The 57,671-nt window shown below is 40.4% G+C and carries 55 protein-coding genes, 2 pseudogenes and 1 other annotated feature (2 of these 58 cut by a window edge); of the genes and pseudogenes, 4 read left to right on the plus strand and 53 right to left on the minus strand.

Going from position 1 to position 57,671, the window contains the following annotated elements; translation table 11 throughout:
* The 6 genes from DF216_RS03665 to DF216_RS03690 form a co-directional block, all read right to left on the minus strand.
* On the minus strand, positions 1–410 hold the start of the coding sequence (locus DF216_RS03665) for an ABC transporter substrate-binding protein (protein WP_129326012.1). Its footprint begins 661 nt before the window's first position; 410 of the gene's 1,071 nt are visible here — the first part of the coding sequence; its start codon is at positions 408–410; its stop codon lies off the left edge, out of view.
* Positions 407–1,180 (minus strand): ABC transporter permease, encoded by a 774-nt coding sequence (locus DF216_RS03670; RefSeq protein WP_125848764.1) that lies wholly within the window; start codon positions 1,178–1,180, stop codon positions 407–409. The genes DF216_RS03665 and DF216_RS03670 overlap by 4 nt, the downstream gene beginning before the upstream one ends.
* Positions 1,177–1,983 carry an ABC transporter permease gene (locus tag DF216_RS03675; protein ID WP_084972511.1) on the minus strand — a complete coding sequence of 269 codons (807 nt, stop codon included), beginning with the start codon at positions 1,981–1,983 and terminating at the stop codon, positions 1,177–1,179. Before DF216_RS03675 ends, DF216_RS03670 begins: the two co-directional genes overlap by 4 nt.
* Positions 1,964–3,121 (minus strand): ABC transporter ATP-binding protein, encoded by a 1,158-nt coding sequence (locus tag DF216_RS03680; protein WP_129326013.1) that lies wholly within the window; start codon positions 3,119–3,121, stop codon positions 1,964–1,966. Before DF216_RS03680 ends, DF216_RS03675 begins: the two co-directional genes overlap by 20 nt.
* A 159-nt stretch (positions 3,122–3,280) precedes the next feature.
* On the minus strand, positions 3,281–4,186 hold the full coding sequence (murB, locus tag DF216_RS03685; protein ID WP_129326014.1) for a UDP-N-acetylmuramate dehydrogenase: 906 nt from the start codon (positions 4,184–4,186) through the stop codon (positions 3,281–3,283).
* 268 nt (positions 4,187–4,454) lie between these two features.
* Entirely contained in the window at positions 4,455–5,276 is an 822-nt protein-coding gene (locus DF216_RS03690) for an AraC family transcriptional regulator (protein ID WP_129326015.1), read from the minus strand.
* 99 nt (positions 5,277–5,375) lie between these two features.
* Here DF216_RS03690 and DF216_RS03695 point away from each other — a divergent pair, with 99 nt between their 5' ends.
* The gene (locus tag DF216_RS03695; protein ID WP_129326016.1) at positions 5,376–6,584 is read left to right on the plus strand and encodes a hypothetical protein; all 1,209 of its coding nucleotides are present in this window, start codon (positions 5,376–5,378) and stop codon (positions 6,582–6,584) included.
* Positions 6,585–6,608: 24 nt separating this feature from the next.
* Here the strand turns inward: DF216_RS03695 and DF216_RS03700 are convergent, their stop codons facing one another.
* From DF216_RS03700 to budA, 4 genes are all read right to left on the minus strand, one after another.
* Positions 6,609–7,541, minus strand: a complete 933-nt coding sequence (locus DF216_RS03700; protein ID WP_129326017.1) for a LacI family DNA-binding transcriptional regulator — start codon at positions 7,539–7,541, stop codon at positions 6,609–6,611.
* A gap of 43 nt (positions 7,542–7,584) precedes the next feature.
* Entirely contained in the window at positions 7,585–8,397 is an 813-nt protein-coding gene (locus DF216_RS03705) for a Cof-type HAD-IIB family hydrolase (protein ID WP_129326018.1), read from the minus strand.
* A gap of 370 nt (positions 8,398–8,767) precedes the next feature.
* Positions 8,768–9,520: a YhfC family intramembrane metalloprotease gene (locus DF216_RS03710; protein WP_129326019.1), complete on the minus strand. Its 753-nt coding sequence runs from the start codon at positions 9,518–9,520 to the stop codon at positions 8,768–8,770.
* A 9-nt stretch (positions 9,521–9,529) separates the two neighbouring features.
* On the minus strand, positions 9,530–10,261 hold the full coding sequence (gene budA / locus DF216_RS03715) for an acetolactate decarboxylase (RefSeq protein ID WP_129326020.1): 732 nt from the start codon (positions 10,259–10,261) through the stop codon (positions 9,530–9,532).
* A 145-nt stretch (positions 10,262–10,406) separates the two neighbouring features.
* On the opposite strand from budA, the gene DF216_RS03720 reads away from it, so the two are divergent.
* Positions 10,407–11,678 carry an aminotransferase-like domain-containing protein gene (locus DF216_RS03720; protein WP_129326021.1) on the plus strand — a complete coding sequence of 424 codons (1,272 nt, stop codon included), beginning with the start codon at positions 10,407–10,409 and terminating at the stop codon, positions 11,676–11,678.
* A gap of 19 nt (positions 11,679–11,697) precedes the next feature.
* On the opposite strand, the gene DF216_RS03725 is transcribed toward DF216_RS03720, so the two are convergent.
* The 24 genes and pseudogenes from DF216_RS03725 to DF216_RS03840 form a co-directional block, all read right to left on the minus strand.
* Positions 11,698–12,513 (minus strand): ABC transporter substrate-binding protein, encoded by an 816-nt coding sequence (locus DF216_RS03725; protein ID WP_129326022.1) that lies wholly within the window; start codon positions 12,511–12,513, stop codon positions 11,698–11,700.
* 156 nt (positions 12,514–12,669) lie between these two features.
* Positions 12,670–13,323, minus strand: coding sequence for a phosphate signaling complex protein PhoU (gene phoU / locus DF216_RS03730; RefSeq protein WP_000946469.1), 654 nt, complete (start codon positions 13,321–13,323; stop codon positions 12,670–12,672).
* An 11-nt stretch (positions 13,324–13,334) separates the two neighbouring features.
* Positions 13,335–14,093: a phosphate ABC transporter ATP-binding protein PstB gene (gene pstB, locus DF216_RS03735; protein ID WP_001287329.1), complete on the minus strand. Its 759-nt coding sequence runs from the start codon at positions 14,091–14,093 to the stop codon at positions 13,335–13,337.
* Between the two features lie 12 nt (positions 14,094–14,105).
* Positions 14,106–14,909 (minus strand): phosphate ABC transporter ATP-binding protein PstB, encoded by an 804-nt coding sequence (gene pstB, locus DF216_RS03740; protein WP_000049851.1) that lies wholly within the window; start codon positions 14,907–14,909, stop codon positions 14,106–14,108.
* 10 nt (positions 14,910–14,919) lie between these two features.
* Positions 14,920–15,804, minus strand: coding sequence for a phosphate ABC transporter permease PstA (gene pstA / locus DF216_RS03745; protein WP_000543050.1), 885 nt, complete (start codon positions 15,802–15,804; stop codon positions 14,920–14,922).
* Positions 15,794–16,711 (minus strand): phosphate ABC transporter permease subunit PstC, encoded by a 918-nt coding sequence (gene pstC / locus DF216_RS03750; protein ID WP_001070944.1) that lies wholly within the window; start codon positions 16,709–16,711, stop codon positions 15,794–15,796. Before pstC ends, pstA begins: the two co-directional genes overlap by 11 nt.
* On the minus strand, positions 16,711–17,589 hold the full coding sequence (locus DF216_RS03755; RefSeq protein WP_129326023.1) for a phosphate ABC transporter substrate-binding protein PstS: 879 nt from the start codon (positions 17,587–17,589) through the stop codon (positions 16,711–16,713). The genes pstC and DF216_RS03755 overlap by 1 nt, the downstream gene beginning before the upstream one ends.
* Positions 17,590–17,800: 211 nt before the next feature.
* A complete protein-coding gene (locus DF216_RS03760) occupies positions 17,801–19,105 on the minus strand; it encodes an RsmF rRNA methyltransferase first C-terminal domain-containing protein (RefSeq protein ID WP_129326024.1) in 1,305 nt (434 codons plus the stop codon).
* On the minus strand, positions 19,106–19,879 hold the full coding sequence (locus DF216_RS03765; protein ID WP_129326025.1) for an inositol monophosphatase family protein: 774 nt from the start codon (positions 19,877–19,879) through the stop codon (positions 19,106–19,108).
* The gene (locus DF216_RS03770; protein WP_001041959.1) at positions 19,869–20,147 is read right to left on the minus strand and encodes a UPF0223 family protein; all 279 of its coding nucleotides are present in this window, start codon (positions 20,145–20,147) and stop codon (positions 19,869–19,871) included. Before DF216_RS03770 ends, DF216_RS03765 begins: the two co-directional genes overlap by 11 nt.
* A complete protein-coding gene (locus tag DF216_RS03775) occupies positions 20,148–20,549 on the minus strand; it encodes a Spx/MgsR family RNA polymerase-binding regulatory protein (protein ID WP_000631261.1) in 402 nt (133 codons plus the stop codon).
* A 197-nt stretch (positions 20,550–20,746) separates the two neighbouring features.
* A complete protein-coding gene (locus DF216_RS03780; RefSeq protein WP_164978995.1) occupies positions 20,747–21,373 on the minus strand; it encodes a TIGR01906 family membrane protein in 627 nt (208 codons plus the stop codon).
* Positions 21,363–22,136 (minus strand): TIGR01457 family HAD-type hydrolase, encoded by a 774-nt coding sequence (locus DF216_RS03785; protein ID WP_129326027.1) that lies wholly within the window; start codon positions 22,134–22,136, stop codon positions 21,363–21,365. Before DF216_RS03785 ends, DF216_RS03780 begins: the two co-directional genes overlap by 11 nt.
* Positions 22,137–22,146: 10 nt before the next feature.
* Positions 22,147–22,884: an acyl-[acyl-carrier-protein] thioesterase gene (locus DF216_RS03790; protein ID WP_129326028.1), complete on the minus strand. Its 738-nt coding sequence runs from the start codon at positions 22,882–22,884 to the stop codon at positions 22,147–22,149.
* A 4-nt stretch (positions 22,885–22,888) separates the two neighbouring features.
* A complete protein-coding gene (gene hemW, locus DF216_RS03795; protein WP_129326029.1) occupies positions 22,889–24,019 on the minus strand; it encodes a radical SAM family heme chaperone HemW in 1,131 nt (376 codons plus the stop codon).
* 72 nt (positions 24,020–24,091) lie between these two features.
* Entirely contained in the window at positions 24,092–24,490 is a 399-nt protein-coding gene (locus DF216_RS03800) for a YtxH domain-containing protein (protein WP_129326030.1), read from the minus strand.
* 15 nt (positions 24,491–24,505) lie between these two features.
* Complete coding sequence (locus tag DF216_RS03805; RefSeq protein ID WP_129326031.1) at positions 24,506–24,889, minus strand: DUF948 domain-containing protein; 384 nt, start codon at positions 24,887–24,889, stop codon at positions 24,506–24,508.
* A complete protein-coding gene (lgt, locus tag DF216_RS03810; protein ID WP_129326032.1) occupies positions 24,890–25,678 on the minus strand; it encodes a prolipoprotein diacylglyceryl transferase in 789 nt (262 codons plus the stop codon).
* The gene (gene hprK, locus DF216_RS03815) at positions 25,671–26,606 is read right to left on the minus strand and encodes an HPr(Ser) kinase/phosphatase (protein WP_164978996.1); all 936 of its coding nucleotides are present in this window, start codon (positions 26,604–26,606) and stop codon (positions 25,671–25,673) included. The genes lgt and hprK overlap by 8 nt, the downstream gene beginning before the upstream one ends.
* A 136-nt stretch (positions 26,607–26,742) precedes the next feature.
* On the minus strand, positions 26,743–27,705 hold the full coding sequence (locus DF216_RS03820; protein WP_129326034.1) for a hypothetical protein: 963 nt from the start codon (positions 27,703–27,705) through the stop codon (positions 26,743–26,745).
* Between the two features lie 63 nt (positions 27,706–27,768).
* Complete coding sequence (gene rpsU / locus DF216_RS03825; protein WP_000048054.1) at positions 27,769–27,945, minus strand: 30S ribosomal protein S21; 177 nt, start codon at positions 27,943–27,945, stop codon at positions 27,769–27,771.
* A 159-nt stretch (positions 27,946–28,104) separates the two neighbouring features.
* Positions 28,105–28,728: a Type 1 glutamine amidotransferase-like domain-containing protein gene (locus tag DF216_RS03830; RefSeq protein ID WP_129326035.1), complete on the minus strand. Its 624-nt coding sequence runs from the start codon at positions 28,726–28,728 to the stop codon at positions 28,105–28,107.
* A 13-nt stretch (positions 28,729–28,741) separates the two neighbouring features.
* Positions 28,742–29,360 (minus strand): annotated as a pseudogene (locus DF216_RS03835) (class I SAM-dependent methyltransferase).
* Between the two features lie 105 nt (positions 29,361–29,465).
* A complete protein-coding gene (locus DF216_RS03840; protein ID WP_129326036.1) occupies positions 29,466–30,173 on the minus strand; it encodes a glucosamine-6-phosphate deaminase in 708 nt (235 codons plus the stop codon).
* 147 nt (positions 30,174–30,320) lie between these two features.
* On the opposite strand from DF216_RS03840, the gene queA reads away from it, so the two are divergent.
* A complete protein-coding gene (gene queA, locus DF216_RS03845; RefSeq protein WP_129326070.1) occupies positions 30,321–31,349 on the plus strand; it encodes a tRNA preQ1(34) S-adenosylmethionine ribosyltransferase-isomerase QueA in 1,029 nt (342 codons plus the stop codon).
* A 68-nt stretch (positions 31,350–31,417) separates the two neighbouring features.
* Here the strand turns inward: queA and DF216_RS03850 are convergent, their stop codons facing one another.
* From DF216_RS03850 to DF216_RS03870, 5 genes are read right to left on the minus strand one after another with little or no spacing between them, the layout of a single operon-like run.
* A complete protein-coding gene (locus DF216_RS03850; protein ID WP_129326037.1) occupies positions 31,418–32,278 on the minus strand; it encodes a YihY/virulence factor BrkB family protein in 861 nt (286 codons plus the stop codon).
* 29 nt (positions 32,279–32,307) lie between these two features.
* The gene (locus tag DF216_RS03855) at positions 32,308–34,362 is read right to left on the minus strand and encodes a cation:proton antiporter (RefSeq protein WP_129326038.1); all 2,055 of its coding nucleotides are present in this window, start codon (positions 34,360–34,362) and stop codon (positions 32,308–32,310) included.
* Positions 34,363–34,373: 11 nt separating this feature from the next.
* A complete protein-coding gene (locus DF216_RS03860; RefSeq protein ID WP_129326039.1) occupies positions 34,374–34,628 on the minus strand; it encodes a hypothetical protein in 255 nt (84 codons plus the stop codon).
* Entirely contained in the window at positions 34,621–35,178 is a 558-nt protein-coding gene (locus DF216_RS03865) for a tRNA (mnm(5)s(2)U34)-methyltransferase (protein ID WP_164978997.1), read from the minus strand. The genes DF216_RS03860 and DF216_RS03865 overlap by 8 nt, the downstream gene beginning before the upstream one ends.
* Complete coding sequence (locus DF216_RS03870; protein ID WP_129326041.1) at positions 35,162–36,118, minus strand: TIGR01212 family radical SAM protein; 957 nt, start codon at positions 36,116–36,118, stop codon at positions 35,162–35,164. Before DF216_RS03870 ends, DF216_RS03865 begins: the two co-directional genes overlap by 17 nt.
* A gap of 91 nt (positions 36,119–36,209) precedes the next feature.
* On the opposite strand from DF216_RS03870, the gene DF216_RS03875 reads away from it, so the two are divergent.
* A complete protein-coding gene (locus DF216_RS03875; protein WP_129326042.1) occupies positions 36,210–36,569 on the plus strand; it encodes a DUF3397 family protein in 360 nt (119 codons plus the stop codon).
* A 232-nt stretch (positions 36,570–36,801) separates the two neighbouring features.
* Here DF216_RS03875 and gtfB read toward each other — a convergent pair whose 3' ends face one another.
* The 14 genes and pseudogenes from gtfB to DF216_RS03955 all read right to left on the minus strand — a co-directional run.
* Positions 36,802–38,130: an accessory Sec system glycosylation chaperone GtfB gene (gene gtfB, locus DF216_RS03880; protein ID WP_084972539.1), complete on the minus strand. Its 1,329-nt coding sequence runs from the start codon at positions 38,128–38,130 to the stop codon at positions 36,802–36,804.
* A 30-nt stretch (positions 38,131–38,160) separates the two neighbouring features.
* Complete coding sequence (gene gtfA, locus DF216_RS03885; protein WP_129326043.1) at positions 38,161–39,690, minus strand: accessory Sec system glycosyltransferase GtfA; 1,530 nt, start codon at positions 39,688–39,690, stop codon at positions 38,161–38,163.
* A gap of 14 nt (positions 39,691–39,704) precedes the next feature.
* A complete protein-coding gene (locus tag DF216_RS03890) occupies positions 39,705–40,415 on the minus strand; it encodes a hypothetical protein (RefSeq protein WP_125827207.1) in 711 nt (236 codons plus the stop codon).
* Positions 40,416–41,266: 851 nt separating this feature from the next.
* Positions 41,267–42,724, minus strand: coding sequence for a nucleotidyltransferase (locus DF216_RS03900; protein WP_129326044.1), 1,458 nt, complete (start codon positions 42,722–42,724; stop codon positions 41,267–41,269).
* A 12-nt stretch (positions 42,725–42,736) separates the two neighbouring features.
* Positions 42,737–43,429 (minus strand): hypothetical protein, encoded by a 693-nt coding sequence (locus DF216_RS03905; protein ID WP_129326045.1) that lies wholly within the window; start codon positions 43,427–43,429, stop codon positions 42,737–42,739.
* Position 43,430: 1 nt separating this feature from the next.
* A pseudogene (locus tag DF216_RS03910) lies at positions 43,431–48,121 on the minus strand (DEAD/DEAH box helicase).
* 296 nt (positions 48,122–48,417) lie between these two features.
* Positions 48,418–48,786, minus strand: coding sequence for a 50S ribosomal protein L7/L12 (gene rplL, locus DF216_RS03915; protein WP_001196963.1), 369 nt, complete (start codon positions 48,784–48,786; stop codon positions 48,418–48,420).
* Positions 48,787–48,859: 73 nt separating this feature from the next.
* A complete protein-coding gene (gene rplJ / locus DF216_RS03920) occupies positions 48,860–49,360 on the minus strand; it encodes a 50S ribosomal protein L10 (RefSeq protein ID WP_001287274.1) in 501 nt (166 codons plus the stop codon).
* A 38-nt stretch (positions 49,361–49,398) separates the two neighbouring features.
* Positions 49,399–49,534, minus strand: a sequence feature (ribosomal protein L10 leader region).
* Between the two features lie 61 nt (positions 49,535–49,595).
* Entirely contained in the window at positions 49,596–50,855 is a 1,260-nt protein-coding gene (locus tag DF216_RS03930) for a TRZ/ATZ family protein (RefSeq protein WP_129326046.1), read from the minus strand.
* A 105-nt stretch (positions 50,856–50,960) separates the two neighbouring features.
* Positions 50,961–52,709: an ABC transporter ATP-binding protein gene (locus DF216_RS03935; RefSeq protein WP_129326047.1), complete on the minus strand. Its 1,749-nt coding sequence runs from the start codon at positions 52,707–52,709 to the stop codon at positions 50,961–50,963.
* Position 52,710: 1 nt separating this feature from the next.
* Complete coding sequence (locus tag DF216_RS03940) at positions 52,711–54,435, minus strand: ABC transporter ATP-binding protein (protein ID WP_129326048.1); 1,725 nt, start codon at positions 54,433–54,435, stop codon at positions 52,711–52,713.
* Positions 54,436–54,494: 59 nt separating this feature from the next.
* On the minus strand, positions 54,495–55,433 hold the full coding sequence (gene msrB, locus DF216_RS03945) for a peptide-methionine (R)-S-oxide reductase MsrB (protein WP_129326049.1): 939 nt from the start codon (positions 55,431–55,433) through the stop codon (positions 54,495–54,497).
* A gap of 99 nt (positions 55,434–55,532) precedes the next feature.
* Complete coding sequence (gene thrB, locus DF216_RS03950) at positions 55,533–56,402, minus strand: homoserine kinase (protein WP_129326050.1); 870 nt, start codon at positions 56,400–56,402, stop codon at positions 55,533–55,535.
* 1 nt (position 56,403) lies between these two features.
* On the minus strand, positions 56,404–57,671 hold the 3' portion of the coding sequence (locus DF216_RS03955; RefSeq protein ID WP_125828038.1) for a homoserine dehydrogenase. It continues 19 nt past the right edge of the window; the window shows 1,268 of its 1,287 coding nt (coding positions 20–1,287); its start codon lies off the right edge, out of view; its stop codon occupies positions 56,404–56,406.

Below are 57,671 nucleotides of genomic sequence, written 5' to 3' on the forward strand. Positions count from 1 at the left end.
AAATAAGGAATGGAGAATTTATTACCCGGGTCAAAAGACTGGTTGAGGAACTCAGGTCCGATATTTTCGATTCCTTCAATTTTTGAATAATCAAGAGGAACCAAGAGGTCTTCGTCCTTCATCTTGTTAATCATGTATTCACTTGGGATGGCAATATCATAGGTTGTTCCACCCTGCTTGATTTTCGTGTACATGGCTTCGTTAGAGTCAAAGGTCTCGTACTGAACTTGGATTCCCGTTTCTTCTGTAAATTTCTCCAAGAGTTCGGGATCAATGTAGTCTCCCCAGTTGTAAATAACCAGTTTTTGACTATCTCGACTGTTGATTTTACTATCTAGATGGTGGGCAATCCCCCACAAGACAAGGATAATCGCCGCAATTCCTGCTAAAAATGAATAGAGTTTTTTCATGCTCGCTCCTCCTTCTCACGTGAGATAAAGTAATATCCAACAACTAGGATAATACTAAAAAGAAAGACGAGAGCAGACAGGGCATTGATTTCTAGCGAAATTCCCTTACGAGCACGAGAGTATATCTCGACTGACAGGGTTGAAAAGCCATTTCCCGTCACAAAGAAGGTCACAGCAAAGTCATCCAGCGAATAAGTAAAGGCCATGAAATAACCTGCAATAATAGACGGAGTCAGGTAAGGAAGCATGATTTCCTTGAACATCTGAAACTGGCTGGCACCAAGGTCATAAGCCGCATGAATCATGTCATCATTCATCTCCTTGAGACGAGGCAAGACCATCAAGACCACGATAGGGATGGAAAAGGCCACGTGACTAGATAGAACCGTCAAAAAACCAAGAGAAAACTTAAGCTGGGTAAAGAGAATCAAGAAGCTAGCACCAATCATAACGTCAGGCGCAACCATGAGGATATTATTAAGCGATAGAAAGGCTTCTTGGTATTTCTTACGAGACTGATAGATATAGATGGCTCCGAAAGTCCCGATAATGGTCGCAATCAAGGCCGATAGAAAGGCCAAGAAGAAGGTTTGGGTGAGGATCAACATGAGACGACCGTCACCAAACATGGTTTTAAAATGGTTCAGGCTAAAGCCTGTAAAGCTGTTCATATCATCGCCAGCATTAAAGGCATAGCCAATCAAGTAAAAAATTGGCAAATAAAGGATGATAAAGACAAAGGCTAGGTAGAGATTGGCAAATTTTTTCATCGTTCTCTCCTTTCCTTGGTCACCCACATAGTGATAAACATGGTCAGGATGAGAATCACACCGATGGTTGAACCCATACCATAGTTGTCATTGGTTAGAAAATTCTGCTCAATGGCCGTCCCCAAAGTAATCACTCGGTTACCCCCAATCAAACGTGTCAGCATGAAGAGGCTCAAGCTGGGGATAAAGACAGACTGAACCCCACTTCTCACTCCATTCATCGATAGAGGGAAGATGACATGGCGGAAGGTTTCCCACTTGGTCGCACCGAGGTCATAGCTGGCATTGATGAGGTTGTTGTCCATATCATCCAAAACATTGAAGATCGGTAAAATCATAAAGGGAAGCTCGATATAGCTTGCGACAAAGATAAAGGAGAAATCCGTAAAGAGCAACTGCTGAGCACCGATTCCGATAAATTCCAAGAATTGGTTAATAGAGCCATTCTGCCCAAAAATTCCGATAAAGGCATAGGTCTTAAGGAGTAGGTTGATCCAAGTAGGCAGGATAATCAGCATGAGCCAGAGTTGACGATGCTTGAGACGAGTCAAAAAGAGGGCTGTAGGGTAACTGATTAAAAGCGTCACCAGAGTCACAATCCCTGCATAAAGCACAGAGTTGAAGCTCATTTTAAGGTAGGTCAAGTTTTGTGACGCAAAGTAGGATTTATAGTTTTCTAAACTAAACTGCCCTTCAATGTTGAAAAAGGATTGACCGAAAATCAAGACCAAGGGTGCGAGAACAAAGAGGGCAATCCAAAGCATGTAGGGCACTACAAAGAGTTTAGAGGTTGTTTTCTTCATCTCTTTCCTCCTCGATCGCGTTAATCAGACCTGCTTCTTGCTCTTCGATTTCTACGTATTCTTCGATACGAGCATCGAACTCTTCTTCGGTTTCGTTGAGACGCATGATGTGGATATCTTCTGGTTCAAAGTCCAGACCGATTTCCTCGCCAACAATTGCCTTACGAGTCGAGTGAATCATCCATTCATTTCCGAGTTCGTCATAGGCGATAATCTCGTAGTGAACTCCGCGGAAAAGCTGAGTATCCACCTTAACTTGGAGCTTGCCTTCTTCAGGAAGGGTAATGCGCAAGTCCTCTGGACGAATGACAACCTCAACAGGCTCATTTGGCTTCATCCCCCCGTCGACTGCTTCAAATCGTTTGCCGTTGAACTCGACCAAGTAGTCCTCAATCATGGTTCCTGGCAAGATATTTGACTCACCGATAAAGGTGGCAACAAAGTGGTTGATTGGCTCATCGTAGATGTCCACAGGCGTTCCAGACTGAACAATCTCGCCATCATTCATAACGAAAATCCAGTCACTCATGGCAAGAGCTTCTTCCTGATCGTGAGTGACAAAGACAAAGGTAATCCCCAATCGTTGTTGCAATTCACGCAGTTCGTACTGCATATCTGTTCGCAACTTCAAGTCCAGCGCTGACAAGGGCTCGTCCAGCAAGACCACACGGGGCTGGTTGATAATAGCACGGGCAATGGCTACACGCTGACGTTGTCCTCCAGAGAGTTTACGGATGGAACGTTTTTCATACCCTTCCAACTGAACCATCTTGAGAACTGCCGCTACACGTTGTTCGATTTCTTTCTTGTCGATTTTACGCAAGCGGAGTGGAAAGGCAACATTTTCAAACACATTCATATGTGGAAACAAGGCATAGGATTGAAAGACGGTATGAACATCACGTTTATTGGTTGGAATATCATTGATCCGCACCCCATCCAGTAAAATATCCCCTGTCGTCGCATCCAGTAAACCTGCAATGATATTCAGAATGGTTGATTTTCCTGAACCAGATGCACCCAAAAGAGTGTAAAATTTCCCTTCTTCCAACTCAAAGTTGATGTCTTTGAGAACCTTGGTATTGCTGTCTTCAAAAACTTTAGAGACGTTTTTGAATTCAATAATTGGTTTTTTCAATTGTCATAAATTCCTTCTTTTTCATAAATTAACAGATCAGGGCTCTGTCAGGCCGCTACCACCTCGTGTAGGAGATTGAACTGCCTACATACATCTTCACTCACGATAGGCTTTCACCCCCTTTATAATGATTATAGCAGCAACTTTTCTACCCTAACCTTATTCCTTCTCACCCAAGATTCGGACTTCTCTTTCAAGGGTGACACCTGAGTGTTCCTTGACTTTTTCGATAACAGATTGGATCAAGTCTTCATAGTCTTTGGCCGTTCCGTCAGCAACATTGATCATGAAACCGGCATGCTTTTCAGATACTTCCACACCACCGATTCGATAGCCCTTCAAGCCTGCCTCTGAAATCAACTGTCCTGCAAAATGCCCAACTGGACGCTTAAAGACTGAACCACAAGATGGGTATTCTAGAGGTTGTTTGAGTTCACGTAGGTGCGTCAAGCGGTCCATTTCTTGCTTGATAACCTGATGATTCCCTGGAGATAGAGCAAATTTAGCTGACAAAACAACAGCCCCAGAATCCTGAATAGCTGAATGGCGGTAACCAAAAGCCAAATCCTTGGCAGATAAGGTCTCGATTTCCCCTTCCTTGGTCAAAATTTGACAAGACTGCAAGATATGAGCAATCTCTCCTCCATAGGCACCCGCATTCATAAAGACAGCTCCTCCGATGCTTCCAGGAATCCCACAAGCAAACTCAAAACCAGTCAAACTATGACGGAGGGCAGTACGTGTTGTTTCGATCAAATTTGCTCCTGCTTCCGCTTCAATGGTATAGCCATCAACTGAAACATTATTAAGCTTATCGCACAAGATGACAAAACCACGGATTCCACCTTCACGAACAATGATATTGCTGGCATTCCCAAGCACCATCCAAGGAATATTCTCTTGATTGGCAAATTGAACGACACGGGCCATCTCATAGCGATTGCGTGGCAAAACTAGATAATCTGCTCGACCTCCTACCTTTGTATAGGTATAGGTCTTCAAGGGTTCCTTAAAACGAATATCGATTCCTTCTAGGATTTCAAGCATTTTTTCTTTTACTGACATGTCACTCTTCCTTTTTCAAAATTCATTCCATTATACCATTTTTAGAGACATTTGACGACCTCAAAATGACTATTGATAATTCAACTCTTATTTTTCAAATGATGGATACAGATGTTGACGTGAATGGAGGACTATAGAAAAACACCCTAAGAGTTAGATAAATGATATCTAACTTTCAGGATGCTGTTTTCAAAATTTTTTTATATTGAATCTATCTACACTTGAAGCAATCAATAAGTCCCTTCTAAAGCAAATGCTGAGATGGATGCTAGTTGGATGGAGGATTTTTCCAGCCTTGGCGGTAAAATTTAGGACTCACATAGAAAAAGTTCTTAAAAGCTTTTGAAAAGACTAGTTGGTCCTGATAGCCGACTTCCAAGGTAATCTCTTTTATAGATAGATTAGTGTCAGTTAAGAGTGTTCTTGCCTTTAGCAGGCGTGTTTCAAGGAGAAATTGTTGAGGAGATTTATGGTAAAGTTTCTTAAACTGACGAAACAAGGTGCTACGACTGAGTCCGACCTGGGAGGCCAAGTCTTGAATAGAGATATCTTGTTGGTACTGTTGTAATAAAATCTGCGCAGCTTTTTCAACAGGGAGTTGAGTGACATTCAGCGGTATTTCTGCTGGAAATTCTTCCTGCAAGTAGTAAAGGAAGGTATAAATTTGCATTTGGTACCAGCTTTCTTTTTGCCTATTTTCTGCAGTTTTGTGACAAATGTCCTGAATGATTTCTCTGCTTTGAAAAAGACTATCGAAATGGCAAACAGACTCATAAAAAACTTGTGTGTTTTGGAGATAGTCGCTTAATTTGTCTCCAGAAAATCCCAGCCAGTAGGTGGTCCAAGGATCTTCTGGATTTGCCCAATAGCGTACTTTTTGGCCTTTTCTTAGGATAAAACCATCATTTTTCTCCAAAGAATAGGTCTGCCCATCAACTTGCAGGTAGCCTTTCCCTTCACAAATCCAGTGGATGACAAAATCCTGAAAAACAGTATAGTCATAAAACGGAAAGCTAGAATAATCATCAATCCCACATTCTTCAAGGTAAAATTCCTTAGATGTTTCTTTAAAATAGTGCCATAGTTTCATAAATGCTTTCTCCTTGCAACATAAGTGCATATTTCTTCATCATGAACTCCTAGAAAAGGGACAAACTCTGGTTTATAATGAGGCAAGAAAGGAGAACAAATGAAAAAATCGTATCAATCTAGTATGGTAGGGCTCAACCTCAGTAATCAAATTGTTTCCATCACCATAACAGGGGACTTCATGATTCTTTTTATGAGTCAGATTTTAAGTTTTAGTGATTTGCAAAATAGCTGGCTTATCACAATGCTACCAATTATAGCCCTTGTCCGCATTCCCTTGTCTTATCTAATGCGGAGGAAAAATCTCCTTGACCTGATGAGGTGGAGTATACTGTCTAAGCTGTGTTTGCTAGGGGTATTAGTAGTGATTCCCTACGAAAGTGTGACTTTTTCTATCTATGCTCTTTTTCTGGTTCTATATCAGATAGCCGTGGAGTTGGGCTTTGGTCTGGCTTGGAATCCCTTAATATTATTATTAACAGAAGAGAAAGTCCGCGCAAAATTTCTCAGTTACTTAGGTTTGTTTCAGCTGGTCACGAGCTTTTATACCCTTCTTATTTCCTTTTTCATTGGAAAAGAGCTGACTGCACTTCATTATCGTTGGTTACTGGTGATTGCTCTTGCTAGTCTGTTCATGCAGTTTATCCTTTTGAAACAGTTACAAACAGACTATAGCTTGTTTCAAAATCATCAAGTAACAAGGCGGATGGATTGGCAGGTTTTGAAAAAACAGCTCTGGCACCATGTCCGTATCCTACTTTTGGATAGTTTGATTTTATATGTAACCTTAACGATGAATGTCCTCTATATGGTACAGGTATTGCACCTTTCCGCCAACCTCGTGTCTCTATATTCGAGTATGAGTTTGCTGGGGAACGTCCTAGCTTTTGCTCTTGCAGGTCCTTGCTTTGAAAAAAGACGTTCTACGTTTTTCACAATCTTACTGGTAGTAACGGGATGTGAGATTCTTGTGATCTTCTTTCTTCCCCATGATGCTGTATCCTATACAATCTTTTGGAGCATAGGTTGGGGGTTATTAAATGGGACTGTGGGAGCTCTATGGGGACTCTACATTTCTCTAGTCAAACACCAGGCAGCAAGTCCTAGCCCCTTTACAATTTGGAATATTTATCAGGGGATTGCCTATCTTGTTAGTGTACTTGTCTTTTATCTCTCTGGTAACTTGGTGCACCTAGCTAGTTCCAGCTCAGGGCTGGATCCGTATCGTCTAGTCTTGATTGCCTGCCTAAGCATCTGCATCATAGTTTGTTTACGGATGCTGTATAGAAGAAAAATAGGTCTCAAGTGACAATTGTCGCTTGAGCCTATTTTATCATCGTATGATAAACTCCGATTGTAGGATAATGGTCCGTTTTTCGTCAGAGAGAGCTTGTTTGAAGCTTTCCTGACCGAGTTGGTAGGATTTGTTATCAATGGTAGGAATCCCCAGTACCTCTCCTGTCAGTTGCTTTTCTTGGCCAATCAGCAAAGGTAATTCAAGATTTTTCTCCTGATAATAGCGAACCACACCAGTTGCTACATCATCTCCGTTGCTGAAAATACAGTCTAAATCTTGCTCTAGTAGGCTATCCCCTTGCTCATAAGCATCCTCTCCCGTGGAAATGCCATCCAAAATCAGAGGTTCCTTTTTTTCACCAAAAACTTCCTTGTAGGCTTCCATAGTGAGACGGTAGGTGGAACTTTTTAGGTCTTTTCGGGTAAATAGCAGAGCAATTCTACTTTTTCCCTGGTCTTTAATCCAGTTAAAGGCTGTCTTGCAAGCATGGGTGCGGCTCACATAAACGCTACTCAGATTGGGGTCCTGCACTTCTTCACAGCAAACAATATTGCCATACTTAGCGTAGGAAGCAATGGTTTCTAAGTCTACACTGCGAGAGGTGAAAATAAGACTGTCAAAGGCCCTTCCTCGAAGCTGCTCCAGATAATATTTTTCCAAGTCTATATCATAACGAGAAGGTAGAATGAGCAAGGTATAGTTATGATCCATAGCCGCATCCAAAAGCCCGTTCAGTAACTGACTGAAATAAGGGTGCAGGGTCGTGTTGGGAATAACTACACCGACCCGACGAGTCGAACCTGAACTTAACTCCTGAGCTAGAATGTTGGGACGGTAGTCCAGTTCCTCCATGACTTGCAGGATTTTCTGACGAGCCTCCTCGGATACATGAGGATGGTTGTTGATGACGCGTGACACGCTAGAAACTGAGTAGCCACTCAGTTTGGCAATTTTTCGAATATTTGTCATTGTTTGCTTTCTATAGGAGGATTGACATCCTCCAAACACGTGATTAGTGGATTTTTTTGAGATATTTACGAATGCCGTAGCCGACACCATGTTCATCATTGCTGCGTGTTACCTTATAAGCCAGCTCTTTGATGTCAGGAAAGACGTTGCCCATTACAATTGGATAGCCCACCATCTCAAACATTGGGATATCGTTGTGCCCATCACCAAAGGCAGCGGTCTGGCTCTTATCTAAACCTTCTTTTTTGAGAATATAAGCAATACCTTTTGATTTTTTAGCAGTTTTGCTGGTAATTTCTAGATGATATTGACCAGATCGGAGAATGCTGACCTCTCCCAAGTCTAGGGCTTGCAAGTATTTCTCCAGTGCTAATAGTTCGTCATTATCTAGGGCAATCATCATTATCTTGAAGGTATTGTCCTTGGCTGCTAGAAAATCAGCCTCGTTTGTAAGTGTTGGTGCCTGGCGCGTGATGTTGAACTCTAGACGAATCCCTTCATCTATTCTATCACAATACCAGTTCGTCATATCATAATAGCTGACGCTAATTTGTGGAAAATGCTGGCGCACTGCCTGTAAGATAGTTTGTGCTGTCTTTCTAGGGAGAATATCTATATGAAGGGGCTTGACCTTTCCATCCACAATCTGATAAATCAAACCACCGTTAAAACCTACTTGAGGTCCAGTCAGCTGAAGTGCTTCGATAGCCTCTCTCATTTCCATTGGAGCTCGAGCAGAAACCAGAGTCAGCGGAATCTGAGCATCGCGGATAGCCTTGCTATTCTCGCTAGAAACGCGGCCCTCAGAATTGAGAAGTGTGCCGTCCATATCTGAAAAAATACGTTTGATGGTCATAATGTTGTCCTCTTTTCTTCTTTGCCCGCTAGCGTGTGATAGGTCGGTTTAAATGCGCATTCCCAATCTTTGATACCATTGTACATTCTGGAACGCGTTCCATGTCAAGAGGAAAATGAAAAATTTTTTAAATTTTTTTCGAGCATATATAAAATTGATGTGGACTTGCTTGATAACGGCATCTCCTTGGCTTAATTGAAGAATTTATTAAACAAGTTTTTCATTTCTTAAAAAGCTGGCTGTCCCTTGGTAAATAGGTATTAAACAGAAAGATAGGCTTGTCTTCCAGATAGTACATCGGGTGGTAAATAGTAAGAAATAGACAAAAACAGAGTTAAGAGAGAACAATAAAAAGAGGTCGCCCCTCTTTTTATGATTTTTTCCAAAATGTAGATTTTGTAAGCCAAACAAAGGCTAGTACTTCTACAAGAAGAATGCCCTCCACTAGAAGTGGATTTGCAATCCAGCCCACTTGAGATAGGGCTGGAGCTAAGTCAAACAAGGCATGTAATCCATAGGCAGCAAAGAGATAGATCCATTTCTTTTGGCTAACACTTTGATAGACCCAGATAGAGAGACCAATTTGCAGAATCAGAGCAAGCACACGCTCAACTCCTAGTAAATAAACCTGCCAAACCGATAGAGACTGGACCGTTTCGAGTGTCGTCTTTGGAAGAAGATTGGCTACATCAGTATTTGAAGACTGGATGAGTGAAAAGAGAATCAAAAGACTGATCAAGCTTCCCATTCCGAGATAGAGCATCTCCAAGCCCCCATGTCCCAAACCATAAGCCAAAGCATCTCGATCTTCTAGCTTTCTCTTTTTCTCCAACCATTTAAAAAAGACAAGACGAGCCGTTTCCTCAAAGAGGGCCGCCATGGCGATTCCATAAAGGACATATAAGAAAGGCTGCTCCTGCATAAGCGGAATGGTTCCATCTTTTTGCGGATGGAGTATCAGAAGGTGAACCATCTTCTCTAACACTTGAGAAGAAACAAAAAATGCGATTGCCCCCAAGCCCATCACTGCAAGAGAGATTTTAAACCGTTTTTTGGCATACCAAGTTCCACTTACTAGAATGAGGACCAAAGCGATCATGGTAAGGATAATATGTACTGTCATCTTTTTCTCCTATTCTGACTTATCAATATCTTTTTTCATCTCGTCAACGTTAAATTTGGCAAATAAATACTGGCGATCTTGGACTGGAAAACGTTGATCCAACTGATCGACTGCCCCAACCTCGATCATTCCTTCTTTGATAACAAAGTCCATCACATGCCCACCAAAGGTCAAATCATCTGAGATAAAATGCAAATGGTAGCCTGCAACACTCACCCCATGGAAAATCTCCGGTGTCCAAAATCCAACAATAGTTCCCGATACATTTTCACGGCTATATTCAGGTTGATGTGTGGCAACCTCAGCAAACTTGGTATCAGGTGTGGATTTGGGAATCATCCGCACGTGCATTTGTGAAAATTCGCCATGAATCTTGATGGAACGAAAAAGATTTTCCCCATCATAGTAGGACTCAATTCGCTTTTCCAATTCTTTATCAGTCATCTCAAAGCGCTGACGAAAAATCACTTCTGCCTGATGAGGAACCACTGCTGCATAGGGAATAAGAGCATCCGCTGCCACCTCAACGATTTCAGGCGTTTGACCAGATCCCTTGGCTTGATAAGCCTTGCCATCAAGGACAATCAACTCCCCATCAATCGAATCAAGGGTTCCCAAACCAAGGTCACCATGTTCCAACAATTCTCCCACTGTCATGGTTCCGCCATAGAGACCAGCCATTAGGGCACCTAGAGTATTGTATTGAAATAATTTTATTGGTTCCTGCACTTTTCTACCCATTCTCTTTCTTATCTACTTTTCAATGAATCATCATACTTTCTAAGTATACCACATTTGCTCCTAGTTGTGAAAGGGAGAAATGCTTTTCCCATTGCAAAGGAGGCAAAAAAAAGGTACAATGTAACAAAATCAAAGGAGGTCTGGAATGACAAAGCAAAGCAAGTACCAAGCAGTTGTTTCCTTTCTAAAAAAAGGTATTGAATCAGGAAAATTCCCAACTGGTAGCAGACTTCCCTCTATCCGTCAACTGAGTCTGGACTTTCATTGTAGCAAGGACACTATCCAACGAGCCCTACTGGAATTACGCCATGAACAATACCTCTATGCCAAACCCCAAAGTGGCTACTATGTTCTAGAACAAGGACAGCACCAAGACTTGGAAATCGAAGTCACTGACGAACATGCCAGTGCCTATGACGACTTCCGACTCTGCGTCAACGAAACCCTGATAGGCCGAGAAAACTACCTATTCAACTACTATGACAACCAAGAAGGCCTTGAGGAACTCAGACAATCTGTCCATCAACTCCTCTTTGACCAAGCCCTCTACTGTAAACCCGATCAACTGGTTCTAACTTCTGGCACCCAACAAGCTCTCTTTATCCTTTCTCAGATTGACTTCCCGAGCCAGGGAGCTGAGATTTTGGTCGAACAACCGACTTACCACCGGATGAACCGTCTCTTGGTCGCTCAAGGATTAGCCTACCAGACCATTGAACGCCGTATTGATGGCATTGACCTTGAAGAACTGGAACAACAGTTTAAATCTGGGAAAATCAAGTTTTTCTATACCATTCCTCGCTTCCACTATCCCCTAGGTCATTCCTATTCTGATCAGGAAAAAAGGGCTATTCTGGATCTAGCAAATCAGTATGGTGTATATGTCGTCGAGGATGACTATTTAGGGGACTTAGATCCTAGAAAGGGACAAACCTTCCACTATCTGGATACTGAGGATCGCGTCATTTATATCAAGTCCTTCTCAACCAGTCTCTTTCCAGCCCTTCGTATTACCGCCCTCATTCTCCCAAATGCCCTAAAAGATGCCTTTGTTTCCTACAAAAATATCCTGGACTATGACAGCAATCTCATCATGCAAAAGGCTCTTTCTCTTTATATCGATAGCCAGTTATTTGAAAAAAATCGACTGGCCCGCCTTAGCCTTCAAGAGAACTATCAGGCTCAGATAAAGAAAGTACTTGAAAAAAACACCTGTCCCTTACCCCACTATCCTCTACACGATGGTCTTTTGCTTGATTTGAGACACTATCCTAAGATTGCCAGTTTGAAACACAGCTCACTCAAACTAGACTTTTTTGAGAAGGCTTATTTGGATGCCTGTCCTTATCAGTTCGCTAAAGTCACTCTTGAAAATCTAGAAGAGCTATTAGAATACATAAAAGCAGAATTGGATTAAAGTCCAACTCTGCTTTTTCTTATTGTTCAACTTCCGTTAGTTTCGCTGCCTTTTCAAGATAAGTTTGATAGGTTCCATCATCTTTCAGTTTTTGGATAACCTTATCTACTACTGCTTTCAAGTCTGACTGATCCTTCTTGATAGCAACAGCATTGGCTTCGCCATCTTTCATCGTCAAATTAACAGTTGCAACGGCAAGATCTGAGTTTTTACCTGCGTAGCTAAGAGCAACTGGTTCATCCATATGAACAGCATCCACTTTTCCAGCCTGCAATTCATTAACTGCTTCCCCCATATTGGTCAAGGATGTCAATTGGGCATTTGGCAATTGTTCCTTCACCATGGTTTCTGGAACAGTTCCCTTTTGAGCTGCGATATTCGCACTTGCAAGGCTTGAAAGATCCTTGTACTTGTCTAAATCGGCTTTTCTAACTAAGAAACTCATCTTGTTTTCATAGTAAGGGATTGAAAAGTCAAAGACTTCCTTTCTCTCATCTGTGGCACTAATTCCTGCAATAGCCAAGTCAGCCTTTCCAGTTTGAAGGCTGGTCAAAACATTGTCAAAACTCATGCTAGAGATTTCAAGTTTAACCCCAAGCTCATCCGCAATCGCTTGAGCCATATCAATATCTGCCCCAACCACTTGGTTTTTACCATCTACCAAGGCTTGGAATTCAAACGGTGCATAGTCTGGACTGGTCGCAACGACTAGCTTTCCTTTTTGTTTAATAGCGTCCACAGCAGACTTGGAACTATCCATTCCTGACTGGCAAGCTACTAAAACCATGCTGGCAAGCATGCTACACACAACTAATATCCATTGCTTAAATTTCATAAATAAACGACCTTTCTGTTATTTCTGAATAATTATAACTCTTTTAAAAATAGTTGTCAACCCTTTTAGAGATTTTGATTGCAAAACAATTCTTTTCATAAAAAATAAGACTGATTTATTCTAATCAGCCTTATTCCTGTATATTTAAACTGTTTCTTATAGTTCGACAATCTTACCTGTTTCAAAGTAAACAACCCATTCACAGATATTTTTTGCGTAGTCTCCGATACGTTCCAAGAAAGAAATGACCTGGAAGTAATCACGGCCTGTAACGATAGCTTCAGGATTTTTCCTAATTTCTTCTGTAGCCAAATCTCGGATGCTATCAAAGTAATGGTTGATTTTTTCGTCCATCGCTGCTACTTCGTAGGCTTGATCCACAGAACCGTTGAGATAAAGATCTAGAGCTGCTTCGACGAAGTTTTTCACGTCGCGTCCCATCTTTTTGATTTCTTCTTCAACAGAAGGGATACGTTGCTCTCCCTTCATACGAATGGTCGCCTCAGCGATAGACACTGCATGATCTCCCATGCGTTCCACGTCTGACACTGCCTTGAGAACAGTCAAGACGGTACGAAGATCTTGCGAAACAGGTTGTTGGAGGGCAATCATTTCAAATGATTTCTTTTCCAACTTCACTTCATATTCATTAACTTCTGCATCGTCTTCGATGACTTCTTTTGCCAAATCACGGTCATGCGTAACAAAGGCACGCACTGTACGATTGATCTGCGAGAGCACTTCTTGTCCCATAGCATAGAACTGGTTGTGCAATTTCTCCAAATCTTCTTCAAATTGAGATCGTAACATCATTCAACTCCTTATCCAAATTTTCCTGTAATATAATCTTCTGTTTCCTTGTTTTGTGGGTCTAGGAACATCTTCTTCGTATCGTTAAACTCGATCAAATCCCCATCTAGGAAAAATCCTGTTTTATCAGAGATACGTGAGGCTTGTTGCATCGAACGCGTTACCAAGAGCATGGTGTATTTATCTTTCAGACCATACAAGGTTTCCTCAATCTTACCTGCAGAAATAGGATCCAAAGCTGAAGTTGGTTCATCTAAGAGGATAATTTTCGGACTGGTTGCTAAGACACGAGCAACACAAACACGTTGTTGTTGTCCACCTGAGAGACCAATGGCCGAATCATGCAAACGATCCTTTACTTCATCCCAAATAGAAGCACGTTGCAAGGCCTTTTCGACCGCTTCATCAAGGACTTGCTTGTCCTTAACCCCATTGATACGTAGCCCATAGACAACATTTTCGTAGATAGACATAGGGAAGGGATTAGGCTGTTGAAAGACCATCCCAATTTCCTTACGCAATTCAACCGTATCGGTGCGGGGACTGTAGATATTGTGACCATTATAGACTACTGATCCCGTTGTTGTCACCTCAGGATTTAAATCGCCCATGCGGTTGATGGCTTTGAGCAGGGTGGACTTTCCTGATCCAGAAGGACCAATCAAGGCTGTTATTTCCTTAGGTTGGAAAGAAAGGGAAACACTATTCAAGGCCTTCTTTTTATTGTAATAAACGGACAGGTCTGACACCTGTAAAATCGCTTCTGACATACCGTTTCCTTTCTAACCAAAGTGTCCCGTTACATAGTCATTGGTTGACTGTAACTTAGCATTCTGGAAAATATTGGATGTCTTATCGTACTCAATCAAATCACCCAAGTAGAAAAATCCTGTGTAGTCACTCGCACGCGCAGCCTGTTGCATACTGTGGGTAACGATGATGATGGTAAAGTCCTTCTTCAATTCCAACATGGTTTCTTCCAGCTGGGCTGTCGCAATCGGATCCAAGGCTGAAGCAGGCTCATCCATCAAGAGGATATCTGGCTTGACAGAGATGGCGCGAGCGATACAGAGACGTTGTTGCTGACCACCAGAAAGCATCAAGGCTGATTTGTGGAGGTCATCTTTGACCTGATCCCATAGGGCTGCCTGTCTTAGAGAGGTTTCAACAATTTCATCAAGTACTTTCTTGTCCTTAACTCCTGCACGTTCATGAGCAAAAGTGATGTTGCGGTAAATAGACTTAGCAAATGGATTTGGACGTTGGAAGACCATTCCGATATGCTTGCGCATCTCATAGACATTGATTTCTGGACGGTTGACGTCAATCCCTCGGTAGAGGATTTGACCTGTGACCTTGGCAATATCAATGGTATCATTCATCCGATTGAGACTGCGAAGATAAGTAGATTTCCCTGATCCAGAAGGGCCAATCAAGGCTGTAATTTTATTTTTTTCAAATTGCATATCGATGCCCTTGATGGATTCATTTTTACCATAGTAAACATGTAAATCCTTAGTAGAGAGGGCCACTTTTTCTTCAGGGAAGGTGATGATATGCTTTTCATCCCAGTTATATTTTGACATGGCTTCTCCTTTAGGCAGCGGTTAATTTCTTGTGTAAATAGCTTCCGAGTTTGCGAGCTCCAAAGTTAAAAATCAAGATAAAGATGAGGAGCACGGCGGCAGAACCAGCTGATACGATGGTAGCATCTGGAATAGTTCCTTCGCTATTGACTTTCCAGATGTGGACAGCCAAGGTTTCTGCTTGACGGAAGATTGAAATAGGGCTGGTAACACTGAGGATATTCCAGTTAGACCAGTCAAGGGCTGGAGCGGATTGTCCTGCCGTATAGATAAGAGCGGCGGCCTCACCAAAGATACGGCCAGATGCCAAGACAACACCCGTTACGATACCTGGAAGGGCTTCTGGAATGACGACATGGACTACAGTCTCCCAACGAGAAATTCCAAGAGCCAAACCAGCCTCACGTTGCGTATGGTGAACGTGTTTTAAACTGTCCTCAACATTTCGAGTCATCTGAGGGAGGTTAAAGACCGTCAAGGCCAAGGCACCTGAAATGATTGAAAATCCATACTCAAACTGGACTACAAAGATCAAGTAACCAAAGAGACCCACAACGACTGATGGTAGAGAAGACAAAATCTCAATACAGGTACGAATAAAATTGGTCACAGGTCCTTTTTTGGCATACTCAGCGAGGAATACGCCAGCTCCCATAGATAGCGGAACAGAAATGATCAAGGTAATGACCAAAAGGAAGAAGGAATTGTAGAGCTGAATCCCGATACCCCCGCCTGCTTGATAAGAGGAGGATTTCCCTGTCAAGAAGGACCAAGAGATATGCGGTAACCCTCTCACCAAGATATAGAGAATCAAGGATGCCAAGATGGCAACGATGATACCCGCGATAGTATAGAGGACAGCTGTTGCAAGTTTATCTAATTTCTTAGCGTGCATAGTTTTTCTTTCCTCTTTCTTTCGTAATCAATTTAATCACACTGTTAAAGGCCAAACTCATCAAGAGCAAGACTAAGGCCAGTGACCAGAGAACGTTATTATCAACCGTTCCCATGACGGTATTTCCGATCCCCATAGTCAATACAGATGTCAAGGTCGCAGCTGGTGTTGTTAGCGAGGTTGGGATAACTGCTGAGTTTCCGACAACCATCTGAATAGCAAGGGCTTCACCGAAGGCACGCGCCATCCCAAAGACCACTGCAGTGAAAATACCTGAACGTGCTGCTTTCAAGGTCACACGCCAGATGGTTTGCCAACGAGTGGCTCCCATAGCTAAACTGGCTTCACGGTAATGACGAGGAACAGCACGCAAGCTGTCTGTTGTCATAAAGGTTACAGTTGGTAGGATCATGACAAAGAGAACGAAAATCCCTGACAAGATCCCAAAACCAGTTCCACCAAAGACGCTACGAACAAAAGGCACCACAACTTGCAAACCGATAAATCCATAGACAACTGAAGGAATCCCAACAAGAAGTTCAATGGCTGGTTGCAAAATCTTTGCACCCTTTGGTGATACTTCTGTCATAAAGACTGCAGCACCAATAGCAAAGGGAGTTGCGATGAGGGCTGATAAAATCGTCACAATAAAGGAACCCAAAATCATCGGCAGGGCACCAAATTGTTTACCTGAAGGATTCCAAGTTTGTCCAAAGAGGAAATCAAAGATGTTGACTCCATTGACAAAGAAGGTCGACAAGCCTTTCTGCGCTACAAAGATCAAAATCATCGCCACAATGATCACAATCAAAGAAAGACAGGCGAAGGTCAATCCTTTACCAAACTTCTCAAGACGAGAGTTCTTTGAAGGAGAGAGCAATTTTTTTGAAAGTTCTTCTTGATTCATTATTGACCCCCTTCTATTGCTGTTACGGTACCTGACGCATCTTTTTGGACTTTCATTTCATTGATGGAAATATAGCCCATGCCCTTAACAATTCCAGTTTGGGCTTCGTCTGAGAGGATGAATTTTAAAAATTCAGCTGCCAACTCATTCGGCTGACCTAAGGTGTACATGTGCTCATAAGACCACAAAGGCCAGTTATTGGTCGTTACATTTTCAGTTGTCGGCTCATAGCCATTGAGCTTCATGGTCTTGACCGAGTCATCCACATAGGCAAAGGCAAGATAAGAAATGGCTCCTGGAGTCTGCGAAACAATTGACTTAACCATCCCATTAGAATCCTGTTCTTGGCTCTGCATAGCCGCTTGACCATTCATTACGACATTATCAAAGGTTGCTCGCGAACCCGAACTTGCTGCACGGTTAATGATCGAAATAGCTAAGTCTTTGCCACCAACCTCTTTCCAGTTAGTCACTTCACCGGTAAAGATTTTACGAAGTTGCTCGGTTGTGAGATTTTCAACATCTACTTCCTTGTTCACAATCACTGCAAGACCAGCTACTGCAACCTTGTGGTCCACAAGCGCTGAAGCATCAATACCATCTTTTTCCTCAGCAAAAACGTCAGAGTTGCCAATATCTACAGCTCCAGACTGCACCTGAGAGAGTCCTGTTCCCGAACCTCCACCTTGAACGTTGACTGTTTTTCCGATATTTTTTGAACCAAATTCATCTGCTGCAGCTTCGACCAGAGGCTGAAGGGCAGTTGAACCGACGGCTGTCATGGTTTCTCCACGATCAATCCAGCTTGCACATCCGGCTAGAAAACCTGCAAGTAAAAGTGTCGCAAGAGATAGGACGAGCTTCTTTCTTTTTTTCACTGTTTTTCTCCTTGAACATAATGATGAATGCTCTGATTTCTTTCAGTTCCTATCATGCCAATCAGCGATGATAAGATTTGGCTTACGATTTATAGACTGCAGGTCCCTTGAGGACCAGCAAGTTCATCACATAATATAAGTAAAAATGAAAGACTCTCAGAAAAAACCATACTTCCACTATAACATAGAATAGGCTCTTTGACTAGCTTTTTCACTTGAATCTGAGGCCTTTTGGATAATAATTTTTTAAAACATTTCCAGTAACTTTTGCAAAGCCCAGTCCGTTTCCTTGAACAAGAACTTGATACCAGCCATTTGGTAGACTTTCTGCTAACGGAACTGTCTCCCCAGCCACATATTTTACAAAGTCCTCATCCTTGATTTCTACCCTTTGTTTCACCTGACTTGATTTTAAGGCCAATCCCAGAGCAAAGCTTGGTTCGAAGCGTTTCTTCTTAAAAGTACCCAAATGAAGTCCATTTCTAGCAATTTTAAGTTTCCCTAGATCAGGTAGCATCTCTGGTAAGAGATAGAGTTGGTCGCCAAAAGTTTGTAGAAGGCCAGTTAGTGATATTTTGAGATGTTTTTGGACAAATTCCTGCCATAAAGCTAGTTGTTCGCGACTGAGATTGCTCTTACTGACTTTGAATTTGGGTGTTGGATTTTCTCCCTTGAACTGCAAATGGGCAACAAACTGACCTTCTCCCTTAAAATGGTGAGGGTACATCCGAGCCGTTTCAGGGAGATCAATCCCTGCTACCATGCCATTCACATGCTCGACCGGAAGCAGTTCAAAATCATAAGCATCTAGTAACCAGCGAACGATCTCTTCGTTTTCCTCTGGCGCCCAGGTACAGGTCGAATAAACCAGACGACCACCTTCAGCAAGCATGGTGACTGCATCTTCTAAAATCTCTCTTTGGAGGCTGGCACATTGGCTCGGATAGTCGATGTTCCAATAGTCCATGGCATCTGGTTGTTTACGGAACATCCCTTCACCTGAGCAAGGGGCATCAAGGACAATCACATCAAAATAGCCTTTAAAAACCTTGGCTAGGCGGTCCGCAGACTCATTGGTCACGACTACGTTTGTCGCTCCAAACCGCTCCATATTTTCCACCAAAATTTTAGCTCGTTTGCTTGAAATTTCGTTGGAAACAAGGACTCCCTGATTAGCCAGATAAGCTGCCAATTGAGTGGATTTCCCACCTGGCGCTGCCGCCAAGTCCAAGACCTTCATACCAGGAAGGGGCTGAGCTACCTGGGCTACCATTTGGGCAGCAGGCTCTTGCGAATAAACGAGGCCTGTCACGTGCTCTGGTGACTTCCCTGAAACCTTGCCATAATGCCCCCAAGGTGTATGAGGAATGGCATCCGCAAACGATAGCTGACTTTCTTTTAAGGGATTAACCCGAAAAGCCGAAACTGCTTCTTGTTTAAAAGAGGCAAGAAAATCTCTTGCCTCATCTTCTAGTATCGCTTCATATTTTTCAACAAATCCTTCTGGAAATTGCATTTAATTGTCTTTCCTTTCATAAATATAGGACTGAATCTCTTCTTGCATCTCGATTGGCACCAACATGACTGGCTGGCGTGTTTGAAAATCAACAGGTTCACCAGAAACTGTAAGAAGACGATAGCCCAAACTTTCCCCTAGGATACTGGCAGCAGCGTAATCCCATGGTTGCAAGTAGGTGATATAGGTCAAGAGACGACCTGATAAAACCTTGGCAAAACTAATGGCCGCACTACCATAGACACGGACTCCCAACGCTGCTCGACCTAAATCCGCCAAGCCCCATTCATTTGTTTCAAACATAGCTGAGTTACCAGCCACTAAAAATTCTTGAAGAGGTTTCTTTTTAAAAGTCGGTAAGGGCTCATTATTACGACATGGAGGAAAGGCACCACCACCATGGTAGCAATCACCTTTCATGACATCATAAATGATACCAAATTTCCCAACTCCATTCTCAAAGTAGGCCAACATAACAGCAAAATCTTCCTGTTGAGCGATAAAGTTATTAGTACCGTCAATGGGATCAATCACCCAAACAGTCCCCTGACCAACCGCAGCACGTAAACAGCCCTCTTCCGCACAAATCAAGTCTTCTGGATAAGATGCTAAAATTCTACCAACTAAGAGATCCTGAACTTCCTTATCCAAACGCGTCACCAAGTCAGTAGGTGAAGATTTTCGCTCGACCTGCAAATCTTCTTGCATGTGGGCCAAAATGTAATCTGCAGCTTCCTGCACAATCTGTTTGGCAAATTCAAATTTAGTTTCCAAGAGAAATCTTCCCTTCTCTTTTTTCTTTTGCTAATTGAACTGCATGATAGAAGGAATAACCGCTAGCAGTTTCAAATTCGCGACCTAAGCGCTTTTCTTCGCTTTTGCTCGGAACTACGGATTTAAATTCCTTGTAGGAATCTAGCAGTTTTTTTGCTTCTACCTTATCTTCATAGGCAGCTTCAACATCATTAAAAAAAGAAAGCACTGAAGCAAGTTCTTCAGTGCTCCACGACAAATCTAGTGGGTAACTATACTGTTTGTTCATCTATCCAATACCAGCTCTCAATGTTGCTTCTTTCAATTCTTGTTTACGGTAACTACGAGGGAGAAAAGCACGAATCTCATCTTCATTAAAACCGATCTGCATGCGTTTGGTATCTATAATAATTGGGCGACGCAAAAGACTAGGATATTGCTCAATCAACTGAAGCAACTCCGATACCGAAATACTCTCTACATCAATATCCAATTTTTGAAAAATTTTTGAGCGAGTTGAAATGATGTCATCAGTACCATTTTCGGTCAAGGAAAGAATGTGTTGCAATTCTTTTCTTGTTAAAGGACTGGTCATAATATTATGCTCTTGAAAGGGCACCTTATGCGTCTCTAACCAGGCCTTTGCCTTACGACATGATGTACAGCTCGGTGATAAAAATAGTGTAATCATGCTTTTCTCTTCTTTATCTATACTTTGCTATTCTTATTATACAAAAAAATAAAGCGCTTGACTAGCAATTTCTAGAAAAAAGCCTATTTTTTTCTAGAAAAATAGACTGTATGCGAACGAATTACTCAATTCCAATGAAGTTAATTCACTCCTCATCAGAATTTCTAAATTCGTTTTTTTTTTATCTATGCAAAATACTAGAATAGTTTAGAATTACGACTTTTCAAATAAAGGAAGCCAAATATGCTTTCATAGAAGCCAAAGAAGAGAAGGAAAGCATGGAGAAAGAAGGTCTCTGGTAAAATCAAAATAACTGGGTCCTTTGCTGGATCAAAAAACCAGGTATTATCTCCCACAAAGAGAATCTGATGAAAAAGAGTAAAGAATTGCTCGAAACCAATCAACACTCCTACAAGCCCAATGACCAAAGGAAAGACTAATAAAGTCAGAATACTTTTACGATATAGTGATAAAAAACCTTTTTTTACAATCTTTTTAACAAAGAAATAGAAACTTGGAAGTGTCACCAAAGTGACCAGCTGAACCAAGTGGAAGAGATTCTTCACCACCGCAAAGTGGTGTAAACCAGCCGCTGACGAACGGAAATCTGGCATCTCTAAGACCTGACTAAAGGGATTGGTCAGGTAATTCATCAAGATATGAAAATTGTACTGAATGGTTTCGGGCTTTAGATAGACTCGATCCGCTAAGTTCAGCCACTGAATCTCCATGGGATAGAAAATCCATGCCAGATAAATGGTTAAGAGAATAGAAAGGGAGAGGAAAAAGAGCATACTTCCCCAAAAGGTTAGTTTAGTTTTCATCAAAATTCCACTCCGCAAGGCTAGACACCACATGAGTTGGTGCGATTGGCAAGTTCGCCACTTCTTCTGCTTTGGTAAAACCTGTCGTCACCAAGAGCGTTGGAATACCATTGTCAATCCCTGCTCGAATATCTGTCAAGTAGTTGTCCCCAACCATGAGCAAGTCTTCTCGTTTCAATCCTAGGTGTTTCACGGCCTTGTCCATAATGATGGCGTTTGGTTTTCCGATATAAACTGTTTTGACCCGAGTTGCTACTTCAAGAAGTGTCACCAGTGAACCCGCACCTGGCAAGAGACCACGCTCTGTTGGGATATTGAGGTCGGGGTTGGTTCCGATAAAGTGGGCACCCTTTTGAATGGCAAGAGTTGCCGTAGCAAATTTTTCATAGTCGACTTGCCAGTCCAGTCCAACTACCACATAGGCTGGATTTTCCTTGTCTTCGACATAACCAGCTGCCTGAATGGCATCCTTGAGCCCCGCTTCTCCGATAACATAAACTGTCTTCTCCAGTCCCAAGTCATTCATATAGTCGATGGTTGCCAAAGTCGCTGTATAGACAGTTGATAGAGGCGTATTAATGTTAAAATTCTGAGCCAACATCTCTTGAACACTCTCTGGAGTTCGGGTTGTATTGTTGGTTACAAAGAGATAAGGAATTTCACGCTTTTGCAGTTCATGCACAAAAGCCTCTCCTGCCGGAATTCGGTCCTTCCCCTTGTAAATGGTTCCGTCTAAATCAATTAAATAACCTTTATAAGCCATATCGTCCTTTCTAATTCGCTTCAATTTCTTGCCAAGTAATCATAGCTTGGGCATTGATCTCGCCATCACTGATAATCTCATGCTTGCTTTCTAGACCCTTGAGTTCATAAACTGACTCAATCATGCCACCTGGTCGCACTTCTTTGACATATTTGAGATTGATTTTCTTTGGAATATACTTAGTTAGAAAATCGGCTCCCATAACCTCAAAAATCCAGTCTAGATATTTACTATTATTGACATGGCCATTCATATCCAAGTCGTAAAAACGAACATGGTAGTCTTTACTGATCGAATCTTCTAGATTTACATACTTTGGCCCACGGATGAGTTTTTTATCAAACTCAGACTGGTAAGGCTCAACAATCTCAGGCTCGACTCCATGGACTTTCCGACTATCTCTGTCCATGAGAACAAAGGTTGCTACCATGCGAATGATTTCTTGACCTGCTTCATCATAGATAGTGAAACGGCGGTAGCAAAAAAGACGATTGTAAGTCAATGCTTCTGTTTCAATCGTAATCTCTTCAGCAAAGCGAGGCAAGCGAACCACGTCAATCGCATAATCCGTGATAATCCAGACCAGATTATATTGTTCTAACATATCCTTGTCGCTAACTCCCAGTTCAATCGACTGCATACCTGATACTTGCAAGGACAGCAAAATCACATCTGGAAGTTTGATATGACCGTTCATGTCCGCCATATCAAAAGGAATTTTCATTTTCATTTGATAAGTTAAGCCCATCGTTCTACTCCAAAATAAATCGTTCTGCTACAGTGTCTCCTAAAAAGAGACCTCTCTTTGTCATTCGAACACGATCACCATCGATCTGCATAAGACCCTGTTGAGTTAAGTCTCTGACGATTTCTCCATAAAGTCCATCAAAGGACCGTCCAAATTTTTCCTCAAATCGTGCCATGGAAACCCCAGATTTCTTGCGGAGTCCCAAAAACATTTCTTCTTCCATCTGCTCCTTTTGGCTCAGGTGTTCTTCTGTTATCCGAGCATTTCCTGCCTCTACTGCACTGAGATAATGTCGAATAGGACCGTGGTTTTTATAACGAACTCCGTCTACATAGCCTGAAGCTCCCGCGCCGACACCATAATACTCAGCATTATCCCAGTACATGAGATTGTGGCGACTTTCAAAGCCTGGCTTGGAAAAATTTGAAATCTCATAATGCTCAAAACCAGCTCGCTCAAGTTCCGCAATGATGTACTCAAACATTTCTGCTTCTAATTCTTCCTTAGGCAGGGGTAATTTCCCTCGTCTCATACGGTTCATAAAGACCGTATGATTCTCTAAAATTAAGCTATAAAGGCTCATATGAGGAATATCCAGTCCAATGGCCTTAGCCACATTTTCCTTGACCTGATCCATGGTCTGACTAGGTAGAGCGTAGATTAGGTCGATGGAAATATTGTCAAAACCAGCGAGTTTGAGGCGGTCGATATTTTCATAAATATCCTTCTCCAAGTGACTACGCCCAATCTTTTTCAGCATTTTGTCATCAAAGGTCTGCACACCTAAGGAAACACGATTGACTGGCGACTGTTTCAAAACCGCAATCTTATCCGCATCCAAGTCTCCTGGATTGGCCTCAATGGTCAACTCCTCCAAGACAGACAAGTCCAAGTTTTTAGTCAAGCCATCCAAGAGCACCTCTAATTGCGGAGCTGACAAAGCCGTTGGAGTCCCACCTCCAATATAGAGAGTTCGCAACTTTTGAATATCATAAGAACGAAACTCTTCTAGCAGATGCTCCAGGTAACTATCTACTGGTTGATTCTTGATAAATACTTTTGAAAAGTCACAATAATAACAAATCTGGGTGCAAAAGGGAATATGCACATAGGCTGACGTTGGTTTTTTCTGCATAGTATTTATTATACCACAAAGACTGGTTTCCAGATAAAAATCACCATCTCCTGAACCAGAGATGGTGATCTTTTATTCTTCTGTAATATCAATAATAATCTCTTCTTCGTTTTCTACGATATCTGGAGTTGCTGACTGGTCTTGCCATTGCTCCTTGAGATTGTTAAAGGTTTCTTTTGATGCTTCTGTCGCTTGTCGTGCACATGTTTTGGCTTGATCAAGGACACTATCAAAAGTAATTTCACCAGATTCTACTTGTTCCTTTGTTTTCAGCACAAAGTCCCTTGCTTGTTCCTTCACTTCTGTCAATTTCTCACAGACTTGCTCTCTGGCATATTCTGGATCTTCTCTCAAGTCATCTAGAAAATCTTGAGCTTGACTACAAACTTGCTTGCCCTTGTCACTAGTCAAAAACAAAGCAAGAGCTGCACCTGAAACAGTTCCTAAAAGGATTGAGGATAGTTTACCCATAAGATTTCTCCTTTTCTATTTTTTGAAAAATTTACTTGCGAAACGAAGAGCTGACAATCCAGCACCCGTCTTAAGTGTTTTTGAACCAGCTGATGAAGCTTTCTTGCTCAAGACACGCGCTTGATTATTGAGGTCAGATACTGACTCAGATAAGTCTGCTACAGCCGTAAAGAGTGGGTCGATCGTCGCAACCTTGACATTGATATCGTCTACCAATACATTGACCTTAGCCAACAATTCATTGGTATGATGTAAAGTAACATCTACATCTGAAGACAAGGTTTTGATAGTTTTCTCCGTCTCATCAATCATTCGACCTGCTTTTTGAATGGTAATCGTCAGATAGACTAAACAAACGATCAAAGCAATAGCAACAAGAATATAAGCAACTTCTAACATTTAGTTTTCCTCCTCAGTTTGATAGAAAGGGGCTTTCTTTCGATTTTGATAAAGTATGATGTAAACACCTAGTCCAATCAGGACAACTGATAACCATTGGGACACCCGCAGTCCAAAGAACATAAGACTATCCGTTCGCATTCCTTCGATGATCATACGACCAAAACCATACCAAATCAAGTAGAAAGCAGTGATATGACCTCGTCTGATTCCCTTCAATTTTCTTCTAAAAATCAGAATCAAAGCAAATCCAATCAGATTCCAAACCGACTCGTAAAGGAAGGTCGGCTGACGGTAGCTACCGTCAATGTACATCTGATCACGAATGAAGCCTGGCAAATAATCCAGACTATCTACTGCTGCACCGTAGGCTTCTTGGTTAAAAAAGTTTCCCCAGCGACCCAAACTTTGGGCAATCATGACACTCGGTGCTGCTATGTCTAAGAAATCCCAAGTATTGATCAGCTTTCTATCTGCAAAGATATAAAGGACAATAGCTCCTGCTATCAAACCTCCATAAATGGCCAAACCACCATTCCAGATGGCGATGATTTCACCTGGATTTTGCAGATAGTAATCTAAGCGAAAGAGTACATAGTATAATCTAGCGCCTAAAATCGCAACTGGAAAAGCAATCAGGATAAAATCCAAAATGTCATCTGACAGGATTTTCTTTTTAGGAGCTTCTTTCATGGCAAGATAAACTGCCAAGACCAAGCCTGCCACAATACACAAGGCATACCAACGAATGGAAAAAGGTCCGATTTCAAATGCAACTGGATTAATCATCTTTCACCTCATTTTTGGAGATGAGATTAGTTAAGCGTTCTTCAAATAAACGCGTCGCATCAAAGCCCATTTCCTTAGCGCGATAGTTCATAGCTGCTGCCTCAATAACAACTGAGATATTGCGTCCTGTTTTTACTGGGATACGAATACGTGGAATAGTCACACCAGAAACTTCTAATTCTTCAGCATTGTTTCCTAGACGATCAAAAGTCTTTTGGGTATCGTAATTTTCCAAATAGACTGCCAGCTGAACTTGTGAAGAATCTTTTACAGCGCTTGCTCCGTAGAGACTCATCACATCGATAATCCCCACTCCACGAATCTCAAGCAAATGCTTCAAAATTTCAGCGGGCTCTCCCCAAAGGGTCATTTCATCCTTAGCAAAGATATCCACACGGTCATCTGCTACCAAACGGTGTCCGCGTTTCACAAGCTCGAGACCTGTCTCACTCTTACCGATACCACTATCCCCTTGGATCAAGACACCCATGCCATAAATGTCCATCAAGACACCATGCACACTAGTCCGTTCAGCTAAACGGGAATCAAGGTAGCTAGATAACTCTCCCGACAAGCGACTAGTAGCTGTACGACTGGTTAAAATGGCAATCTTACATTCCCTAGCAGCTCTCAACATCTCCTCTGGAATCACCAAACCACGCGCAACAATAACCACTGGTGTTTCTGGTTGAAACATCTTGGTCAAGACTTTATAACGGTTGTGAGAAGACATAGCGACCAGATAAGACCACTCCTTCATCCCCAACAGTTGAAGCCGTTCCGGAGTATAGTAATCAAAATAGCCTGTCATTTCAAGACCTGGTCGAGAAATGTCCGCTGTGTTGATTTCTTTTTCAAGCAATTCGCCCTCGCCGTATACAATGTCTAGTCTGAGTTTTTCAATGATTTCTCTTACTAAAACTGACATAATTTCCTCCTTCAATCGAGTTCTCCTTACTATTATATCAAATTGTAGTTGGAAGTTTCCTTTTTTTGCAAGATTTACAGTATTTATTTGAAGTTGATTGGAAAAAGATTTATCGGGCAAATATTTTTGTACTTTCTCAAATCAGTTGAGACAAATCTACTGCAAATCGATCAACGTCTATCACCAAATCCCTTCCTGATTTTTCTATATAAATTCTTGGAAGGCCTTGTGTCAACATTCTGTTTGCATCAGCCATATCTTGAGGATAAGTATAGAATTGTTGACCTTGTGGAAACTGATTTCGGAGTTGCCATTCTTCAAAATCCTTCAAAAAAGTCTTATGAGACGGCATACTGACAGCTTCAAACAAGGAATGGTCAAAAAATCGTACCAATCGATATAGACCATGAATCTCGTCCGCAAAGCACTTATCAATCTTTTCATAGGGGTAACCTCGTCTCTGATAAGCTAGGCATAAATTTTCTAAGAATTCGCTTATTCCAACTACATCTTTTCTTGCCAAACTTATAAAATACCGAACAGAAAATTCTTCCATACCAGTTCGTTTCTTCCTCTCTAAAAACTGTTGTGCCCGCAAGAGAGACTCCGATAATCTCTCTTCATCTTGATAATAAAGAGCGTGCAAAAGATTGATGACATTTTCCGGATAATAGGTTCCTTTCAACAAGGGTAAATCCTTGGGGATGAAAGATGGAATGACTGAAAAATCGTTACAAGCAAAAGAGGTAAACAAGCCTTTCAATATCCCATCTGTGTAGATTGTTCCACTTGCCAACAAACCGCCTCTCATCAACTCGATTCTTCCTGTTTGCCATAGAGCATTGTTTAGCTGCTTGTAATCCCCGTCTAAAAACGCAGCATAATATGCAAAATACTTGATATCATCTAGTAGTAAACTACTGTACAATTTTACCCTTAAAACCTTGTCAGACAATACTTTTGAATCCTTCAAATACTTTTCAAAAATTCTACGGTTTGACTCTTCAAATTCCTTCCAATCTATCGGATCAGCATAATAACCCCAATCTTCCAAGTGATTGTCACGCATTCTTTTATATTCTTTTATATACTCTCTCATAAGAATTTTTTCCTCTAAATACTATGCAAAAAAAGACTAGACAAGTCTAGCCTTTCATTTCAATTAGAATTTTTTACGTTTACGAGCTGCTTCTGATTTACGTTTACGTTTTACAGAAGGTTTTTCATAGAATTCACGTTTGCGTGTTTCTTGAAGAGTACCAGCTTTAGTAACCGCACGTTTGAAACGACGAAGTGCATCGTCAAGAGATTCATTCTTACGTACTACTGTTTTAGACATTTTTTTCACTCCCTTCAAGTTCAAGATCTATTCTATTCTACACGCAAAATGAATAAATGTCAAGGAAAAACTGCCATAAACTTATATTATCTTCAATTTCTTTTTCAAAAGAGACAACGTATTAAAATGGACATCATAATAGCAAAAAAGAAATTTATTTTACCCCTGTTCAGAAACAACTTTTATTTCTTTATCATTTACAATAACGGCTTGTGAATTGTTCATTCGCATTAAGTCGAGCTGATTTTTATAGGTTTCAAAGGTCTTCTTGCTACTATCAGTAAAAGGCTCCTCACCATAATGTGGAAGGATGTAAAACTCCACTTCATCCAATCCCGCTGTATCCGATAACTCTTTCGCTACCGTCTTGTCATCCATGAGCTTATTGTAGTCAATATCCTTGGCTGTAATGATAGCTCCTGCTGATTCTCCCACATAGACCAGCCCATCTCTTATTTGCTCTTTGATAAGAGATAGGAGTTGTTTTTTCTTTAATTCTTGTAATAAATAAAAGGTATTCCCGCCTGAGATATAAAGAATCTTGCTTTGGAAAATCTTTGCCTGAGCAGTTTCTCGATCACAAGAAGCAATATCTAGAACCTCTATCTCAAATCCTAAATCCCTGAATGTTTGCTGAGCCTCATCGATATAGGCAGTATAATCCTCTTTGTTCCCAGCGGTAGGAATAAATAAAACCTTTTTTTCTAGATTTTTTTCCTTTACATAATCACTAAAAAGATTTTTGACACCAGCAAAATATGAACATAAAAATAATTGTTTCATGATTGTACCTCCATTAATGTTTAACAATTTTATAAAGGATCCATGATCCCTTTCTTTGACTAGTTACGAGCTCAAAGTCTACTGATAACAAGAATCGTCTAAATGCTTCTTCGCTTTGGACATCTGGTAAAAAGTAAGACAACTTGTTATACTCACAAGCCAGTAAGAGCATCCCGTCTGATTTGAGTATCCTTCGAAGTTCCATAAAAGAAGCCTCTAGATCCCGCTAATGAAAATGAGTTTGAAAAGCTGTAATCAAATCGAAACTTTCATCAGAAAAGCCTGTCTCCCTAACGTCTCTTCGTTCAAAATTTAGATTAGTCATCTCTATATGTTTGGCTTGAGCTATTGCAGTATCTGAAATATCGATTCCAGTTATGGTACTTTGCGGAAAGGTTTCTTTCAGTAGGATGGTTGAACGACCGTTTCCAACTCCTACATCTAAGATTACAGGGTAAAATGTTCCTATCCAGATGATGAATTACCCATACAAACATGGGGATATAGGCTCTATTCCACAATTTCATCATTCGTTTTCCTAGAAAGCCCGAAGGGTTTTTTGATTGCTGAATTAAGCGACTAAACAGTAACATTAAAAGTAAAAAACAAATAAAACCGATTATATAAATCAAAGTTCGAGCCTCCCCTGTATAGCTATATTATACCACTTTAGCGGGATAGTGAACATTTGAAGTAAAAAGCCACTCACTCCAAAGAGCAAGTGGTTCTTGTACTTTTTATTTTTCAAGCAAGCTAAGCGCTGCTGCATCCGCAATAATAGTCACATCAGGGTGGTTTTGGAGGCTACTTGCTGGGAGGTTCTCAGTCACTGGGCCTGATACTGTTCCAGCAATGGCTTCTGCTTTCGATTCACCGTAAGCAAAAAGAATAATTGACTTGGCGTCTAAGATGTTTTTAATCCCCATTGAAATGGCTTGGGTTGGGACGTCTTCAATCTTGTCAAAGAAGCGAGCATTGGCTTCGATAGTAGATTGATCAAGTTCTACTAGATGCGTTTGACTGTCAAATGGAGTGCCTGGTTCGTTAAAGCCGATATGTCCATTGCGACCGATTCCCAAGATTTGCAAATCAACAGGATGGTCAGCCAAAATTTGATTGTAGCGTTCTACTTCTTCTTCAGCATTATCCTTAACACCACGTGGCAAGAAACTTTCTTTAAATGGTTTTTGGTTAAACAAGTTTTCTTGCATGAAGTAACGATAAGACTGTGGATTGTCCCCATCAAGTCCCACATACTCATCAAGGTTCACACTGGTTAGATTTGAGAAATCAAGGTCACTCTCAACGATTTCCTTGTAAAACTCAAGCGGGCTGCTTCCTGTCGCAAGTCCCAATGTTTGAGCGCCATTGGACAACTTTTCCTTCAAAATCTCAAAAGCTACTTTTCCACCTTCGACTTGATTTTCAACTTTAATAACTTTCATTTCATATCCTCCATATTTCTATATTCATTATATGGTATAGACCAATTTTTGTCAAGTGAAAACGATTTAATTTCCAAAAAAAGAGCGTCCAAACTTGAAACATGTTATAATGGATAAGATTAGAAGTTAGAAAGAATGATGAAAAAAATGAATACAGCTGATTTTGATTTCCACTTACCTGAGGAATTGATTGCCCAAACACCACTTGAAAAACGAGATGCCTCTAAACTCCTCATCGTAAACCGAGAAACGGGAGAGTTGCAGGATAAACACTTCCACTCTATTATCGATATGCTGGAACCGGGTGATGCCCTTGTCATGAACGACACCCGTGTTCTCCCAGCCCGCCTCTATGGTCAAAAGGAAGAAACAGGTGGCCATGTGGAACTTCTCCTTCTCAAAAATACTGCTGGTGATGAGTGGGAAGTCCTAGCTAAACCTGCCAAACGCCTCAAGGTCGGTACTCGCGTCAGCTTTGGAGATGGTCGTCTCAGCGCTGTTGTTACGGAAGAATTGACTCACGGGGGCCGTATTGTCCGCTTTGAATACCAAGGAATTTTCCTAGAAGTTTTGGAAAGTCTAGGTGAAATGCCATTACCACCTTATATCCATGAAAAACTGGATGATCGTGAACGCTATCAAACGGTCTACGCTAAAGAAAGTGGCTCTGCTGCTGCACCGACTGCTGGGCTTCACTTTACCAAAGAACTGCTAGCAGAAATCCAAGCCAAGGGTATCCATTTGGTTTATTTGACCCTCCACGTTGGTTTAGGAACCTTTAGACCCGTTTCTGTTGACAATCTGGACGAACATGAAATGCACTCAGAGTTCTACCAACTGTCTGAGGAAGCAGCTTCTACCCTTCGCTCTGTCAAGGAAAATGGAGGTCGTGTCATCGCTGTCGGAACCACTTCTATCCGTACGTTGGAAACTATTGGTTCCAAGTTTGACGGACAAATCCAAGCAGATTCTGGCTGGACCAATATCTTTATCAAACCAGGTTACCAATGGAAGGTCGTGGATGCTTTTTCAACCAACTTCCACCTCCCCAAGTCAACTCTCGTTATGTTGGTTTCTGCCTTTGCAGGCCGTGACTTAGTCCTAGATGCTTACCAACATGCTATTCAAGAACACTACCGTTTCTTTAGTTTCGGTGATGCCATGTTTATCTATTAATTTCATAATCAAAAAACGCATAGAACCAGATTTGATTCTATGCGTTTTGTAATGGATAACTTTATTAGTTAATTTATTGTAAAGGTTGGATCTTTTAAGCTCTGAACACTGGCATTGATAACCGCTCCGATAATCAAAATCTTAGCAATAAGAATAAACCAGAACATCATGACTACCACGATAATGGAACTGAAAAATCGGACGTCAACTAGATGATTGACATAACTATTGACATAAACAGAAAAGATATTCAATAAAAAGATAAGAGTTAGCAAGACAAAGACACTTCCTGGTAAAACATAGCGGATTCGTGGTGCTTTTACTTTGGGAAGAAAATAGTAAATCATGACTAGAATGGCAAAGATCAAGGCATAGACCAGAGGGCCTGTAAAATCTTGCAGGTAGGAGAGTAGCGGACTATCTGATTGCCAGTAAGTTTTGAAAAGGTTAAGCAACATACGACCAAACATACTCAAAAACAAGGCTAGGGCAAAAAGAATCTGCAGGCCGAAACTAACCAGTAAACTCATCAACTGATGGGAGATAATTCCTCGACTCTTGGTCACTCCATAGGCTTTGTTAAAGGCCTTTTGGAGGAAATCCATTGATTTTGAGAAGGTCCATAGAGCTGACAAAACTGCAAAGCTCAATAAGCCTGTTGAGGGTTGAGTCAGAACTTCTCGGACAATCTTGGCGACCACATCATACACTGTATCAGGTAGAAATTCTTTAATCGTGAGTAAGAAATTTGAGACCGGAATCTGAAAATAAGGCAAGATATTGACCATTATCATTAGCAAAGGAAAGATTGAAATCAACCAATAGTAGGCAACAGCAACACTGGTCAACTCGCTATCAGATGCTTGATAATAATGCAAAAAAGCTTTCAATAAGGGCCTGTCCATCAGCTCTTTCCACCACTTTTTCATGTTCCATCCTCCGTCATTTTCTTCATCATTTAAGTTCTTCTGATTAAATCTAGCATATCATAAGGCAAGGTATTTGCGGCCTCTTTTAGAGAATAATTTTCTAAATTATTCACATTTTGGCGTAGTTTTTTGGCATACTTGGCTGTTATCAGTTTAGCTTCTTCGTATTCAAAGATTGCCTTACGTTCGAGATAGTAGCCTCGTAGCATTTCATCAATATTGTTTGGCTTGATGCGATTGATAACCCGCTCAACAAAAGCACCACTTCCGATAATGGCCGTCTCGCGTAGACGAGACTCTTGCATAAAGCTAATCAGAGAACTCTTGTAAACCCCTTTGAGGTTTTCCAAACTCTCGATAATCAGCTCTGTATTTTCCAAATACAACTCTGAAATCTGATCATAGTCAACTGCTAACAGTTTTCGAGATTCTTCATTCATCCAACTACGAAAAGTCTTACCAAATGTAAACATTTCATGGAGTAGAAAGCGCAGTATCCGTAAAGAAACTAAGAAGTAATACGTAACTCTAGAAGCGAAATTACGATTGATACTCTGTTCCATATTTTTTAGATAACGCTGGTAAACTCGATAGCCACGCTCACTGATTCTATTTTCCTCGTAGGCTTGCTCCAAGCCATCACTCTCAATGCTCAAGATAAGAAGTTTGAGGGACTCCCAGTCCTCTTGGACTCCCTTATTTTCCAGACTAAGGATGAGGTTTTCAATCCGACCATGATAGTTATCAATAGCTGCATAAAGAGGGAGTTTGTTCTTGTGATGATCCAGTTCTTTTTCTAATTCTGCCGCTACATCATTCAAAATCGCTATATGCATCAAATGATCCTTACTTTCCTCTTGTTCCTCAGATAAGTAGGGGAGAACCAGTAAACCTGTTAAAAAGCTCAATAGTGTAACGCCTGCTACTAGGAAGAGCAACAGAGGATATTCCTGCTCCAAATGACTTGGTATGAGGAGAATCGTCGCGATAGATACTGTCCCTTTGACACCAGAGAAGGTCAAAAGAAGCATATCTTTCATGTACTTATGGATTTTTTTCTTGAGTCGATGTGTTCTCACAAAGTAAAAACCAGCAATCATGACAAAGCGGATCGCAAAGAGCATGAAGGTCAGTACCACAACTGAAAGCAGTAAAAGAAAGGGATTGTAGAGAGAATTAGACAGAATCGGCTCCGCAATCAACTCTAATTCCATTCCCAAGATAACAAAGACAGATCCGTTTAGCATAAAGGTCACGGTGTGCCAGACGGTCTCTGTCACGGTGTCCACCTGGGCCTCTAGAAGCGTAATTTTTTTGAAACGACTAGCCTTCAAAATCCCTGCAACTACAACTGCGATAATCCCTGAAACATGGATTTCTTCGGCAATAAAGAAAGTCATAAGAGGCAAACTTAACTCTAGCAAGAGTTCACTGGCTATATCTATCGCTCGCACACTCAGTAAAAATGTATGCAAGAAACGATTGACCATAGCTGTCACAAAACCGACTACAAAACCACCAAGGATAGAAATTGCTAGGGAAGTTCCTGCTTGGCTGAGAGAAAAAGTTCCTGTTGTCCAAGCAGCAAGAGCCATCTGAAAGGCAACCAGGCCAGAAGCGTCATTTAAGAGTCCTTCCCCTTTTAGGATATTGGATACCCGTTTTGGGAAGCTAAAACGCTCAGACAGAGAAGCAAAGGCTACCAAATCCGTCGGTCCAAGTGCCGCTCCAACTGCTAAACAGGCCGCCAAAGGAAGAGTAAGCCAAAGGAAGTGAGCCATGCCCCCTAAGCTTAAGGTCGAGATAAAAATCACAGGAAAAATCAGGAAGACGACAATCCGCCAGTGCTTCAAAATGGATGTAATGTCCGCTTCTTCTGCCTCCCGAAAAAGTAAGGGACCAATAACCATGGCCAGAAACAGCTCTGTATTGAGATGAAAGTCCGTATTGGGGACAAATAAGCCAATCCCAATCCCCAAAAGGATTTGCACAAGAGGAAGGGGCAAAAAAGGTAGAAGTTTATTGGTCGTGGTTGAAATGATTAAGACAAATAAAAATAGAATCAAGTATATGAGTAATTCCACACCATTCCTCCTTAATCTTTTTTACAACAAGATTCAAAAATCTCCTTTTGCTCTTGGATCTTCTGATCAATCTTGGAACAGTCTCTGTGCTCAATTTTTTTCTGGCACCGTTCCATTTCAAGAACCACTAATTTTTTCTTGATTTTAAGCATCTTTTTGCTCATATGTGCTTCGTCAAGTACTCCAACCGCTCGCTCATGCTGCGTTGACTCGACAAAATTTTGGCGCATAGCCTCTAATTTCTCACGTAGGTATTGTTTATCCATGTCTATATCTTTCTAATTTCTCAATCATAACTAAAAACGGGGGATTGTTGACTTGGTTGAGGGTCCGATAAATGGCAGCAGTGTACTCTTGTTGGTTCAGCTGGCTAACAAAGTCCAAAACAGCATCCCTCTCAATATCTCCTCCCTCATGACCATAGTAGATCATAATAGCAATCCTTCCACCCTTTACAAGCAAATGACAAAGCTTTTCAAGGGCTTCAATGGTAGTCTGAGGTTGGGTGATAACGGATTTGTCAGCAGAAGGTAAATAACCCAGATTAAAAATCCCTGCCTTGGCTTCTGTCACAAACTGGTCTAGTGTCTCATGACCTTGCCAGATTAACTGGGCATTTGTCATTCCAGCCTGATCCAAACGCTCTTGCGTCTTCTCCAAAGCCTGCTCCTGAATATCAAAGGCATAGACTTGCTTGGCCAACTTGGCTAAAAAAAGCGTATCGTGTCCATTCCCCATGGTCGCATCCACAACGATATCTTCTTTTGTCACGACTTCAGCCAAAAATTCATGTGCCATCTCAAGTGGTCTTTTCATTTTCAAACTCCTGTTTTACAGCCTTGCATCCTTGAACACTGCCGCGGCGTTTCATTTCAGTTTCAATAGCATTTAGCACTTCCCATTTATTGAGGCTCCACATGGGACCAATCAACATATCTCTAGGCGCATCTCCTGTGATTCGATGGATGACGATGTGCTTGGGAATGATTTCCAATTGGTCACAAATGACCTTGACATATTCGTCTTGACTCATCAGTTGCAAGCGTCCCTCATGGTAATCTCGCTGCATCCGTGTATTGGTCATGAGGTGAAGCAAGTGCAGTTTAATTCCTTGAATATCATTATCCATGACACAGCGACGGACATTTTCAATCATCATCTCATGAGTCTCACCGGGCAAACCATTAATCAAATGGGAAACAATCTCAATCTTGGGATATTTCCTCAAGCGTTTGACCGTTTCTACATACAATTCGTAGGAATGGGCACGGTTAATCAGGTCAGATGTTACTTCAAAAGTAGTCTGTAAGCCCAATTCTACCGTCACATGCATGCGATCCGATAACTCAGCCAAATATTCGATGGTTTCATCGGGTAAACAGTCTGGCCGTGTTCCAATATTAATCCCTACTACACCTGACTCATTGATAGCCTGCTCATATCGCTCCCGAATCACTTCCACCTTTTCATGGGTGTTGGTAAAGTTTTGAAAATAAACCAGATACTTTTTAACTTCTGGCCACTTGCGGTGCATAAAGTCAATTTCCTTATAAAATTGCTCACGGATAGGGGCATCCGGTGCCACGATGGCATCTCCAGAGCCTGAAACCGTACAAAAAGTACAACCACCATGAGCTACAGTTCCATCCCGATTGGGACAGTCAAATCCCGCATCAATAGGAACTTTGAAAGTCTTTTCTCCAAAAAGTTTTCGATAATAATCATTCAAGGTATTATAAGATTTCATAACTTTCATTATAACAAAAAACACCTACAATCTCAAAAGCCTGACTTTCCTACAAATTCCCTTGTTTCTCATTTCCTTTAGCGTCGTTTTATGATACAATATGGGTATGATTTTAATGAAAATAGCAGCTATTTTATTATTGATATTAACCTTGGTGGTTTGCTTTATTGTCACCAAGCTTTTCGGACTTAGGAAATTAGGATTTAATTTCGCGGATTTAGCTTTTCCACTTTTAGTATTCGAGTACTACCTTATCACTGCTAAAGCCTTTACCCACAACTTTCTACCGCGACTTGGTGTCGCACTTTCTCTCCTAGCAATCCTCCTAGTTCTCTTTTTCCTCCTCAAAAAAAGAAGTTTTTACTACCCTAGATTTATCAAATTCTTCTGGAGAGCAGGTTTTCTCCTAACCTTAGTCCTCTATATCGCTATGATTGTAGAGTTAATCTTGCTGACATAATCCTCAAATCTCATCATCCTACTCCTCGTATAGCTACTAGAAAATCATTTCCCTAGTAGTTATGCGAGGAATTTTCGTATGTCCCAAAACAATAGTACCTGCTTTCTCATCCATTTATGAAGCCTTTCAAATAAAATAATCCTAAAAACCCTTCCCGTTTCTTCGAACAAAAAAGAGAGGACCATCATCCTCTCTAAAATCCATTTTTCAGCCAATATAAGGTATCTTACAATTAAAAGATAGCTCTATATTGCTCCAAACTAGCCTGATTAGCAGCCTGTTTCTGTCTAGCAAGTGCTGCTTCCATCTCTGATGAGTGGGCAAGGACACTTTGAATCTTATCCACCATGCCTGAAACATTTTCTGGCGAATAAATGTGACTATCTGCAATAAATCGATGGCTATGACAAGTGTTTGTGAAGCTGAGAATCAACATATTGTTCTCAAAGGCTGTGCGACAAGCATTAAGGATTTCATCGCTGATATTGATATCTAAATACAAATCACATTTCTCAAAAAGCTCAGCAACTCTAGCTGGGCGGATATTTGGATAAAGCGAAACATTTGCAAAACGATTTAGTCCCATTAAATGACTGGACATTTCTGTAATCGCTCCAATATGAAAATGAACATTTGGTAGCTTAGTCACAAGTTCTTCAATCTGCTCAAGCTGATCACTATTAGTCAAAATCAAGGCTTCCGGATTCATGTTATTAAGGCGTTGATAAGCATAGATATATCCAAGATTGTGGAAATAGTTTTTTTCTTCAGGAGCCACCAAGTTTTGAATTTTCTCATAAGCCTGCTTATCTTGAACAGCAATACGAACGTTTCGATTCGTTAGCTTCATAGCCGCTACCATATTACCTGGTAACTCTTCTCCAATAGGCTCTTGCCAGAAAAGAACATCTTCTGCACGACCATTTTTAGGAGGAAGCGAATAGGCCACCAAGAAAGGAGTCGATAGCGAATTATAAATAATTCGATCTGTATCGTACCCACGGTATTGGAGGTAAAAGATAATAAATTCTTGTTTGGATTTAAAAATATGCCGTTTTCCTTCCCATGTAAGGATGATATCTCCCGTCAAATGATTTTCCATAATCACAACGATATTGCTTTGGTCAAAATAGCGAGTATGGGTCGGACGTTGTGTCTTATCATAAGTTATCTGCGCAAAAAGTCGTCCTTTACGATTGTAAATATCTGCTACTCGAACTTGCCCCTCTGAATCCAACCATTCGACAGCCCGAACGCGTCTTTCGTGAGTTGGTTGACGATAAAAAATATTAGCACGTTTCTTACCCATGTCTAGAATTTCACCATTCACATTACTAGATCGAATTTCCCATAAGTGAGGTTTTGGAACTAGATTAAAATAAAGAGGTCGACTTTCTGGTGTCTCTAAATCTCCTGTGAAATAACTATAAGGAGACTCAACATCTGGAGCAAGATAACCATCGTCTTGGACAACAACAACGGGACAATCTAGCCCTGCTGTTTTTAGTGAACGTAACAAATCAAAACTTGCCTGATCATAGCGTTCAAACAAACAAATCATAGTTTTTATACCTTTCTTTCTGAACCCTACTTAGTTTGTCTGAGCAGATTGGACAAGATCAGACCAACGCTGAGCGATATGCTCATCAAGATAAGGTTTAGCTACCTCATAAGATACTCGAGACAAATCTTCTTGAGAGTGCTGAATAAATAGCTGAATAATCTTCTCTGCATACTCTGTCGTCATAGCCTCCAAGTCATCTGGACGAGCCTCAGGAATTAGATAACCATTTTCACCATCACGGATAAATGTTGGATTGCCATAACGTACATCAAATCCAATAATAGGCAGACCAGACCCTACTGCTTCTAGCAAGGTCAGGCCAAATCCTTCACTCGTGGATGCAGTCAAATAAGCTGAATAGTTCTTATAAACATCTGTTAGATGATGATGGCCCATCAGACGGATATAATCTCCTGCCTCCAATTCTTCAATCAAATCCCGAAGCATAGCCTCCTCACCGCCAGTACCATAGATGTCAAAAGTGAGCTCTGACAAATGTTCATGCGCCTTCACCACAGAGCGAATCAGCCAATCAATGTGTTTTTCACTTGCTAATCGAGAAGCTGTTATCAAACCAAAAGGTTTCCGCTCCCCCTCTGGTCGACGTAGCTTATCCAAACTCCCCACAGGAATAGTCCATATTTCCCTTGGTTTAATATTTGTATACTGTGCAAACTGCTCTGTGAGAAGTCTTGTCTGAGCATCCGTCGAATTGATAATATAATCTACCTCGTCAGCATGTTCAAACTGATACTCGTAATAGTTATTCCACAAGATATAGTCTTTTTCTGCAGGATTTTCACTGAAGTGGTCAGCATGAACGATAACAGCTAATTTAGCCTTCCCTTTATTAGCAAAAATTGGCTGCCCAATATCTGTCTCCCTATCCAAAATCAATAAGTCTTTGTCAGTTAGCTCTAAACTTCTCATGAAATGGGCAACAAATTCCTGCTTGGAGTAGAAAACATGATTTGGAAAACGATAGATTTGCGTCTCCTGCTTGCCGTTCACCTCATCGATAATCTCTTCATAAGCTACACTACCGTCTTCATTAAGCCAGGTTCGTTGGTAAAGTCGAGCACGACCATCTACAGGACTATAATACTCAACAAAGTTCTTGACGTAAGTATAATATTCCTTTTGAATTAGACAACCTCGTGAAACAATTTCTGCTCGCTCAATTAGCTCATTATCCATATCGCTAGCATAACAAGTCACAAAATCATTGTCTCCAAACATAACTCGGAAAGTTTTATTTTCAGGGTTACGGATAATCTCTAGTGGCTCTCTATCAAAACCAGCTAAAACATGAGCTAGAGTGTAGGTCGTAGGAGCAATTTCAACATCAGTGAAATACTGATAAAGCCAGATGACTTCAGAATCTTTAAATCCGATATTTTTAGTCAGATGCTCAATATTATCAGCTGAAATAAAATCCATAAAGATGAATTTTGCATCTAAGCCCACACTGCGGAATAATTTTGCTCGATAGATTTGCGCATACTCCACTCCACTGCTCGCCCAGCCAATTCCCAGATTGATGTTATAAATTGTCATAAATCATATTCCTCTTACAAAAAGATATCGTCTTCGACTCTTGAAAGATGCTTAGTATTTTCCTCTTGTTGCTCTTCTTTGTTGTTCTCTTCTCTAGTTAGTTCCTTCTCAGAAGAAATAAAGTAATTAACAGGGACTGGACTTTCTGAACCAGTCTTTGCAACAATGTTTTCAATCTTTACAACTTCTATTTGAGGTAGGGAATCCTTTACCTTCTCTTCCTCACCCGCAAACAAGTCTAATTCTTCCTGCTCTTCTTTTTGCTCTTCGTCATCCAAAGGAGCTTCAAACAGAGTTGTAGCATCGATTTCTTTATCTAGATTTTCGTCTTCTAAAAAGTCATCAACCTGATTTAGAAGTTCCTTTATCTTTTCCTTTTGTAAATGATAGAGTCTTTCAGCCTCTAGACGTTTTTTTGTCAAGATATCAATCTCTTCCAGAATAGATTCGCGTATGTCCAGATAATCCTTTTGTGCTTTTTCTAAAACTTCCTTGGCTTCTTGCTCCGCACTTTTATGAGCTGAAATGACAAGTGATTTTGCATAAACAACAGCTTCACCTATCTCTTTTTCCTTTTCCCTCATGGAGTCAATTTTTTTACGCAAAGATTCGATCTTTTCATTTTTTTTCTGAATTTCACTATAAAATCCCTCTTCCAAGGATTCGATACAATCGTCGACTTCCTTTGCACGATAACGACCGAACAATGTTTTTCTAAGTCTCATTTTGCTCCCTCTATTCCTTATTTATCTAATATATACCACGATACCCATTGTAGCATAAAATAGCACGTATTACCATTATTTTCTAACTCTCCGACGCTAAATAACATTACAAAATTTGATACTCCATAATCGCTTCTTTATCGATGAATAATATCAACTAAATCAACGAAAATTTATAAAAGGATATGCACTAAAAATCTATTACTCCTTTATAGATAAATTCAAATATGCAAATTGAGATCAATGTAAAAGGACTTAGCCCTATGAAATACAGAACTAAATCCTTTACTTAAATGATGTGCCTAACTTTTTGGGAGCAGTACATTTTTATATCTGTGCATGTCAACATCTAAATTTCTTCTAGATACAAGCCTAAACATGTTACTAAAGAACCCTAGTAACAATTCCTCAAACTCTGATTCTGACCCGAAAATAATCTCCTCCTTACTTATATTAAAAGTTATTTCGTAAGCCTCTAGAATTGTATGAGTTATGAAATTATCTCCCTCATTATATTTCATATTTTCAATTTTGCTGATTGCTGATTTATCTGCAATATCGTCTTACCTAAAGCTACTATTACTTCTTAAATCCGTACAACGCTTAGAAATAGACTCAACTAACTCAGTCTCAAAATTAAACACTATTACCTCCCTCTTATACCTTAGTTTTCTGCCTCAGTCAGGCCAAACAACTCCATAACCAAGTTATCACTATCAAGATGTAACAATTTATTATTGATTGAATAGAGTATTTTTCTAGACTAGTTAATTAAAATATAGAGAAATTAGAAGGTGAACCCTGTAAAATAAGGACAATATAAAAATAAATCATCATTCGAAAATCCTCCTCTATCTTAGAAAATCAAGTGAAAAATCATCAGCGATATTAACCTCAAACGGTGAGCTTTTCCCATAACATATGCCATTTTTTACTAGATATGCTTCAACATAATGACATCCTGCATAACGAGTACTCTCTTTTCTAACTTTCTTCCCCTCAATTAATTCTGAACTATAAAAATCACCTCTTAAACAATTCGCATTTTCAGCTTCTTTACCTGTGTTAGTAACTTGCCACCATATTTCGTAATCTTTTAATCTTTTAGCTTGTACTTCAAATCTCAAATCTCCACGTTTATTTAATATCGTACCGCTTTTAATTTCCTTCCACCTAAATCCAGAATGCAAATACTTTGCCTTAATTGAGACTTCTTCTTTTGAAAGATTTAGCCATTTTGACTTCTGGTGGTGTGGTATTAAACTTACACTGGTGATTGGTAGTTGATTTTCACAATCTCTAAATAAACTTCTCCTGAGATATTGAATTTTATCAAAATAAGATAAATTATGATTTCTGACATTAAAATCTGATTCTAATTGTTGTAACCAAATTTTAAAGAATTCAAAATAACTGCTATCTTTATCCCACTTGCTTGAAAGAACTTCTTCCTCATTTACAGGATTATGAACACAAGGCTTTCCATTTCTTATTTCTATTCCATCTTTCAAATGTTCTATAACATAGTTCATAATATCCAAAAAGTCACTGTTATACGAACTCGCTGACTGGTACTGTTTTGCTGCTAAAGTAGTAATGATGATAGAGCTTGGCTTATGCTCAATATCATCTGCAAAACAAACCTCAGCGTGTCTTTTCAGAATCTGTACAATCCTTTGCAATGGTGTTTTAACCTTATATTCGGGAATTTTTTCAATGGAAGCATAAAATCTCTTAGCAACTTCTTCTTGATATATAGAAAATTTTGAGACATCTCTAAACCACTTAGCATATCCTTTAGGATTACTTGTTTCCCAATCAGTAGATACTTCATAATAGTTATTATTACTTTTATCTGTGATAGCTATATACCCATCATCCTTTTCATTTAAGGGTACTGACGGTAAAATATCTATATGAAAATTGTTCTCATCAACATATTTTAATGTCCAACATCGCTTACTTTCCTCTGGGTCGTTAGACATCGATTGTGATTTAGCATAGCTTTTTACAATTTTTCCTAAGTCATATTTTAAAGAAAATTGAGACTGTCCTTCTCTTCTCAAACCTGTAAAGTTACAAACTATATCTATATCGTAAACTCCATCTTCTGTTAGAGGTTTGATTGCCGTCCCCAATTTAAATGAACCCTGTAAATATATATCAGGTCTATAAGAACTAAGTTCTGAATTTTTGATATAGTCGGCGATTGAATTATATCTCTGAGTAGCTTTTTCATATTTGGAATCTGAAACATCTAACTCCTCAATGAGGCTTTTTATCTCTTTTGGGATAACAATATCTACCAAATTACATTCCTCCTAAACTATATACCTAGCAGTGGCAGAAATTTTTTTAGAAAGTCCATCTTTAGTAAAGCAAAACTTCTCTATATATTCAGCTTTAACAGGGAGATAATGTTCACTTTTTAACACATCATCCAGTATTTCCTTTGGTATTTTCACTTCAAAAATTTCAAAGATTTTTAGTTCGTCTATTTGAAAGTGAGTTGAGAACGTGATAGGTTCTTTAACAGTCTTTAGATATTCAATCTGTGATTGTTTTATCAGATTTTCAATAGATATACCTGATGGTTCCAATTCTTCAATAAGTTCCCTAATGACCGTGATTTCTCTATTCTTTTTCGTATCAAACCAGTCAAGAAATTTTACAAGATGTTTGCCTGTTGTTACTAGTCTTAAATCACCATTTTCATAAAAATGACTTTCAGATTCATCTTTTAATTCTAGATTTTCCTTCAGTCCATTAAATGAATCGTAGTATTTATAAACACCTCCAATTGGCTGATATTGGTCTATTCGATTTCCCCTTATTAACAGGTATTTGTTATTATATCTTATTCGAAAAAGATAAGCACAGCTCAATCTTATATTTTTATTCCATCGAATAAGTGATTGATAGTATATTTTTAATCTTAATCTATTATGAAAAATAGTTGAGGCAAGAAAAGTAATAAATGCAACAATCAGATTAACAAAAATATCCTGTATCATTTTACTCCTCCACTTCAAACTTAGGCAAACTATTGACTAAATCAACTGTTTGGACAGATACATTGATGATTCTTAATAGCAAATTGAAGATATATTTTTCATCCTCACTATAGTCGTTTGGATCATCTGTAATTCCAGATTTTTTATCAGTTTTAACTTGATACTGATCTATAATCCATTCAATAGCAGAGCGTCCATTTACAACATATTCATACGCTTTTTCAGGGATATTACTAATGGTGATGTCGCTGTTAAATATGATTGTAGATAGATCATTTACAGATTTTCCTTTTTCATCACGCTTTTTAGCGAATCTCATCTTGGTTACTTTGTAACTTGGATTCTCTGCTGTCGTAATTCCAACTCCATCATATACAGGAACTTCTTCATAGTTAAGATGTAAGTCCATCAATTTCTGACCAACTTCAACATACCTCTCCTTATTTTTTACAATAGGAATTCTTGCGAGGTCTTTCTTCAAATCGTTAGCATACTTTTCTTGATATTCTTTAGAGTTAAGTAACCCATAGACATAAGCAAAGGTGTCATCCAAATTCAATCCCAGCTTATCAGCAAACGCTTGATTCATATTATCATTGTTTTGGAACAATGACGTTTCATCAACTTCGTTGTCAAAACGCATAAATCCTTGACCATTCATTTGTAACTGGATATCAGGCAGTAAATTAGTTACAATAACAGAAAAGTCACGTGAGGTTCCACGACCAGTTGTTACAATCACAATATTCTCTTGCCCAAATTTTTTTGCCATTGACCTGGACTTTCAATTACTTCATTTTGATAATAAAGCCATTTTTTTATAAACGGACGGTACAAACTAAGTTTTATATTATTGGAATTAAATGTAATTTCTTGATTACGAGCTACTAGCTGTTCTAATTTCCTAGTCCATTTAATATAATTATCTTGACGATTTAATAACGATTTTAATTCATCAGCAGAGCTATTCCTATAGGCTAATCTTTCATTATTATAATTCCTAATTAATCTCTCTGAATTTTTACAGACTCTATTTTTAGAGAATCCTGAAACCCAAATATCCCTATTTGTTGCGATGCCAATTGCACTACTTAAGAAAACTTCTTGTGATAAATCAGAGTATTTCTGATAATTTGGATCCCTTTGATTGAGCCAATCATCGTTTTCATCGGGAATGATCTCTTGCCAATCTAGTTGCGAAACATCGCCAAATCCAGAAATAATTGCTAGTTTTTCCTTTTGCGATAAGTAATCACCAATATCATGATAGTGAAGTTCATGACAATCTGAGCCATCTTTTACTAAAATTGAAATTGCAACAGGAGTACGACTACCTGAACCAAAGATTTTCCCGCCTTCTCTTCGGGATTGTTCTCCTAGTGTTCTCTGGTCACCACGAAGATTAAAGATATAAAGATGATTAAATTCTTCATAAAGCCCTGCACGCAAGCCATCTGCTGAATTGGTATTAAGATAATTACCATTTGTCACAAACCCAATCACCCCTTGATTTTTAAGGCGATCTGATGCCCAACGGAAGGCTTTTACATAAGAATCATATAGACCTTTTGTTAGAGTTGTACTAGATTTAACAACGTATGTTTCTTCTAATCTTTTTTCTAATTTTGGATATGAAATATTTTTGTTATTATCGTTTGCATTTGTCTGACCGATAGAATATGGTGGGTTACCAATGATAGCAGTAATTGGTTTTTCTTGTTGGCGTTTTAAGCGTTTGTCATTTGTACCAAAGAAGGAGTCATCAAGCGTATCTTCTGTTTCTGTTGATTCAAAAGTATCCGTTAAAACAATACCTTCAAATGGTGTATATGGTTCATCACCATTAATTTCATCAAATACAGCTTCAATATTAATGGCAGCAATGTAATAACTTAGAAGAACAATTTCATTAGCATGTAATTCTTGTGTATATTTTCTTAGAATGTCATCAAAGGTGATTTCACCACTATCCATCAGTGATTTCAAGTAATGCAATGTTCTAGTGATAAATGTTCCAGTTCCAGTAAATGGATCCAAAATATGAACATTTTCACTCGCTAAAGTCTTACTAAAGTGCTTTCTCAAGACTACATCGACTGATTTGACAATAAAATCTACAACTTCTACAGGAGTGAAGACGATACCTAATCTTTCTGTGGTTGATTTGAATCCTGTAGAAAAGAATTTATCATATAGAGTAATAATAATTTTTTGCTTAGCTTGGGCGTTATCAATCCCCTCTGCACGTAAACGAACTGAATCATAAAATGGTTGCAACTCTTTCTGCTCTTTTTCAAAACCAAATTGTGATAATTCTTCTACAATTTGTTCCATCGCAGAACTTACTGGATTGTTCTTAACAAAACTGTATTCTCCAAAGAGTGCATCAAAAATTGGTAAAGTGATTAAGTGTTGCGCTAACATCTCAATCGCTTGTCTTTGGTCAATTGATTCATTGATATTGTGTTGAAGGCTTTGAAGAAATTTTTCAAAAGCATATTTACTATCAGGATTTTGTTCTAAGGTGAACTCAATTCCTTGAATGTGACGTCTCGCAATATCAGCTACATCTTTAGACCAATCCTCTAGATAACGTCTATCACCGACCTTTTGGACAATTTTACCATAGATTGCCCCTTCGACAGCTTCCCAGTCTAGTTCTAATTCTGTCTGATAAGCCACTGTCGGCTCTTTCACATAACCATCATTAAAATTAGGGTCGTCTGGTGCCGCACCCACTCCAATAACTTGGATATTTTTAGGCTTCTGTCTGTTTAATTCCAGTTTATTAATAGTTGCTTCAAAGCGTTCATCTACTGAACGCAAGGCGTTTAACACCTGCCAGATAACATCGTATGTTTTATTATTGTCCAGAATTGTTTCAGGTGTTTCACCAGCAGGAACTACAATTGGTAGAATTATGTACCCATATTCTTTACCCTCAAATTTACGGATGATTCGTCCTACAGTTTGAACAATATCTACCTGTGATTTGCGAGGTGAAAGGAATATAATTGCATCTAGATTAGGAACATCGATTCCTTCAGTTAGGAAGCGAACATTTGATAAAATTCGTGCTGAATCTTCAGGTATATCATCACTTGCTAACCAATCTAAAGCCTCATTCTTCTCAAGGGCATTCATGCTACCATCAACATGACGAACATTAACATAATAACCATCTTCGCTATTGAGGTAATCATTAACTACGTTTTCAAATTGCGCTGACAGGCGTTGACTATCTTTGATAGTACGTGAAAAGGCAATTGCCCGTTTCATCGGTTCACCAGAAACCTTATCCGCAAAACTCTCACGCTTAATCATCCCATTCCAAACGCCAATAATACGTCCGACATCATCAATGTTTAACCCATTTTCAGAATCCGACAGGGACTTCTGCATATCTTTCTGAACAACTGTTTCATCAACTGCTAAAACCATCAGTTTATAATCAGTAAGAATGTCATGACTAATAGCATCTCCAAAACCTAAACGATAGAACACACTACCATATAGGCTTTCATCATCCATACTAGAAATAATGATTGAATTTTCTTCTGCTTTTTTCTTAGCATCAGTACCATATAATTTCGGTGTTGCTGTTTGGTAAAGGCGTTTTGTCCCCTTTACATTTAGATCACTATGTACTTTTGTAAACGCTGATGCTTCATCGCCAAGAGCTTTTGCACCTGTAGTACGGTGAGCTTCATCAGCGATAATTAAATCAAATTCTGGGAATCCTTCCTTTTGAGCCTTTCCAAGAACATCAATTGACTGATATGTTCCGAATACAACTAACAGCTCTTTTTTAGGTCTATCCATTAATTCTAAATAATTTTCAACAACTTTTTTTGATGAAGTTGTAGCCGGATAACCGATATCACTAGCTTTAATTGTTATATTTGATTCATCCTGCTTGACACTTCCACGACTAGCATTTCTATCACTAGTAACTGCCATTGAAGACATAGTCATCTCTGTATCATTATTCCACCCTCTCAATGTTTGAGTGAGAAGTTGAATACTTGGTACTAAATAAAGAATAGTATACTGTTCTTTTTTCGCTTCCTTCGCCATCGCTTCAGCAATCTTTAAACTTGTAAAAGTCTTACCTGTTCCTGGAGCCATTATAAGTTGCCCACGATCATTTTCCTTAAAATGATTCAATGCAGACTGGATCGCACTTTCTTGATAATATCTTAGTTTCTTTTTAGCTTTAACAGTGACTACTTCTGGTGATTCAAAAGAGAATTTTGACCAATCAATTTGAGAATTTCTAAGATCCGAAAGCCCAATACGAATAACATCACTTCGGTCTGCCAGAGCTTTCTCAGCATTTTTGCCCCATCTATCAGTAGAAGCAACGATAATACCTGATTCGTAATAGTCTTTTCCAAGCTCCCCTAAAAAAGAATCAATATTAGATTTTTGGATAGTATGTTTATAGAATTTTGCCTGAATCGCTACTAATTCACCAGTAAATTTTTCAGCAACTAAATCTACTCCAAGATCAACTTTAGGTACTCCAAATTCCTCTGGAACATCTGCTAGCATCCATACATTCTTAAACTCATTCTGGTATGTTGGTTCATTTTGAAAATAGGCACGTGCTAAATACTCAAAGTATGTTCCTCTATCACGTTGCGTTTCAGCAAGCTCATTAATCCGATGTACTAGGTTATCAAAAGTCATCTTAGTTACCTTTCTCCTCAAAGGTAAGGGATGACTGATGGTGTTAGTGTATTACATAGTAATACACTAAGGGTACCCTTAGTGTATTACATAGTAATACACTAAGGGTACCCTTACCCAAATATTCTTTTTTTCTTTATTATACCATGATTTTTTACAAAAAATAAAACCCCACCAAGATTTAATCTTGGTGGGGTTTTGGTGGGGAATGAAATCATTCCTCCGATTATTAATCGCTCTAAGCAATTCTAAAACCTTAATTTACTAGGCTTCCGCAATCAAATTGCGATACTCTATTATTTAAGAGTAACTGAAGCTCCAGCTTCTTCCAATTTAGCTTTGATTTCTTCAGCTTCTGCTGTTGCAACGCCTTCTTTAACAAGAGCTGGTGCACCATCAACAAGTTCTTTAGCTTCTTTAAGTCCAAGACCAGTGATTTCACGTACAACTTTGATAACGCCAACTTTTTTGTCACCAGCAGCTGTCAATTCAACGTCAAATGAATCTTTAGCAGCACCCGCGTCAGCAGCACCAGCTGCAGCAACAGCTACAGGAGCAGCTGCAGTTACACCAAATTCTTCTTCGATAGCTTTTACAAGGTCGTTCAATTCAAGGATTGAAGCTTCTTTAATTTCAGCAATAATGTTTTCAATGTTCAATGCCATTGTTATTTCCTCCAAATAAGTTTTAAATTTTATAATATTTTTTTGTAGCTAGGCTACGCTGCGTAGCTTAAGATTAAGCTGCGTCTTCTTTGTTGTCTGCAACCGCTTTGACTGCAAGAGCAACGTTGCGCACTGGCGCTTGAAGTACAGAAAGGAGCATAGAAAGAAGTCCTTCGCGGTTTGGAAGAGTTGCAAGAGCAACGATTTCTTCTTTAGATGCGACAGCGCCTTCGATTGCGCCACCTTTGATTTCAAGTGCTTCAGCGTTTTTAGCAAAATCGTTCAAGATTTTCGCTGGTGCGATAACATCTTCGTTAGAAAATGCTACTGCAGATGGTCCAACAAATACTGATGCAAGATCTTCAAGACCAGCTTTTTCAGCTGCACGACGCAAGATTGAGTTTTTAATGACTTTATACTCAACTTCGCTTCCACGAAGCTCACGACGAAGAACTGTATCTTGCTCAACTGTCAAACCACGAGCGTCTACCACGACGATAGATGCAGCAGCTTTCATTTTTTCAGCTACTACGTCAACTAGTTCCGCTTTTTTAGCAATAATTGCTTCACTCATTAGTGTGTTCACCTCCGTAATTATTTTGCTTGGGGAATTTTTCCAAAAGAAAAACGCGCCCAAACCTAGACACGAAAGTACAATACGCTTCTTTTTACATGATACGTTTTGTCCTCGGTAGGATACTTATGAGTCGAGCTCCCCTACTGTCTTAGGCAGTTTTTTCAAACCGTATATAAGTATAGCATAGACAAAAAAAGAATGCAAGATTTTTGCAAACTTTTTTGAAATTTTTTTAAATCTCTACTGTCAAAACTTGCCCTTGCTTGACAACCTGCTCTCCTGCAATGTAGACATCGTCAACATCACTGGATTTGACTGCATAGACTAAATGCGAGAGCATATTTTCCTGAGGTTGGAGATGGATTTTCCCTTGTGGTTGGATGACCAGAAAATCTGCTTGCTTGCCAACTTCCAGACTTCCTATCTGTTCTTCCATTCCAAGAACCTTGGCGCCTTCTATCGTCAGAGCTTTGAGGGCTGTTTCGATTGGAAATTGGCTAGCATCTCCACTCTTCATTTTCTGAAGGAGGGCGGCGGTCCGTCCTTCCTCAAACATATCAAGATTGTTATTGGAAGCGACCGAGTCCGTCGCAATTCCCACTGCTACTCCTGCTTTTTGGAGTTGGATGATTGGAGCAATCCCTGAAGCTAGTTTGAGATTACTGATAGGATTGTGGGCGATAGCCACTTGAGAGGTTGATAAACGTTCAATTTCTTGCTCGTTTAATTCGACCCCGTGAGCAAAGACAGACGGATGCTCTAAGTAACCCAGTTCTTCTAGAAAGGCGAGAGGGCGTTTGCCGTATCGTTTCAGGATAATGCCTGACTCCTCCTTGGTCTCCGCCACATGGATATGGAGAGGAATATTTAGCTCTTTTGCCATTTCTAAGCTCGCTTCCAGCAAGTCTTGATTACAACTGTATGGAGAGTGAGGAGCTACCATAACCTTGAAATTTGGATTTTTATATTCTAAAATTTCCTCGATAATGGCACGTGTTCTACATATAGTCTCAGCGGTTGTCTCTGTATCTGAAGAAAAGAGTGTTGGTGAGAAATAACAACGCATCTTGGAAGATTTCACTGCCTGATAAATTCGCTCAATATCCACACCATTGGGATTATACATATCGTTAAAGGTTGTTGTTCCTGACTGGAGCATCTCTGTCAGAGCCTGCTTGACCGCTTTTGTAGTCATGTCCGGCGTAAAACCTGCTTCTGCTGGCCAGATATAGTCATTAAGCCATTCATGGAGATTGCTATCATCTTGGATCCCTCTCAATCCTGTCATAGCAGAATGGGTATGGCAATTGACCAAACCAGGCATGATCCAAGCCCCTTGATAGTCTATCATCTGCTCTGCTTGATCTAAAATCTCTGGCTTCTCTTGACCAACATAGATAATTTGAGAATCCTTAATAGCCAAGATTCCATCCAAATAAACATGGAAATCTTGGTCACAAGTCACAATATTTACATGCTGATAGACTTTCATCGTTTTTCTCCTTCTAAGACCTTGATTTTTCTAGCTATTGTAACAAAAAAGTCACCCGAAGGCAACTTTTAGTGTCATTAAGACTTTAAAATAGATAGGAAGGGTTTATTCAGAGCTAAAAGCCGCAGCCTTTTGCATTTGGTAATACTTGCCCTTTCTAGACATGAGATCCTGATGATTGCCATACTCCACGATGTCACCATCCACCAAGACTAGAATCAGATCCGCATCCTGAATGGTAGACAAGCGGTGGGCAATGATAAAACTTGTTCGCCCTTTCATGAGTTTAGCAAAGGCATCCTGAACCAACACTTCTGTCCGCGTATCGATGGAAGAAGTCGCCTCGTCTAGGATGAGAATCTTGGGAATGGCTAGAAAGACTCGGGCGATGGTCAAGAGCTGCGCTTGACCGACAGAGAGAGATTCACCTGCATTTTCCAGTTTGGTATCATAGCCTTGGGGTAACTGTTGGATGAAAAAGTCTGCATTGGCTGCTTTTGCAGCAGCAATCACCTGCTCTCGACTGGCTTCAGGATTGCCAAAGGCAATATTATCATGAATGGTCCCTTGTTTGAGCCAGGTTTCCTGTAGTACCATGCCAAACTGCTGTCGCAGAGACGCACGAGTATAATCATAAATGGATCTTCCATCTAGCAAGATATCTCCCGAGTTAATGGGATAAAATCGCATGAGGAGATTGATGAGGGTTGATTTCCCGGCACCTGTCGGACCAACTATGGCTACCTTGCTACCAGCTGGAATGTCAATAGATAAATCCTTAATCAAGATTTTTTCTGGATGGTAGCCAAAAGAGACATGTTTAAAGGAAATAGCTCCCTTCACTTGGTCACTGGTCAAGACTTCTTTACCTGTTTCAATCACCTCAGGACTTTCTAAGACAGCATAGACACGCTCTGCGCAAGCAAGAGCACTTTGCAATTCGGCCAGAACTGAGGAAATATCGTTAAAGGGCTTGGTGTATTGCTGGACATAGTTCAAAAAGGTCACTAAACGTCCGATAGTCAAGGTGGAACCCATCATGATACGATAAGCTCCTACCCCAGCTAGAAGGGCATAAATAAGTGCATTTACAAAGCGAGTCGAAGGATTGACCGTTGAGGAATAAAAGATGGCTGACTGAGAATAATTTGCATAGTTGTCATTAGCCTCACGCAGCCTTTGGATAAACTCTGTTTGAGCATTAAAAGACTGGATAATAGTCTGCTGGCTAAGCGATTCTTCAATTAATTGTGTCTGAATTCCCCTTGTCTCTGTTTGTTTTTGGAAGAGATGATAAGATCTCTTGGCAATAAAGCGCGAAATCACCATGGATAGTGGCGTCAACAGCAAGACCAAGAGGGTCATGAGGAGATGGATTTGGAGCATGGCTAGAATACTAACCAAAATCATCAAGACACCAATGAAAAATTGGTTAAAAATCATGGTCAAGCCAGCTGCCAACTGTTCTATATCCGTGGTTACACGACTGACCATCTCCCCACTACCTTGCCGATCCACAAAGGCAATCGGTAAATGATGGAGCTTATGGATGATTCGCTCTCGCAAGTCTTTGGTATAAGAGAAGATTAGACGATTATAGAGGAGAGGATTAGCCCATTGAACTAGGGTATTTCCTATGATCACCAATACCATCTGAATAAAGATCTGCCAAAAAACTGGTGAAGAGCCAGCCACTAGGACCTGGTCAATGACCTGCCCAATCAGAATAGGTAGGTAGATTGATAAGCCAACTTGAGCAATAGTTCCTAGAAAGGCTAGGAAAAGAAGGAAAGGATGGTTTGCTAAATCTTTGGCCAAACGTTTGAGCGTCTGGTTTGCAGTTTGTCGTCTCATGCTAGTCCTCCTTTCCATGTTGGGATGCATTGATTTCACGATAGACTTGACTAGTCTTCATCAAGTCCTCATGCTTGCCGACAGCTAGAAGCTCTCCTTTTTCCAAGAGGAGAATCTGGTCAGCCATCTGTAAAGTCGAGGTTCGTTGAGAAATCAAGATCAAGCTCGTGTTTGGTAAGTTTTCTCGGATAGCTTTCAAGAGCTTGGACTCGGTAATGGTGTCGAGGGCCGAGGTCGCATCATCTAGGATAAGAAATGGAGCTTGGCGCAAGACTGCTCGAGCGATAGACAGCCTTTGTTTTTGCCCACCTGAGAAATTTCGCCCTCCTGCCTCAACTAGGGCATCCAAAACACCTTCCTTTTCACTGACAAAATCCTTAGCTTGCGCAATCTCCAAGGCCTGCCAGAGTTCTTGGTCAGACACTTCTTGATTGAAACCTAGAGTCAAGTTAGAACGAATAGTTCCTTTAAAGAGCTCGACTTTTTGAGGCACATAGGCAATCCAAGACCTCCACTGCTCCAAATTAAGAGGACTACGTCCATCTCGATAAAGGTTAATGCTTCCCTTATCTGCCGGATATAGACCAAGTAAGACTTGCACCAAGCTTGATTTACCAGAACCTGTTCCCCCAATGATACCAAGGATTTGCCCTTGCTTCATATCAAAGGAAATGTCTCTCAGAGAAGGCTGGGCCGCATCAGGATAGGTAAAGGTCAATTCTTGGACTTGTAAAACCTGATTACTGGCAACTTGCTTTTGTTCCAACTCTGAATGAATGTCTTCTGGATCTTGAGCAAAGACTTCCTCAATTCGTTTGGCTGAGATATAGGACTGGTTGAGAGAATTAATCAGCATGGCGAGCTTGACCAATTCCACCAAGATCTGCAAGAGGTAGTTGATAAGAGCAATAAGAGCACCTTGACTAAGCAAGCCTCCTTGAATTGAGATATAGCCCTTCCAGATAACGATAAGGAGGGTCCCATTGACAATCAGATAGGTCAGAGGGGTTAATAAACTAGACCAGAAACCTGTCTTTTCTTGCAATCTGGCATAAACTTGGTTAAGGGTTTGAAAAAACTGTAACTCTCGTTTTTCTTGCCCAAAAGCACGAATCACCCGCATCCCTTGTAATTGCTGGCGCGTTTTCTGAACCAGTTGGTCCGTTTTCTTTCTGAGACTGCTGTAGAGAGGATTGACCAGTCGAGAGAGCCCTACAATGACAATGGTCAAAATGACAACCATGACCAAAAACCAGAAAGTCAGCTCAGCTGAGATTCGATAGGCCATAAAGATGGCCCCAAAAACGATAATAGGCGCTCGCAAAAAGAGACGCAGGAATTGATTGATACCAGTCTGAATCTGGTAGATATCCGAGGTCAAGCGGGTCACCAAGCTAGAAGTTGTCAAACGATCTCTGCTGTCCTTGGGCAAGGAAAGAATATGACGATAAAGGTCGTCTGTCAATTCTTTGGCAAATCCTACCGCAGCCTTAGCTGAGTAGAACTGGGCCATCAAGGCCACTACAACGCCAATCACTGCAAAGATAAGGAGCAGGCCAATCTGCATCCAGAGGTGCCCTTGATCTCTCTGAGGCAAGGAGTGGTCAACAATTCCAGCAATCACCATGGGAACCAAAAGCTCAAACACAGCTTCGAGTAACTTGAATAAGGGGGCTAAAATGGATTCTTTGATATAGGGTCTGAAGTAAGATAATAAGTGTTTCATAAATCCCTTCTATTCTTATTCTGGAAATGAAGAAAGTGGAAATGCCCACCCTCTCTGTTTTATTTGTTTAAGTAAGGCAATAAATAGCCGTACCCTGCTTCTTCCATCTCATCCTTGGCTACAAATCGCAAGGAGGCCGAATTGATACAGTAACGGAGGCCACCTGACTCCTGTGGTCCATCTGTGAAAACATGACCCAAGTGAGCATTACCTGACCGAGAACGAACTTCAATTCGCTCCATACCATGGCTCATGTCCTTGTAATAATGAATCAATTCCTTAGAAATCGGATGACTAAAACTTGGCCAACCACATCCTGAAGCGAACTTATCCTTAGCGAAAAAGAGAGGCTCACCCGTTGTAATGTCTACATAAATTCCTTCTTCAAAGGTTTGGTCATAGGCATTGGTAAATGGAGCCTCTGTAGCAGATTCTTGGGTAACACGATAGGACTCTTCTGACAAACTTTGCCTTAACACTTCTTGACTAGGTTTTTCATAGCGAGAGGTATCAATCAATGGCTTCTCAGCATCAGTCACATCGATATGACAGTAACCAGAAGGATTCTTCTTAAGATAGTCTTGGTGGTAATCTTCAGCTAAAATGTAATGACGAAGTTTCTCTACTTCCACTGCAATCTTTCGACCAAGCATACGCTCCTGCTCCTGCACCACTGTGTAAATAGCTGACAAGTCTGTTTCATCTTGGTAATAGATCCCAGTTCGATATTGGCGACCACGGTCATTCCCTTGCTGGTTGATAGACAAAGGATCAATGACTCGGAAATAATAGAGTGAAATCTCACGTAAGCTTACGATGTCCTCATCGTAAATCACTTGAACCGTTTCTGCATGATCGGTTTCCTTGAGTAGCTGATAATTGGTTGTTTCGACTTGCCCATTAGCGTAGCCAACACTGGTTGCCAGCACTCCAGAAATTCGGGAAAAATACTCCTCTAAACCCCAAAAACAACCACCTGCTAGATAAATTTCTGCCATCTTCGTTTCTCCTTTATCAAGTTCTTTGACTAGACTTCTTTTCAAAAAAAGGATAGGAAGCCCTCTGGTCGAGAATTTCCCCATCCTATCTTCTATTCTTTATTTTTCTTCGACACGGACACCTTGCGTATCAACTTTCAAGTCATGAAGTTTTCCTTTGAAGGGTTGCTTTTCCAATTCAGCTTTAATCGTGGGCATCTTGTCATGAGAAGCCAAGACCATAACTGTCGGTCCAGCTCCAGAGAGATAGGTTGCATAGGCACCATTTTCTTTGGCTACTTGCTTAATCGTCGCAAATTCTCTCACCAAGTCCTGACGATAGCGTTCGTGGAAGAGGTCTCCCTCAATCGCTTGGCCAGCAGTCGCCATATCTCCTGCCAGTAAGGCTGCAACCGCTACATTAGCAATCGAACTTGCCGCAACAGCCTCCTTGTAGGATAATTTTTTAGGCAAGACACCGCGGCTATCTCGGGTACGCAATTCATAGTTTGGAATGTAGGCTAGGAAATCACACTCTGGGAAGTCTGCGACAATCGCTGAAACTTGCCCTTCAACAGAGCTCGCAACAACGAGATTACCATAGATAGCTGGAGCCACATTGTCAGGATGCCCTTCAATCTTGGTCGCCAGCTGCAATTTTTCATGGTCAGATAAGTTGAGCTTGCCCAGTTGATTAGCTAGTTCAATCCCAGCAACGATAACCGAGCTAGAAGAACCCAAACCACGCGCCAAGGGAACATCACTGGTCATTTTCAAACGTCTTGGTTGTAGGTCTGGCGCAATTTGTAAAGCAATCTTGAGCAAGAGATTGCGCTCATCATGGGGAATCCATTTGCCAATCTGGTGTTCAATCAACCACTCATCTCGTTCTTCACAGACCTCAATTTGAAGATACTTGGTAACAGCTACACCAACCGAGTCAAAACCTGGCCCGATATTGGCGCTGGTTGCAGGTACAATAATCTTCATCTTATTCTCCTAGCACCTTGAAGCTATTCAAGAGGTCAAATTCTGATACCTTGGTCAACTCAGCTGAAACCTTCTCAAGTTGCGCTTTATTGATCTTATGTGTAATGATGACCACACGCGCCTTGTCCCCCTCTTTTCCGTCTTGAAGGATTTGCTTGAAGGAAATATCTTGAGCATTGAAGATTTCAGCAAGTTTCAAGACCTGACCTTTTGAGTCAGGAGCCAAGATTGAGAAGTAGTAATTTGCTTTGACATCCTCAGGCTTGGCCAAGACCAAGTCACGGCTATATTCGTTGAAGTCTTTACCGATGGTACCATCATTCAAGCGACGAACGATACGGACAATATCCGCTACAACACTTGTTGCAGTTGGTTTTTGACCAGCACCTGGTCCGTAGTACATAGACTCGCCAATACCGATAGATTCTACAAAGACGGCGTTCATCACGCCATTCACGCTGGCAAGTGGGTGTGCTTTAGGCAGGAAGGTTGGAGTCACTTCTGCGGCAATACCTGAAGGAGTTTCTTCAATAGAACCAACCAATTTCACAACATAACCAAGGTCTTGGGCTACAGCCACATCTTCTGGTGTGATATTGCGGATCCCCTTGTGGGCTACATCGTCAAAAGCAACCTTCATCCCAAAGGCAAATTGGCTCAAAATGACCATCTTGTAGGCTGCATCAATCCCATCTACGTCATTTGTAGGGTCGCTTTCTGCAAATCCCAGTCTTTGAGCTTCAGCCAAAGCGTCATCATAAGACCAGCCTTCTTCGACCATCTTGGTCATCATAAAGTTAGAAGTTCCGTTAACCACGCCAAGGACACGAGTGATTTTGTCAGAAGCCAGCGAATTTGCCAACGTACGAAGAATTGGAATCCCACCAGCCACTGCTGCTTCGTAGTAGAGTGCTACATTGTGCTCTTTAGCGATTTCTAGCAATTCTGCGCCATGGACAGCCAAAAGGTCCTTGTTAGCAGTAACAACGTGTTTCCCAGCTTCTAAGGCACGAGTGATAAAGGTTTTAGCTGGTTCGATACGCCCCATCAATTCCACTACGATGGTAACATCTTTGTCTGATAAAATATCATCTACATTGGTTACAAAGTTAAAGTCATTCCCTGCAGCAAGCAAGCGGTTCTTTTCGTCTTCATCCTTGACCAATACCTTGGCTACTTCAATCTCTGAATGAGCTGATTGGATGATTTTTTCTCCATTTTCCTTTAGGAGGAATGGCACGCCACTTGCAACGGTACCAAATCCAAGTA

The sequence above is a fragment of the Streptococcus oralis genome (assembly GCF_004127215.1).
GTDB lineage: Bacteria > Bacillota > Bacilli > Lactobacillales > Streptococcaceae > Streptococcus > Streptococcus oralis_BD.

What these genes read in the sequence shown, in the direction of transcription:
- DF216_RS03670 (WP_125848764.1), bottom strand. Translation starts at nt 1,180, where the DNA reads ATGAAAAAATTTGCCAATCTCTACCTAGCCTTTGTCTTTATCATCCTT.
- DF216_RS03675 (WP_084972511.1), bottom strand. Translation starts at nt 1,983, where the DNA reads ATGAAGAAAACAACCTCTAAACTCTTTGTAGTGCCCTACATGCTTTGG.
- murB (WP_129326014.1), bottom strand. Translation starts at nt 4,186, where the DNA reads ATGTCAGTAAAAGAAAAAATGCTTGAAATCCTAGAAGGAATCGATATT.
- DF216_RS03690 (WP_129326015.1), bottom strand. Translation starts at nt 5,276, where the DNA reads ATGAAACTATGGCACTATTTTAAAGAAACATCTAAGGAATTTTACCTT.
- DF216_RS03695 (WP_129326016.1), top strand. Translation starts at nt 5,376, where the DNA reads ATGAAAAAATCGTATCAATCTAGTATGGTAGGGCTCAACCTCAGTAAT.
- DF216_RS03700 (WP_129326017.1), bottom strand. Translation starts at nt 7,541, where the DNA reads ATGACAAATATTCGAAAAATTGCCAAACTGAGTGGCTACTCAGTTTCT.
- DF216_RS03705 (WP_129326018.1), bottom strand. Translation starts at nt 8,397, where the DNA reads ATGACCATCAAACGTATTTTTTCAGATATGGACGGCACACTTCTCAAT.
- DF216_RS03710 (WP_129326019.1), bottom strand. Translation starts at nt 9,520, where the DNA reads ATGACAGTACATATTATCCTTACCATGATCGCTTTGGTCCTCATTCTA.
- budA (WP_129326020.1), bottom strand. Translation starts at nt 10,261, where the DNA reads ATGGGTAGAAAAGTGCAGGAACCAATAAAATTATTTCAATACAATACT.
- DF216_RS03720 (WP_129326021.1), top strand. Translation starts at nt 10,407, where the DNA reads ATGACAAAGCAAAGCAAGTACCAAGCAGTTGTTTCCTTTCTAAAAAAA.
- DF216_RS03725 (WP_129326022.1), bottom strand. Translation starts at nt 12,513, where the DNA reads ATGAAATTTAAGCAATGGATATTAGTTGTGTGTAGCATGCTTGCCAGC.
- phoU (WP_000946469.1), bottom strand. Translation starts at nt 13,323, where the DNA reads ATGTTACGATCTCAATTTGAAGAAGATTTGGAGAAATTGCACAACCAG.
- pstB (WP_001287329.1), bottom strand. Translation starts at nt 14,093, where the DNA reads ATGTCAGAAGCGATTTTACAGGTGTCAGACCTGTCCGTTTATTACAAT.
- pstB (WP_000049851.1), bottom strand. Translation starts at nt 14,909, where the DNA reads ATGTCAAAATATAACTGGGATGAAAAGCATATCATCACCTTCCCTGAA.
- pstA (WP_000543050.1), bottom strand. Translation starts at nt 15,804, where the DNA reads ATGCACGCTAAGAAATTAGATAAACTTGCAACAGCTGTCCTCTATACT.
- pstC (WP_001070944.1), bottom strand. Translation starts at nt 16,711, where the DNA reads ATGAATCAAGAAGAACTTTCAAAAAAATTGCTCTCTCCTTCAAAGAAC.
- DF216_RS03760 (WP_129326024.1), bottom strand. Translation starts at nt 19,105, where the DNA reads ATGCAATTTCCAGAAGGATTTGTTGAAAAATATGAAGCGATACTAGAA.
- DF216_RS03770 (WP_001041959.1), bottom strand. Translation starts at nt 20,147, where the DNA reads ATGAACAAACAGTATAGTTACCCACTAGATTTGTCGTGGAGCACTGAA.
- DF216_RS03775 (WP_000631261.1), bottom strand. Translation starts at nt 20,549, where the DNA reads ATGATTACACTATTTTTATCACCGAGCTGTACATCATGTCGTAAGGCA.
- DF216_RS03780 (WP_164978995.1), bottom strand. Translation starts at nt 21,373, where the DNA reads ATGAAAACTAAACTAACCTTTTGGGGAAGTATGCTCTTTTTCCTCTCC.
- DF216_RS03785 (WP_129326027.1), bottom strand. Translation starts at nt 22,136, where the DNA reads ATGGCTTATAAAGGTTATTTAATTGATTTAGACGGAACCATTTACAAG.
- DF216_RS03790 (WP_129326028.1), bottom strand. Translation starts at nt 22,884, where the DNA reads ATGGGCTTAACTTATCAAATGAAAATGAAAATTCCTTTTGATATGGCG.
- hemW (WP_129326029.1), bottom strand. Translation starts at nt 24,019, where the DNA reads ATGCAGAAAAAACCAACGTCAGCCTATGTGCATATTCCCTTTTGCACC.
- DF216_RS03800 (WP_129326030.1), bottom strand. Translation starts at nt 24,490, where the DNA reads ATGGGTAAACTATCCTCAATCCTTTTAGGAACTGTTTCAGGTGCAGCT.
- DF216_RS03805 (WP_129326031.1), bottom strand. Translation starts at nt 24,889, where the DNA reads ATGTTAGAAGTTGCTTATATTCTTGTTGCTATTGCTTTGATCGTTTGT.
- lgt (WP_129326032.1), bottom strand. Translation starts at nt 25,678, where the DNA reads ATGATTAATCCAGTTGCATTTGAAATCGGACCTTTTTCCATTCGTTGG.
- hprK (WP_164978996.1), bottom strand. Translation starts at nt 26,606, where the DNA reads ATGTCAGTTTTAGTAAGAGAAATCATTGAAAAACTCAGACTAGACATT.
- DF216_RS03820 (WP_129326034.1), bottom strand. Translation starts at nt 27,705, where the DNA reads ATGAGAGAGTATATAAAAGAATATAAAAGAATGCGTGACAATCACTTG.
- rpsU (WP_000048054.1), bottom strand. Translation starts at nt 27,945, where the DNA reads ATGTCTAAAACAGTAGTACGTAAGAATGAATCTCTTGACGATGCACTT.
- DF216_RS03830 (WP_129326035.1), bottom strand. Translation starts at nt 28,728, where the DNA reads ATGAAACAATTATTTTTATGTTCATATTTTGCTGGTGTCAAAAATCTT.
- DF216_RS03840 (WP_129326036.1), bottom strand. Translation starts at nt 30,173, where the DNA reads ATGAAAGTTATTAAAGTTGAAAATCAAGTCGAAGGTGGAAAAGTAGCT.
- queA (WP_129326070.1), top strand. Translation starts at nt 30,321, where the DNA reads ATGAATACAGCTGATTTTGATTTCCACTTACCTGAGGAATTGATTGCC.
- DF216_RS03850 (WP_129326037.1), bottom strand. Translation starts at nt 32,278, where the DNA reads ATGAAAAAGTGGTGGAAAGAGCTGATGGACAGGCCCTTATTGAAAGCT.
- DF216_RS03860 (WP_129326039.1), bottom strand. Translation starts at nt 34,628, where the DNA reads ATGGATAAACAATACCTACGTGAGAAATTAGAGGCTATGCGCCAAAAT.
- DF216_RS03865 (WP_164978997.1), bottom strand. Translation starts at nt 35,178, where the DNA reads ATGAAAAGACCACTTGAGATGGCACATGAATTTTTGGCTGAAGTCGTG.
- DF216_RS03870 (WP_129326041.1), bottom strand. Translation starts at nt 36,118, where the DNA reads ATGAAAGTTATGAAATCTTATAATACCTTGAATGATTATTATCGAAAA.
- DF216_RS03875 (WP_129326042.1), top strand. Translation starts at nt 36,210, where the DNA reads ATGGGTATGATTTTAATGAAAATAGCAGCTATTTTATTATTGATATTA.
- gtfB (WP_084972539.1), bottom strand. Translation starts at nt 38,130, where the DNA reads ATGATTTGTTTGTTTGAACGCTATGATCAGGCAAGTTTTGATTTGTTA.
- gtfA (WP_129326043.1), bottom strand. Translation starts at nt 39,690, where the DNA reads ATGACAATTTATAACATCAATCTGGGAATTGGCTGGGCGAGCAGTGGA.
- DF216_RS03890 (WP_125827207.1), bottom strand. Translation starts at nt 40,415, where the DNA reads ATGAGACTTAGAAAAACATTGTTCGGTCGTTATCGTGCAAAGGAAGTC.
- DF216_RS03905 (WP_129326045.1), bottom strand. Translation starts at nt 43,429, where the DNA reads ATGATACAGGATATTTTTGTTAATCTGATTGTTGCATTTATTACTTTT.
- rplL (WP_001196963.1), bottom strand. Translation starts at nt 48,786, where the DNA reads ATGGCATTGAACATTGAAAACATTATTGCTGAAATTAAAGAAGCTTCA.
- rplJ (WP_001287274.1), bottom strand. Translation starts at nt 49,360, where the DNA reads ATGAGTGAAGCAATTATTGCTAAAAAAGCGGAACTAGTTGACGTAGTA.
- DF216_RS03930 (WP_129326046.1), bottom strand. Translation starts at nt 50,855, where the DNA reads ATGAAAGTCTATCAGCATGTAAATATTGTGACTTGTGACCAAGATTTC.
- DF216_RS03935 (WP_129326047.1), bottom strand. Translation starts at nt 52,709, where the DNA reads ATGAGACGACAAACTGCAAACCAGACGCTCAAACGTTTGGCCAAAGAT.
- DF216_RS03940 (WP_129326048.1), bottom strand. Translation starts at nt 54,435, where the DNA reads ATGAAACACTTATTATCTTACTTCAGACCCTATATCAAAGAATCCATT.
- msrB (WP_129326049.1), bottom strand. Translation starts at nt 55,433, where the DNA reads ATGGCAGAAATTTATCTAGCAGGTGGTTGTTTTTGGGGTTTAGAGGAG.
- thrB (WP_129326050.1), bottom strand. Translation starts at nt 56,402, where the DNA reads ATGAAGATTATTGTACCTGCAACCAGCGCCAATATCGGGCCAGGTTTT.